Source organism: Methylobacterium soli (genome assembly GCF_008806385.1).
GTDB lineage: Bacteria > Pseudomonadota > Alphaproteobacteria > Rhizobiales > Beijerinckiaceae > Methylobacterium > Methylobacterium soli.
Genome location: NZ_VZZK01000033.1, coordinates 768 through 55,972, shown reverse-complemented (window position 1 = coordinate 55,972; position 55,205 = coordinate 768). Strand labels below are relative to the sequence as shown.

51 protein-coding genes and 1 pseudogene (1 of these 52 only partly in view) are annotated in these 55,205 nt (G+C 71.3%); 24 read left to right on the top strand and 28 right to left on the bottom strand.

Annotation, left to right across the window (positions count from 1 at the left end):
* On the top strand, positions 1–274 hold the end of the coding sequence (locus F6X53_RS24645) for a uracil-DNA glycosylase (protein ID WP_151003276.1). It extends 446 nt beyond the left edge of the window; only the last 274 of its 720 coding nucleotides appear in the window; its start codon lies off the left edge, out of view; it ends in the stop codon at positions 272–274.
* A gap of 40 nt (positions 275–314) precedes the next feature.
* On the opposite strand, the gene rlmN is transcribed toward F6X53_RS24645, so the two are convergent.
* The 6 genes from rlmN to F6X53_RS24615 form a co-directional block, all read right to left on the bottom strand.
* Entirely contained in the window at positions 315–1,604 is a 1,290-nt protein-coding gene (rlmN, locus tag F6X53_RS24640; RefSeq protein ID WP_151003274.1) for a dual-specificity RNA methyltransferase RlmN, read from the bottom strand.
* 132 nt (positions 1,605–1,736) lie between these two features.
* Complete coding sequence (locus tag F6X53_RS24635; protein ID WP_151003272.1) at positions 1,737–2,582, bottom strand: 23S rRNA (adenine(2030)-N(6))-methyltransferase RlmJ; 846 nt, start codon at positions 2,580–2,582, stop codon at positions 1,737–1,739.
* Positions 2,583–2,644: 62 nt separating this feature from the next.
* A complete protein-coding gene (locus F6X53_RS24630; protein ID WP_151003270.1) occupies positions 2,645–3,346 on the bottom strand; it encodes a ribonuclease T2 family protein in 702 nt (233 codons plus the stop codon).
* A 68-nt stretch (positions 3,347–3,414) separates the two neighbouring features.
* Entirely contained in the window at positions 3,415–3,882 is a 468-nt protein-coding gene (locus F6X53_RS24625; RefSeq protein WP_151003267.1) for a hypothetical protein, read from the bottom strand.
* Between the two features lie 127 nt (positions 3,883–4,009).
* A complete protein-coding gene (locus F6X53_RS24620) occupies positions 4,010–5,050 on the bottom strand; it encodes an extensin-like domain-containing protein (protein ID WP_151003265.1) in 1,041 nt (346 codons plus the stop codon).
* Between the two features lie 139 nt (positions 5,051–5,189).
* Positions 5,190–5,921: a DUF2270 domain-containing protein gene (locus F6X53_RS24615; protein WP_151003319.1), complete on the bottom strand. Its 732-nt coding sequence runs from the start codon at positions 5,919–5,921 to the stop codon at positions 5,190–5,192.
* Between the two features lie 180 nt (positions 5,922–6,101).
* On the opposite strand from F6X53_RS24615, the gene F6X53_RS24610 reads away from it, so the two are divergent.
* Positions 6,102–7,340, top strand: coding sequence for an amidase (locus F6X53_RS24610; RefSeq protein WP_151003262.1), 1,239 nt, complete (start codon positions 6,102–6,104; stop codon positions 7,338–7,340).
* 31 nt (positions 7,341–7,371) lie between these two features.
* Here the strand turns inward: F6X53_RS24610 and F6X53_RS24605 are convergent, their stop codons facing one another.
* Together F6X53_RS24605 and F6X53_RS24600 are read right to left on the bottom strand one after the other, a co-directional pair.
* Positions 7,372–8,649, bottom strand: coding sequence for an AI-2E family transporter (locus tag F6X53_RS24605; protein WP_151003259.1), 1,278 nt, complete (start codon positions 8,647–8,649; stop codon positions 7,372–7,374).
* Positions 8,650–9,230: 581 nt separating this feature from the next.
* Positions 9,231–9,671 carry a molybdenum cofactor biosynthesis protein MoaE gene (locus F6X53_RS24600; protein ID WP_151003317.1) on the bottom strand — a complete coding sequence of 147 codons (441 nt, stop codon included), beginning with the start codon at positions 9,669–9,671 and terminating at the stop codon, positions 9,231–9,233.
* 334 nt (positions 9,672–10,005) lie between these two features.
* Between F6X53_RS24600 and F6X53_RS24595 the strand changes: the two genes are divergently transcribed.
* Positions 10,006–11,025: a gamma carbonic anhydrase family protein gene (locus tag F6X53_RS24595; protein ID WP_151003257.1), complete on the top strand. Its 1,020-nt coding sequence runs from the start codon at positions 10,006–10,008 to the stop codon at positions 11,023–11,025.
* A gap of 29 nt (positions 11,026–11,054) precedes the next feature.
* Here F6X53_RS24595 and F6X53_RS24590 read toward each other — a convergent pair whose 3' ends face one another.
* The 3 genes from F6X53_RS24590 to F6X53_RS24580 form a co-directional block, all read right to left on the bottom strand.
* Complete coding sequence (locus F6X53_RS24590; protein WP_151003255.1) at positions 11,055–11,453, bottom strand: type II toxin-antitoxin system VapC family toxin; 399 nt, start codon at positions 11,451–11,453, stop codon at positions 11,055–11,057.
* A complete protein-coding gene (locus F6X53_RS24585) occupies positions 11,450–11,737 on the bottom strand; it encodes a hypothetical protein (protein WP_151003253.1) in 288 nt (95 codons plus the stop codon). Before F6X53_RS24585 ends, F6X53_RS24590 begins: the two co-directional genes overlap by 4 nt.
* Before the next feature lie 162 nt (positions 11,738–11,899).
* Entirely contained in the window at positions 11,900–12,553 is a 654-nt protein-coding gene (locus F6X53_RS24580; RefSeq protein WP_425324701.1) for a TetR/AcrR family transcriptional regulator, read from the bottom strand.
* Positions 12,554–12,774: 221 nt separating this feature from the next.
* On the opposite strand from F6X53_RS24580, the gene F6X53_RS24575 reads away from it, so the two are divergent.
* Positions 12,775–16,188 carry an acyl-[ACP]--phospholipid O-acyltransferase gene (locus F6X53_RS24575; RefSeq protein WP_151003251.1) on the top strand — a complete coding sequence of 1,138 codons (3,414 nt, stop codon included), beginning with the start codon at positions 12,775–12,777 and terminating at the stop codon, positions 16,186–16,188.
* Between the two features lie 89 nt (positions 16,189–16,277).
* Here the strand turns inward: F6X53_RS24575 and F6X53_RS24570 are convergent, their stop codons facing one another.
* Together F6X53_RS24570 and zapE are read right to left on the bottom strand one after the other, a co-directional pair.
* Positions 16,278–19,235 carry a response regulator gene (locus F6X53_RS24570; RefSeq protein WP_151003249.1) on the bottom strand — a complete coding sequence of 986 codons (2,958 nt, stop codon included), beginning with the start codon at positions 19,233–19,235 and terminating at the stop codon, positions 16,278–16,280.
* A gap of 127 nt (positions 19,236–19,362) precedes the next feature.
* Complete coding sequence (zapE, locus tag F6X53_RS24565) at positions 19,363–20,598, bottom strand: cell division protein ZapE (RefSeq protein WP_151003247.1); 1,236 nt, start codon at positions 20,596–20,598, stop codon at positions 19,363–19,365.
* Positions 20,599–20,897: 299 nt separating this feature from the next.
* Here zapE and F6X53_RS24560 point away from each other — a divergent pair, with 299 nt between their 5' ends.
* The 3 genes from F6X53_RS24560 to F6X53_RS24550 all read left to right on the top strand — a co-directional run bounded on the left by F6X53_RS24560 (position 20,898) and on the right by F6X53_RS24550 (position 22,297).
* Entirely contained in the window at positions 20,898–21,512 is a 615-nt protein-coding gene (locus F6X53_RS24560; RefSeq protein WP_151003245.1) for a GNAT family N-acetyltransferase, read from the top strand.
* A 117-nt stretch (positions 21,513–21,629) separates the two neighbouring features.
* The gene (locus F6X53_RS24555; RefSeq protein WP_151003243.1) at positions 21,630–21,935 is read left to right on the top strand and encodes a hypothetical protein; all 306 of its coding nucleotides are present in this window, start codon (positions 21,630–21,632) and stop codon (positions 21,933–21,935) included.
* A gap of 131 nt (positions 21,936–22,066) precedes the next feature.
* Positions 22,067–22,297 (top strand): hypothetical protein, encoded by a 231-nt coding sequence (locus tag F6X53_RS24550; protein ID WP_151003241.1) that lies wholly within the window; start codon positions 22,067–22,069, stop codon positions 22,295–22,297.
* Between the two features lie 10 nt (positions 22,298–22,307).
* Here F6X53_RS24550 and F6X53_RS24545 read toward each other — a convergent pair whose 3' ends face one another.
* A complete protein-coding gene (locus F6X53_RS24545) occupies positions 22,308–23,807 on the bottom strand; it encodes an OpgD/OpgG family glucan biosynthesis protein (protein WP_151003313.1) in 1,500 nt (499 codons plus the stop codon).
* Between the two features lie 332 nt (positions 23,808–24,139).
* Here F6X53_RS24545 and mdoH point away from each other — a divergent pair, with 332 nt between their 5' ends.
* Positions 24,140–26,074 (top strand): glucans biosynthesis glucosyltransferase MdoH, encoded by a 1,935-nt coding sequence (gene mdoH, locus F6X53_RS24540; RefSeq protein WP_151003238.1) that lies wholly within the window; start codon positions 24,140–24,142, stop codon positions 26,072–26,074.
* Between the two features lie 37 nt (positions 26,075–26,111).
* Here mdoH and F6X53_RS24535 read toward each other — a convergent pair whose 3' ends face one another.
* Together F6X53_RS24535 and F6X53_RS24530 are read right to left on the bottom strand one after the other, a co-directional pair.
* Positions 26,112–26,609, bottom strand: coding sequence for a hypothetical protein (locus F6X53_RS24535; RefSeq protein WP_238296947.1), 498 nt, complete (start codon positions 26,607–26,609; stop codon positions 26,112–26,114).
* Positions 26,610–26,751: 142 nt separating this feature from the next.
* On the bottom strand, positions 26,752–27,984 hold the full coding sequence (locus tag F6X53_RS24530; protein ID WP_151003234.1) for a trans-sulfuration enzyme family protein: 1,233 nt from the start codon (positions 27,982–27,984) through the stop codon (positions 26,752–26,754).
* Between the two features lie 114 nt (positions 27,985–28,098).
* Here F6X53_RS24530 and F6X53_RS24525 point away from each other — a divergent pair, with 114 nt between their 5' ends.
* Entirely contained in the window at positions 28,099–28,617 is a 519-nt protein-coding gene (locus F6X53_RS24525; RefSeq protein ID WP_151003232.1) for a TspO/MBR family protein, read from the top strand.
* Between the two features lie 77 nt (positions 28,618–28,694).
* Here F6X53_RS24525 and F6X53_RS24520 read toward each other — a convergent pair whose 3' ends face one another.
* A complete protein-coding gene (locus tag F6X53_RS24520) occupies positions 28,695–29,363 on the bottom strand; it encodes a helix-turn-helix domain-containing protein (RefSeq protein WP_151003230.1) in 669 nt (222 codons plus the stop codon).
* Positions 29,364–29,548: 185 nt separating this feature from the next.
* Between F6X53_RS24520 and F6X53_RS24515 the strand changes: the two genes are divergently transcribed.
* Positions 29,549–29,983, top strand: a complete 435-nt coding sequence (locus F6X53_RS24515) for a YybH family protein (protein WP_151003228.1) — start codon at positions 29,549–29,551, stop codon at positions 29,981–29,983.
* Between the two features lie 101 nt (positions 29,984–30,084).
* The gene (locus F6X53_RS24510) at positions 30,085–32,454 is read left to right on the top strand and encodes a Tex family protein (protein WP_151003226.1); all 2,370 of its coding nucleotides are present in this window, start codon (positions 30,085–30,087) and stop codon (positions 32,452–32,454) included.
* Positions 32,455–32,503: 49 nt separating this feature from the next.
* Here the strand turns inward: F6X53_RS24510 and F6X53_RS24505 are convergent, their stop codons facing one another.
* The 3 genes from F6X53_RS24505 to hemA all read right to left on the bottom strand — a co-directional run bounded on the left by F6X53_RS24505 (position 32,504) and on the right by hemA (position 35,156).
* The gene (locus tag F6X53_RS24505) at positions 32,504–33,040 is read right to left on the bottom strand and encodes a phosphate-starvation-inducible PsiE family protein (protein WP_151003224.1); all 537 of its coding nucleotides are present in this window, start codon (positions 33,038–33,040) and stop codon (positions 32,504–32,506) included.
* Between the two features lie 131 nt (positions 33,041–33,171).
* Positions 33,172–33,729 carry a DUF4337 domain-containing protein gene (locus tag F6X53_RS24500; protein WP_151003222.1) on the bottom strand — a complete coding sequence of 186 codons (558 nt, stop codon included), beginning with the start codon at positions 33,727–33,729 and terminating at the stop codon, positions 33,172–33,174.
* Positions 33,730–33,839: 110 nt separating this feature from the next.
* A complete protein-coding gene (gene hemA / locus F6X53_RS24495; protein ID WP_238296945.1) occupies positions 33,840–35,156 on the bottom strand; it encodes a 5-aminolevulinate synthase in 1,317 nt (438 codons plus the stop codon).
* 303 nt (positions 35,157–35,459) lie between these two features.
* Here hemA and F6X53_RS24490 point away from each other — a divergent pair, with 303 nt between their 5' ends.
* Positions 35,460–35,645 carry a hypothetical protein gene (locus F6X53_RS24490; RefSeq protein WP_151003220.1) on the top strand — a complete coding sequence of 62 codons (186 nt, stop codon included), beginning with the start codon at positions 35,460–35,462 and terminating at the stop codon, positions 35,643–35,645.
* Between the two features lie 124 nt (positions 35,646–35,769).
* On the top strand, positions 35,770–37,059 hold the full coding sequence (murA, locus tag F6X53_RS24485; RefSeq protein ID WP_151003218.1) for a UDP-N-acetylglucosamine 1-carboxyvinyltransferase: 1,290 nt from the start codon (positions 35,770–35,772) through the stop codon (positions 37,057–37,059).
* A 54-nt stretch (positions 37,060–37,113) separates the two neighbouring features.
* Here the strand turns inward: murA and F6X53_RS24480 are convergent, their stop codons facing one another.
* Positions 37,114–37,458 (bottom strand): hypothetical protein, encoded by a 345-nt coding sequence (locus F6X53_RS24480; RefSeq protein ID WP_238296943.1) that lies wholly within the window; start codon positions 37,456–37,458, stop codon positions 37,114–37,116.
* 350 nt (positions 37,459–37,808) lie between these two features.
* On the opposite strand from F6X53_RS24480, the gene F6X53_RS24475 reads away from it, so the two are divergent.
* The 6 genes from F6X53_RS24475 (at position 37,809) to F6X53_RS24450 (ending at position 43,546) form a co-directional block, all read left to right on the top strand.
* Positions 37,809–38,270 (top strand): DUF2948 family protein, encoded by a 462-nt coding sequence (locus F6X53_RS24475; RefSeq protein ID WP_151003307.1) that lies wholly within the window; start codon positions 37,809–37,811, stop codon positions 38,268–38,270.
* 52 nt (positions 38,271–38,322) lie between these two features.
* Positions 38,323–39,618, top strand: a complete 1,296-nt coding sequence (gene hisD / locus F6X53_RS24470; protein WP_151003216.1) for a histidinol dehydrogenase — start codon at positions 38,323–38,325, stop codon at positions 39,616–39,618.
* 82 nt (positions 39,619–39,700) lie between these two features.
* A complete protein-coding gene (locus F6X53_RS24465; RefSeq protein WP_151003214.1) occupies positions 39,701–40,180 on the top strand; it encodes a UPF0262 family protein in 480 nt (159 codons plus the stop codon).
* Positions 40,181–40,235: 55 nt separating this feature from the next.
* Positions 40,236–40,694 carry an arsenate-mycothiol transferase ArsC gene (locus F6X53_RS24460; RefSeq protein ID WP_151003212.1) on the top strand — a complete coding sequence of 153 codons (459 nt, stop codon included), beginning with the start codon at positions 40,236–40,238 and terminating at the stop codon, positions 40,692–40,694.
* A 49-nt stretch (positions 40,695–40,743) separates the two neighbouring features.
* Positions 40,744–42,045: an HlyC/CorC family transporter gene (locus tag F6X53_RS24455; RefSeq protein WP_151003210.1), complete on the top strand. Its 1,302-nt coding sequence runs from the start codon at positions 40,744–40,746 to the stop codon at positions 42,043–42,045.
* A gap of 340 nt (positions 42,046–42,385) precedes the next feature.
* The gene (locus tag F6X53_RS24450) at positions 42,386–43,546 is read left to right on the top strand and encodes a GGDEF domain-containing protein (RefSeq protein ID WP_151003208.1); all 1,161 of its coding nucleotides are present in this window, start codon (positions 42,386–42,388) and stop codon (positions 43,544–43,546) included.
* 3 nt (positions 43,547–43,549) lie between these two features.
* On the opposite strand, the gene metW is transcribed toward F6X53_RS24450, so the two are convergent.
* Together metW and metX are read right to left on the bottom strand one after the other, a co-directional pair.
* A complete protein-coding gene (gene metW / locus F6X53_RS24445) occupies positions 43,550–44,257 on the bottom strand; it encodes a methionine biosynthesis protein MetW (protein WP_151003206.1) in 708 nt (235 codons plus the stop codon).
* Complete coding sequence (gene metX, locus F6X53_RS24440; RefSeq protein ID WP_425324700.1) at positions 44,254–45,468, bottom strand: homoserine O-acetyltransferase MetX; 1,215 nt, start codon at positions 45,466–45,468, stop codon at positions 44,254–44,256. Before metX ends, metW begins: the two co-directional genes overlap by 4 nt.
* 353 nt (positions 45,469–45,821) lie before the next feature.
* On the opposite strand from metX, the gene F6X53_RS24435 reads away from it, so the two are divergent.
* From F6X53_RS24435 to F6X53_RS24425, 3 genes are all read left to right on the top strand, one after another.
* Positions 45,822–46,688 (top strand): chorismate mutase, encoded by an 867-nt coding sequence (locus F6X53_RS24435; RefSeq protein ID WP_151003204.1) that lies wholly within the window; start codon positions 45,822–45,824, stop codon positions 46,686–46,688.
* Positions 46,689–46,812: 124 nt separating this feature from the next.
* A complete protein-coding gene (locus F6X53_RS24430; RefSeq protein ID WP_151003201.1) occupies positions 46,813–47,943 on the top strand; it encodes a pyridoxal phosphate-dependent aminotransferase in 1,131 nt (376 codons plus the stop codon).
* Positions 47,936–48,901, top strand: a complete 966-nt coding sequence (locus tag F6X53_RS24425; protein ID WP_151003199.1) for a prephenate/arogenate dehydrogenase family protein — start codon at positions 47,936–47,938, stop codon at positions 48,899–48,901. Before F6X53_RS24430 ends, F6X53_RS24425 begins: the two co-directional genes overlap by 8 nt.
* A 60-nt stretch (positions 48,902–48,961) precedes the next feature.
* On the opposite strand, the gene F6X53_RS33380 is transcribed toward F6X53_RS24425, so the two are convergent.
* The 3 genes and pseudogenes from F6X53_RS33380 to F6X53_RS24415 all read right to left on the bottom strand — a co-directional run bounded on the left by F6X53_RS33380 (position 48,962) and on the right by F6X53_RS24415 (position 52,283).
* Entirely contained in the window at positions 48,962–49,609 is a 648-nt protein-coding gene (locus F6X53_RS33380; protein ID WP_238298173.1) for a TonB-dependent siderophore receptor, read from the bottom strand.
* A gap of 109 nt (positions 49,610–49,718) precedes the next feature.
* Positions 49,719–51,185: pseudogene (locus F6X53_RS33870) on the bottom strand (TonB-dependent receptor plug domain-containing protein); the annotation flags it as partial.
* A 96-nt stretch (positions 51,186–51,281) separates the two neighbouring features.
* Entirely contained in the window at positions 51,282–52,283 is a 1,002-nt protein-coding gene (locus F6X53_RS24415; protein WP_238298169.1) for a substrate-binding domain-containing protein, read from the bottom strand.
* A gap of 202 nt (positions 52,284–52,485) precedes the next feature.
* Between F6X53_RS24415 and F6X53_RS24410 the strand changes: the two genes are divergently transcribed.
* Positions 52,486–53,628, top strand: a complete 1,143-nt coding sequence (locus F6X53_RS24410; protein ID WP_151003197.1) for a hypothetical protein — start codon at positions 52,486–52,488, stop codon at positions 53,626–53,628.
* On the opposite strand, the gene F6X53_RS33370 is transcribed toward F6X53_RS24410, so the two are convergent.
* Positions 53,625–53,762, bottom strand: a complete 138-nt coding sequence (locus F6X53_RS33370) for a DUF6471 domain-containing protein (RefSeq protein WP_238298171.1) — start codon at positions 53,760–53,762, stop codon at positions 53,625–53,627. The two genes, F6X53_RS24410 and F6X53_RS33370, sit on opposite strands and share 4 nt — an antisense overlap.
* Before the next feature lie 209 nt (positions 53,763–53,971).
* On the opposite strand from F6X53_RS33370, the gene F6X53_RS24400 reads away from it, so the two are divergent.
* Positions 53,972–54,286: a type 2 periplasmic-binding domain-containing protein gene (locus tag F6X53_RS24400; RefSeq protein ID WP_191970979.1), complete on the top strand. Its 315-nt coding sequence runs from the start codon at positions 53,972–53,974 to the stop codon at positions 54,284–54,286.
* 183 nt (positions 54,287–54,469) lie between these two features.
* Here F6X53_RS24400 and F6X53_RS24395 read toward each other — a convergent pair whose 3' ends face one another.
* Positions 54,470–54,859 (bottom strand): hypothetical protein, encoded by a 390-nt coding sequence (locus F6X53_RS24395; protein WP_151003195.1) that lies wholly within the window; start codon positions 54,857–54,859, stop codon positions 54,470–54,472.
* Positions 54,860–55,205: the final 346 nt, after the last annotated feature.

Sequence of the window (55,205 nt, the reverse complement as noted above, 5' to 3'; positions counted from 1 at the left end):
GGCCGGCGCGCATCTGCGCTACGGCTGGTCGCAACTCACCGACGAGGCCGTGGCGGCGGTCTCGGCCCGGCCGCAGCCGGCCGTGTTCCTGCTCTGGGGGGCGCAGGCCCGAGCGCGGGCCGGGCTGATCGACCGGGCGCGCCACTGCGTCATCGAGAGCGGGCACCCCTCGCCGCTTAACCGGGCGCGGGATTTTCCGGGCTCGGCGCCCTTCGGGCGGGCGAATGCGTGGCTCGCATCACAGGGCCTCGCCCCGATCGCGTGGGCGCTCTAGCCCGGACGGCTACCCCTCGGATGGTGCGGCCGCCCGGCACTCAATCCTCGCCGCCGGCATACATCCGCTCGGCGCCGATGCCCTCCTCGAGCATCAGGCGGGCGCGGGCGCGCAGCTTCTCGGTCTCGCTCTTGAGCTGGCCGCATGCCGCCAGGATGTCGCGGCCGCGGGGCGTGCGCACCGGCGAGGCGTAGCCGGCATTGAAGACGATCTCGGAGAAGCGCTCGATTCGCTCCCAGTCCGAGCATTCGTAGCGGCTGCCCGGCCAGGGGTTGAACGGGATCAGGTTGATCTTGGCCGGGATGCCCTTGAGGAGCCGCACCAGCTCGCGCGCATCCGAATCCGAATCGTTGACGCCCTTCAGCATCACGTACTCGAAGGTGATGCGCCGGGCGTTGTTGAGGCCCGGATAGCGGCGGCAGGCGTCGAGGAGATCGGCGATCGGGTACTTGCGGTTGAGCGGCACCAGCTCGTCGCGCAGTTCGTCGCGCACGGCGTGGAGCGAGATGGCGAGCATCGCGTGCGCCTCCTCGCCGAGGCGATGCATCTGCGGCACCACGCCCGAGGTCGAGACCGTGATGCGCCGCCGCGACAGGCCGAGCCCCTCCGGATCCGCCATGACGCCCACCGCGTCGACGACGTTGTCGAGATTGTAGAGGGGCTCGCCCATGCCCATGAACACGATGTTGGTGACGAGGCGCCCCGCCTCGCCGCTGCCGGTGGCGTCGCGCGTGGGCATCTGGCCGACCCAGTCGCCGAGCGCGTCGCGGGCGACGACGAGCTGCGCCGCGATCTCGGCGGCCGAGAGGTTGCGCACGAGGCGCTGCGTCCCGGTGTGGCAGAACGAGCAGGTGAGCGTGCAGCCGACCTGGCTGGAGACGCAGAGCGTGCCCCGGTCCGGCCCCGGAATGTAGACGCACTCGATCTCGGCGCCGCGATTGTGGTCGTGCCGGCCGGTCGGCGCCATGCGCAGCAGCCACTTGCGGGTGCCGTCGCGGGAGACCTGCTGGCTCACGATCTCGGGCCGGTCGAGGGTGTAGTGCTGCTTGAGCTGGGCCTTGAGGCCTTTGCCCACATTGGTCATGGCGTCGAAGTCCTGGGCGCCGCGCACGTAGAGCCAGTGCCAGATCTGGCCCGTGCGCATGCGGCTCTCGCGCTCCGGCACGCCCATGGCGACGAGATGTGCCTTGAGCCCCTCCCGGGTCAGCCCGACGAGGGAGGCGCGCAGGCCCGGGAGCGGGCCGGCCTCGACCTGCGCCTCGGGGAGCTTCTCGATTGCCGGAACGGCGCTGCCTTCGCGCCGGGCGGTGTCGAACGACGCCGTCGCCATGATGGATCCAGATCAGTTTGGAGCGGAGATGTCCCCGCATATAGGTGATTCAACGGGCAAACGCGAATGTTTGCAGGCGGCTCCGCCGGATCGGGGGCTTGCGTTCCGGGCGGGGCGCGGGGGCCGACCCCCTCAGTCCGGGGCCCCGATCGCCTCGCACCGGAAGGCGGCGTAATCCCCCCGGGCCAGGCGCTCGGCCAAAGCCGGCAGGAACAGGCTGGCCTCGTCGGCGAGCGTCCAGGGCGGGTTGACCACGACGAGGCCGGTGCCCGCGAGGCGCAGGCCGTCCGGCCGGTCGATCATCAGGTCGAGGCGCAGGGCCGGTCGCTTCAGGGCGCCGTCGAGCGCCGTCATCATGCGCTCCAGCGCGCCCACATCCTTGATCGGGTACCAGGCCAGGAAGATGCCGGTCGGCCACTTCGCCACCGCCTTGGCGAGGCGGCTGCCGAGGCGGTCGATCTCGCCCGGGACCTCGTAGGGCGGGTCGATCAGCACGAGGCCGCGCCGTTCGGGCGGCGGGATCAGGCTGTTCAGCGCGGTCCAGCCGTCGAGATGCATCACCTTGGTGCGCGGGTCCGCGTTGTAGCGCTCGCGCAGGAGTGCCGCGTCGTCCGGGTGCAGCTCGACGAAGACGCCCTGATCGGTCGGCCGCAGGGCCTCGCGGATGAGGGCGGGCGAGCCCGGATAGGTGCTGGCGCCGTGGCGCTCCTGGACCCTGGCCACCGCCTCGCGATAGGGCGCGAGCAGGGTCTCGACGACGAGCGGGAAGGGCTCGTCGAGGCGGCCCCAGCCCGCCTCCCACTCGCCGGTGCGCCCGGCCTCGTCGCCCGCGAGGTCGTAGAAGCCGAGCCCCGCGAAGGCGTCGATGGCCCGGAAGCCCGCGGGCTTGGTGCGCAGATGCGCGAGGACGCGGGCCAGGACGAGGTGCTTCAGCACGTCGGCGAAATTGCCCGCATGGAAGGCGTGCCGGTAATTCATGGCGCGGGATTCGGAGGAATCGCGCGCAATGTCTAGAGGCGCGGGCGATCCTGTGCGGCCCGTCAGCGGGCGGCGTCGATGGCGATCTCGGGCGCGCGGCAATTCTGGCGCGCCACCTCCGGGCAGGGCGTGAAGCCGCGCAGGTCCTTGGAGAAGCAGATCCGGACCTCCTGCAGCTGGCCGCGCGCGCAGGTCACCGACATCATGTCCGGGCGCAGGCCCCGGTTGGCGAGCACGAAGGCGCGGGCGATCTCGATCGGTGCCGCCTTGCGGTCGGAGCCCGCCGCCTTGAAGTCGTCGGGAATCGTCACCGCCATGCGGGCGTCCTTGGCGGCGCGGAAATAGGCCGCGGGGTCGAGCCCCGAGCAGGTGCCGTGCTTGCGCCACTCGTAGCGGGCCAGCCCCTCGCTCGGATAGACCTCGCCCGCGGCCTCCATGGCCTGCCGGGTGGGGGCGCGCTCGACGGCCGAGCAATTCTGGGGGTAGCCGCGCTCGTATTGCGGCCAGAGGCCGTGCACCACGAAGCCGAGGCCGCGGCCCGGCGCGCATTGGCGATCGTCCCGGCGCGCGCCCGCGATCTCGCAATACGTGGGCGACCAGGACAGGGCGAGGACGTAGAAATCGAAGGCGCCCGGCGTGCCGCCGCCGCGGCCCTCACCGCCGCCACCGCGGCCGAAGCCGCCGTAATCCTGCGCCTGCGCGCCCGACGCGAGAAGCGCCCCCGCCATCGCGATGGCGCGGATGCCCGAAACTGTCGGCTTCATGACCATCCCCCGAAGGCAGAAGCGAGTCTGCGGCGCCCCCTGGCCGCGCCGTGTTCCGGCGCGCCGGCTTACGGGCGCGCCATGCGGCAGGCCGTAGCGTAGGCGTAGGCGAGGCTGCGGTCGAGGCCGTGGACGCAGAACTCGACGCCCCAGGTCGCCCCGATGATGCCGAGGCTCTCGCGCACCGAGTAATCGACCTTGCGGCGGATGCCATCGGAGGTGGTGGCAGTCGCCGAGCAGAACCGGCGCGGGTAGAAATCGAGGCCCCAGGGGCGCCACGCGGTCCGCTCGACATGGTCGTAGGAGATGATCGTCAGGGACGAGTTCCAGTACTTCGCCTCCTTCTCGGCGAACTGGGTCGCGACCTTCTCCAGCACGTCGGCATCCTGGCAGCCCGGGATGTTCGCGTCGAAGGGGAAGATCCGCTCCTCGGACGGCTCGATCTCCTCCCGCGCCGAGCGGGCGGAGGCGGGCTGCAGCGCGCTCGCGAGGAGGAGTCCGATGCTCAAGGCGGCGAAGGTGGAGTTCGGGCGCATGCCGGCGTCTTCCGCTGGAATTCCTGATCCCCCGGACGATGGCCGGCCCTCCCGCCGTGTCAAGCTGGCGTACGGTCCGGCCCATGCTTTCGGGGCCGACTGGGGTGTGCGGGGCACACCCCGGGCATCAGTAGATCGGGCCGGCTCCGAGGCCGGGCGCGGCGAGCGACAGCGGCTCCTCGAACCCGGGCGCCGGCTCGTCATAGGCGGAGGCCGCCGCGACGCGGGGGCCTGCCGGGCGGCCCGGATAGGGGCGCAATGCGGGCGCGGAGGCGTAGGCGGAGGGCGCTTGAGCGGAGGGAGCCTGGGCCGCGCGCGCCTGGGCCGGGGCCGGGGCCCGGGCGACCCGGCTGGGGGTCTCGCGGGCCGACATCGGGGTCAGGCCGTAGGGATCGTCCTCCTCGATGTCGATCGGGGCCTGCGGCGGGGCGGGCTGGCGCTCGGGCGGCCGCGGGCGGGCATAGGAGCGGGCGCCCTCGGTGCCGAGCTGCGGCGTGAACTTGATCAGCGGCTGGCAGATCCGCTTGAGGCCGCGGGGATCGTGCCGGGCGAGGTCCACGTGGATGTGGTCGTAGTGGAACACGTTCGAGCCCGGCGCCAGCACCGTGGTGAAGCGCTGGCAGGCCCCGAGGAAGACCTCGCGCAGGAAGCCCTGCTCGGCCTCGGTGCCGCGCCAGCCGCCCTTGACGGTGATGACGTAGCCGTCGGCGAGCTTGAAGGACATCACGTCGACGGCGTTGCCGAAGGAATGCTCCGAAAGCTTGGCGCCGGCCTGGTTGTTGCGGCCCCGGCAGGCATAGGAGCCGGCATTGATCTCCGCGACCGGCTGGCCGAAATACAGCTCGGCGGCCGGCTGGATGGTCTCGGCGAGCCAGGCCTCGGCCTCGGCCAGCGCCGGGCAGGCCAGCGTCATGCGCTGCTTCAGCGCCACCGTGCCGTTGCCGAGGCGCGTCACCCGGAAGGGCTGCTGCATGCCGCAGGGCCCCGGACCGCTGATCTCCTTGGAAAAGCTCATGAATTCGGTCGGCTGCACGAGCCGCTTCGACAGGCAGATCTGCTCCGCCTGGTCGCGCCAAGGCTCCCGCCGCTCGAACTTGTTGAGCGCACAGCCGGTGAGCCCCGCGCCGAACAGCGCAAGGGCGGAGAACGCAATTACGCCACGCCACATGGCGCGTAAGATGCGCAAGGTTGTGTGAAGGGATCGTCAACGCTGACGCGTCCCCGCGCCTCCCGTCGGGTGGGAATCCCGGGGCCTCGGCCGCGTCGGGGGCGGGCCCGGTCGGGGGACCCGCGCCAGGGCAATGTCGCTAGACATGGACCTGCCCGTCCTCCCCCGCCCGGTCGCGGCGGATCGACCGGAGGCTGGCGGCCAGGAGCCAGCCGTAGAAGCCCGCGACCGCGCCGAGCACCAGCCAGCCGGGCAGCGGCCCGAGCGCCGCGTTGTCGAGGCCGGCCGCCAGCGCGTGGATGAGGTCCGGCCCCGGCTCGGCGGCGGGCGCGGGCTGGAGCTTGGCCGAGGTGATCTTGAGGATCCAGGCCAGGAGCAGGATCAGGAACATCCAGCAGTAATTGCGCCGCAGGCGCCGCGAGAGCGCGTCGATGAGGCTGATCCGGAAGGCGGGCCGGCGCAGGTCCTGCCCCAGATCGCCCATCCAGCCGCTGCCGGGACCGGGCTCGGGGTCGAAGACCTGCGCGTAGTAATGGCGCTCCATCTGCCGGACCCGGGCGCGGTAGACGTCGAAGAAGCGGTAGCGGCGCGCCTCGATGGCGAGCAGGAGCAGCACCAGCAGCATGGCGAACAGGAGGACGCCGTGATGGGCGGTCGGCGTCGAGAGCGAGACCGACAGCATCGCGGCCACCACCGTAATCGCCCAGTTGGTGGTGCGGTCGATGCGGTCGCGCCAGCCCGCCATGCGGCCGATCTCGGCCCGGTGGTAATGGGCCAGCACCGTGATGATCTCGCCCGGGCTGCGGGGCAGCGGGATCGGGGCGGCCTCCGGCGCCTGGTCGCGGCCGAGGGCCGGCGGCACCTGCTCCATGGTCTCCTCCTGGTCGTCCGGGCCGGTTCCGGGCTCGGCCGGGCCTTCTCGCGACACATCGGGCCCTGTCCGGGCCCGGCGACTTTATACCAGGAGTTGCATTTTGCTGGGGGGCGCGACGCGGTTCGGACGGTCTCCGGCGCGGTTGACAGCGCCGCCGCCGCGCTCGACTGAACGCCGATGCTGTCCCTCGTCGATCTCCGCTCCCGACTGGATTCCGGCGCCCTGACGCCGGAGGCCGCGATCCGCCTGGCGCAGGAGGCCATCGCGGCGCGGGAGCCGGAGGTGGGCGCCCTCGTGAGCCGCCTGGCGGAGCCCCGGGTGCCGGGCTCCGGGCCGCTCGCCGGCATCGCGGTCGGGGTCAAGGACATCATCGACACCGCCGACCTGCCGACCGAGATGGGCTCGGGCCTCTATGCCGGCTGGCGGCCCAAGGCGGACGCCGCCATCGTGATGCGGCTGAGGGCCCTCGGGGCGGTGCCGCTGGCCAAGACCACGACCTCGCCCTTCGCGAGCCTCGACCCCACCGCGACCCGCAATCCCCGCGCGCCGGGGCGCACGCCCGGGGGCTCCTCGGCGGGCTCGGCCGCCGCCGTCGCGGCCGGGATGCTGCCGCTTGCCCTCGGCACCCAGACCGGCGGCTCGGTGATCCACCCGGCCGCCTTCTGCGGCGTCGCGGCGATCAAGCCCTCGTTCCGGCTGCTGCCGACGGTGGGCGTCAAGACCGTCTCGTGGGCGCTGGACACCCTCGGGCTGTTCGGGGCCGGCATCCGCGACGTCGCCCATGCCCTGGCGCTCCTCGCCGACCGGCCGGCGATCGATCTCGGGCCCGATCCCGGCGCCCCCCGCATCGGCCTCGTCACCCAGGATTTCGCGGGCGCGCCCGAGCCCGCGATGGCGGCGGCCCTGGCGCGGGCGGTGCGGGCAGCCGAGCGCGCCGGGGCGCGGGTGAGCGATCTCGCCCTGCCCGCGCCCCTGCCCGAGGCCTGGGCCGGGCACGGCATCATCCAGAACTACGAGGCCCGGCAGGCTCTTTCCTGGGAATACGCCACCCACCGCTCCGCCCTGTCCGAGACCCTGCGCGGCCAGCTCGACCGGGCGCAGGACCTGACGGCGGAGGCCTATGACGGGGCCCGCCGCCACGCCCACCGGGCCCGGGGCGTCCTCAAGGACCTGTTCGGCGAGGTCGACGCCCTCCTGACGCCGTCGGCCCCCGGCCCGGCACCGGAGGGCCTCGCTGCCACGGGCGATCCGCGCTTCAACCGGCTCTGGACCCTGATGGGCGTGCCCTGCGTCAACGTTCCGGTGCCGGGCGCGGGCGCGCCCCTCGGCATCCAGGTCGTCGCCCGCTTCGGCGATGACGGCCGGGCCCTGGCAGTGGCCCGGCTGATCGAGGGCGCGCTCGCGGCAGAGTCCTGAGACAAATCCTGAGACGGAATCCTGGGCCGGCTCAATCCGCCTCCTCGCCCAGGGTCTCCTCGACATAGAGCTGCTCCAGCAGCACCTTGATCACGGCGAGCAGCGGCAGCGCGAGGGCGATCCCCCAGAGCCCGAACAGGACGCCGAGCAGGAGCTGCCCGGCAAAGATCGTGGCGGGCGGGATGTCGAGCGCCCGCTTCTGGATGAACGGCGTCAGGCCGTAGCTCTCCAGGGTCTGGACCGCGAGATAGACCCCGATGGCGCCGAGCAGCGCGCTCCAGCCCGAGGCGAGGCTCGCCAGCACGATCACGAGGCCCGCCACCAGGGGCCCGATCGTCGGGACGAAGGCCAGGAGCCCCGCCTGCAGGCCGAGGATCAGCGAGCCGCCGATGCCCAGGAGCCAGAGGCCGCCCCAGACGCAGAGGAAGATCACCGTCATGGTGATGAGCTGGCCGAACAGCCAGTGGCGCAGGGTCTCGCCCATGCCGTCCAGAACCTTGGCGCCCCGGGGCCGGTGGCGCGGCGGCACGAAGCGCAGGATCCCGTCGCGGTAGCTGCCGGGATCGGCCGCGAAGGCGGCCCCCAGGAACACGATGACCAGGGCGTTGCCCAGGGCGTCGAACAGGCCGAAGATCACCGTGGCGGCGGGGCCCAGCACGCTGCCGGCATCCGACAGGAGCGAGCTCGGGCTGCCCAGCACCCCGGAGGCGAGGCCCCCGAGACCGCCGGATTTCTGCCCGCGCGCCGCGTCCTCCCGCGCGCCGGCCTTCGGCTCGGCCTTGTCAGATCCGCCCTTGTCCGAGCCAGTCTTGTCCGAGCCGGTCTTGTCCGGGTTCTGGCCCGAACCCTGATCGGAAGAATCCGGATGCGAACCGCCCTGATCCGGCGCGTCGTGGCCCTCGAGGGCGTTGAGCAGGGGCAGGTCGACGCCGTGGGCCTTGAGCCAGCCGGTGACGGTGCCGGATTGCTGGCGGATGGTCTGGCCGAGGTCGCGTCCCTGCTGGGCAATGGTGGCGCCCCCGAAGGCGATGAAGCCGAGGGCCGCCGCCGCGACCGCGAGGCTCGCGATCGTGAGCCGGAGGCCCCGCGGCAGGGGCAGCAGGTGCCCGAGCCCCCGGGTCAGCCCGTCGAGGAACACGCCGAGCAGGGCGCCGGCGAAGATCAGCATCAGGGTCGCCACCGACATCCAGGCCAGGGCGAGCAGCGCGGCGAACGACACCACGGCGATTCCGGCAAGCGCCAGCGCGCGGGTGCCCCGCGCGGCGGGACCGGCCGGCGCGTCGGCGGGGCGTGGGGCTTGCTGCAGCATCTCTGGAACTCTCGGGTGACGGATCGGGCCGCAGGTTTGCGGCGACGGAAGCGCTGCCGGGAAGGCCCCGGCGCCGGGGTTGGTTCCCGATCTCACCTCCGCGCCTCGCTCGCGCGAATTCACGCGTGCCGCCGTTCCGGCGCACTGGAGGCGAGTTCGGGATGCGCGGCGGCTGTCAGAACCAGCCCTAATGGCGCGACCGGCCCCCTCTCCCGTGCGGGAGAGCTTGCCCGCGAAGCGGGCCGGGGTGAGGGGTGCGCGGTATCCGGAAAGGTCGCACCCCTCACCCGGTCGGCTCGCGCCGACTCGACCTCTCCCGGACGGGAGAGGTGATGTGCTCGGAGGTCCGCTCAAAACGTCATTCGGGGGCGCCGGAGGTGAGCCCAAGCTGCGCGGCGGGTGCCAGAACCAACCCTGATGGCGCGACGAGCCCCCTCTCCCGTGCGGGAGAGGGTTGGGGTGAGGGGTGCGACCTCTCCGGACAACGCACCCCCCTCACCCGGTCGGCTGGCGCCGACTCGACCTCCCCCGAATGGGAGCGGTGGCCGCGCCCGCGCCTCCAGCCTGTCGGTCCGGCGCGCTCAGATCCAGCGCTCGGCCGCCGCGTCGTCGGCTTGCGTGGCCTCGACCCAGCCGCCGGTGCTGCCGTCGGCGCGGTGCTCGCGCTTCCAGAAGGGGGCGCGGGTCTTGAGGTAGTCCATCAGGAAGCTCGCGGCCTCGAAAGCGGCGGTCCGGTGCGCGGAGGCCGTGAGGACGAGGACGATGCCGTCGCCCGGGGCCACGAGGCCGTGGCGGTGGACCACCCGCACCCCCGCGAGCGGCCAGCGCGCCAGCGCCTGCGCCACCACGCGGCCGATCTCGGCCTCGGCCATGCCGGGGTAATGTTCGAGCTCCAGCCCGGCGAGGCGCCCGCCCTCGTCCCGGCAGAGGCCTGTGAAGGTGACGACGGCGCCGGCCCGGCCCGCTGTCGCGGCCGAGAGCCGCGCGATCTCGGCCGCGACGTCGAAGGGCTCGGCCTGGATGCTGACGGGATCGTGGGCAGGCGCTTCTGGGGCAGGCGCTTCGGGGGAAGTCGCTTCTGGGACAGACGCTTCGGGAACGGCGGACACGGGATTCTCCAACGAGCCTGAGGGCGAGCCTCGGATGAGCGCGGCGGCGAGACGGGTGACAACCTCGGGCGATCGCGCGTAAGCGTGGCTCGACTCAACGCCGGCCCGCATGCGCCTATATGGCATGGCGACTCAAGGCTCGCGCCCGCGCCGAGGCCCGGCCCCGCATCCCGGGAACGGGGTTTGCAGGGCCGCGCCTCGCAGACGGAACGCGCGAGAGCCGCGCCGGATTCGAAGGACCACCCGTGTGACGCCCGACCTGATCCTGCCCCATGACGGCGTCCTGCCGCACTTCGCCTCCCGCCCGGTCTGGTGCGGGCGGGGCAGCACCGTCATCGGCGCCGCGACGATCGGGGCGCAGGCCTGGATCGGCGATGGCGGGGTGATCCGCGCCGACGGCCAGAGCGTCGTCCTGGGCGACCGCTTCTGGCTCGGCCACCGCTCCACGGTGCACATCGCCACCTTCACGCACGGCACCACGGTCGGCGACCGGGTGACGGTGGGGCGCAACGCGGTCGTGCATGCCTGCCAGGTTGGCTCGGACGTGGTGATCGCCGACGACGTCGTCATCCTCGACGGCGCCCAGGTCGATGACGGCGTCGTGATCGAGGCCGGCGCCACGGTGTTCCCCCGCGCCCACCTGCCGGGCGGCTTCGTCTATGCGGGCAGCCCCGCCAAGCCCCAGCGCCCGATCACCCTGGCGGAGGTCGCCGAGCGGGCCGAGCGCCTGCGCGAGGCCGCGGGCGACGGCGCCCCGGCCGCGCCCGCCGACGAGCCCGAGGTGGAGGAGAGCGTGTTCGTGGCCCGTACGGCCCGCCTGCGCGGGCGCATCGCCCTCGGGGCGGGCGCCACGATCCTGTTCTCCTGCGAGCTCCAGGCCGAGATCGGCCCGATCGTGGTCGGGGCCGACACCAACATCCAGGACAACAGCGTCCTGCGCAGCCGGGGCGAGGGCATCGTCATCGGCCGGGACACCACGATCGGCCACAATGTCCGCATGGGCGATTGCCGCATCGGCGCCCGCAGCCTGATCGGCATCGGCTGCGCCATCGCCCCCGGCACGGTCATCGCCGACGACGCGATGCTGGCGGCCGGCGCCACCACCGATCCGGGCCAGCTCCTCGAGGGCGGCCATCTCTGGGGCGGCCGTCCCGCCCGCATCCTCGCCCCCCTCGACGCGGACAAGCGCAGCATGATGAGCCGCATCGTCGAGGGCTATTGCGAGCACGGCCGGGAATACCGGCGGCTGCAGGCGGAGCTGCCGTAGGGGCCTGAGAGAGAGCCCGCCCGAGAGCACTACGCGGCCGTATCCCAGAGGCGGACGATGCCGAGCCCGTCCCAGGCCGTCTCGTTCGAGGCCGCGACGAGATTCTCGAGTTGCGCCTGCGCCACAATCATGCGGTCGAACGGATCGGCATTACCGAATGCCAGGAGACCGGCCCGGAAGGCGTGAAGGCTGGTCACCGGCAGATCGACGATCCCGTATTCCCTCAGGATCTCCGCCCAGTGGGTCACGAGAAAGCCCGCTTCCGGCAGCTTGCCCTTGCGGTGCTTGGCGGAGATCTCCCAGGCCGAGGCGGCGCTCACGAAAATCGCGTTCCGTGGATCCGCGATGGCGTCCCGGGCGGGGAGCGGCAGGCGCTGGTCTCCGGCCGCGAACCAGATCAGGGCATGCGTGTCGAGCAGGAGCCTCACGCCTCGCCCCAGGCGCGCCGCTCCTCGTCCGACAGGGGTTCGAAGAATTCCGGTCCGAGCGTGAACTTGCCCGCGAAGGCGCCGAACCGGCGGCGGGACCCAAGGGCGGATGCTGCGACGGCGGGCGCCGTGCGGCTGAGGGCCTGCGCGAGCGCATCGGCCTGTCGGGCGAGCGCAGGGCTCAGGCCGGCCTGCTTGAGATCCTGAATGGCGTCGAGCGCCGTGCGGACCACGTCCTCCGGCGACGCGCCCGATCCGCGCGCTGCGGTCTCGCCACGTTCCATCGGGCGGCCTCCGTCCTGTTACCCGCGCTGACGCCGATGCCGCGCAGGATGCGGGAGGCCGGCCGGGGGTTCAAGGCAAGAGTGCGGAGGCAAGAGTTCGGGGGCAAGAGGTCTGGATCAAGAGTTCGGGAGCCCGCCGGTTCGGATCCGGATTCGGCGGGATCACCCGAGGAACCGCCCCACCAGCATCCGGGCCAGCACCTGCGGCGGTTCTGCCGTCAGCATGGCGAGCTTGTGCGAGGTGGAGAGGGCCGCGAGCCCGTGCAGGGCGGCCCAGAGGGCCGCGACCGCCTGCCGTCGCGTGTCCGGATCCGGGATGACCGGCGCCAGGACCGCGTCCACCGGGCCGATCGCCTCGGCGAGGACCTGCGCGTACCAGTCCGGGAAGGCGGCGCCCGGGACCGTCGTGTATTCCGAGACGAGGCTCCACACGGCCGGGTCCCGCGCCACGAAGGCGAGATACGCGTCGGCCAGCGCCAGCGCGTTCGCGCGGGGGGAGGCCTCCGGCCGGGTCGCCGCCAGGAGGGCGTCGCGCAGGTGCCCGAACGTGCGCGCGTTGATCCGCAGCACCACCTGATCGAGGTCGCCCACCGCGTTGTAGATCGAGTTCGGGGCGTAGCCGATCGCCGCCGCCAGCCGGCGCATCCCGAGGGCCCGCAGGCCGTCGGCCCGCACGATCGCCTCGGCCGCGTCGGTCACGAGGGCGAGGAAGCCCTCGCGGTCGTGCTCGCCCCGGGGCCCCGCGCCGCGGGCTGCGCCCGCGGGAGTGCCCGGGGTCGCGCGCAGCTTCCTGCTCCTGCCACCTTTGCCTGCCACGGGTGCCTTTACCTTTTCCCGGCATCCTCTCCGGAGGTGTGCCGCCACACGCGCAGCGCGGTGTAGATTGCACGCTGTTCAAAATCAAGCTTGCGACCTGGCCCGGCCGGACGTAGCTTTTGCACGATGTTCAAATTCGCCGCCGCCGACGAGCGCGCGCGGCTGGATTTGACGCTTCATCGATCGGCAGGCAGTCATGCGCCTCGCCGGGGAGGGCAGCCATGTTCCGATCACTCATGACCGCGCGCCGTTTCGCGCCGCTGTTCTGGTGCCAGTTCTTCTCGGCCTTCAACGACAACTTCCTGAAGAACGCCCTCGCGTTCCTGATCCTGTTCAAGGTCAATGCCGGCGACCACGCCCAGTCGGGCATGCTGATCACGCTCGCGAGCGCGGTCTTCATCGGGCCGTTCTTCATCCTCTCGGGCCTCGGCGGGCAATGGGCCGACCGCTACGACAAGGCCGTCGTGGCCAAGCGCCTGAAATTCGCGGAGATTTTCGCGGCCGGCATGGCGGTCCTGGGCTTCTGGGTGAGCTCGGTCCCGGTCCTGTTCGTGGCGCTCGGGCTGTTCGGCACGATCGCGGCCCTGTTCGGGCCGATCAAGTACGGCATCCTGCCCGACCATCTGAAGCGCGAGGAATTGCCCGCCGGCAACGCGCTCGTCGAGGCCGCGACCTTCCTGGCGATCCTGCTCGGCACCATCGTGGCGGGCCTCGCCATGGCGGCGGGGGGCGACGCGGCGGCCTTCGGCGCCCTGATCATGGGCTTCGCGGTTCTGTGCTGGCTCTCGGCCCGGCTGATCCCCCGCACCGGCGAGGGCGCGCCCGACCTCCGGGTCGACCCGAACGTCGCCCGCTCGACCTATAGCCTCCTGCGCGACCTCTGGGCGGATTCGCGCCTGTGGCGCGGCTCGGTCGTGGTGAGCTGGTTCTGGCTCGTCGGCGCGGTGGTGCTGTCGCTGCTGCCCGTGCTCGTCAAGACCGGGCTCAACGGCTCCGAGACCGTGGTGACGATGCTGCTCGCCACCTTCTCGGTGGGCATCGCGCTGGGATCGGGCCTCGCCTCCTGGCTCGCGAGCGGGCGCATCGTGCTGCTGCCGACGCCGGTCGGCGCGATCCTGATGGGGCTGTTCGGCCTCGATCTCGCCTGGACGGTGTCGCAGCTGCCGCCGGTCTCGGGGCCGCTGGTCGGCGCCGGCCAGTTCCTGGCGAGCGGCACGGGCCTGCGGGTCGGCCTCGACTTCTTCGGCCTCGCGGTGGCGGGTGGCCTCTACATCGTGCCCTCCTTCGCGGCGGTGCAGGCCTGGACCGAGAAGGCCAAGCGCGCCCGCGTCATCGGCGCCGTCAACGTGATGACGGCGGCCTTCATGGTGGCCGGCACCCTGGCTTTGGCCCTGCTCCAGGGCGCGGGCTTCTCGATGGCGGCGCTGCTCGCCCTCGTGGGCGTGCTGAACCTCGTCGCCGGCGCGATCATCCTGGCGACGCTGCCGACGAGCCCCTTCCGCGACTTCCTGTCGATCCTGTTCCGGGCCTTCTACCGGCTCGAGGTGCGGGGCCTCGAGAATGTCGAGAAGGCGGGGCCGAACGCGATCGTGGCCCTCAACCACGTCTCCTTCCTGGACGCGCCGCTCGCCCTCTCGCTCCTCGACCAGGAGCCGGTCTTCGCCATCGACCACGGCATCGCGAGAGCCTGGTGGGTGAAGCCGTTCCTGGCACTCACCAAGGCGATGCCGCTCGACCCGACGCGCCCGCTCGCCACCCGCACGCTGATCAACGCCGTGAAGGGCGGCGAGACCCTGATCATCTTCCCCGAGGGCCGGCTGACCGTCACGGGCAGCCTGATGAAGGTCTATGACGGCGCCGGCCTCATCGCCGACAAGTCTGGCGCCATGGTGGTGCCGGTGCGCATCGAGGGGCTGGAGCAGACCGCCTTCTCGCGGCTCTCGCGCGCCCAGGTGCGGCGGCGCTGGTGGCCGAAGGTCACCGTCACGGTGCTGGAGCCGGTCAAGCTCGCGGTCGATCCGGCCCTGAAGGGCAAGGCCCGCCGGCAGGCCGCAGGGGCGGCTCTCTACGGCATCATGTCGGACCTCGTCTTCCGCACCACCGACATCGACCGCGGCCTCACCGAGGCGCTGATCGAGGCGGGCGATCGTCACGGCTGGCACCGCGCGGCGGTGGAGGACCCGGTCGCCGGCTCGCTCACCTATGCGCGCCTCGTGATGGGGGCCAACATCCTCGGCCGCAAGCTGATGCCGCTGGCGGAAATCGGCAAGCCGGTCGGCGTGATGCTGCCGAACGCCAACGGCGCCGCCGTGACCTTCTTCGCGCTGGCCTCGGCGGGGCGGGTGCCGGCGATGATCAACTTCTCGGCCGGGTCCGCCAACGTGCTCTCGGCCTGCAAGGCGGCCGAGATCCGCACCATCCTGACCTCCCGCGCCTTCATCGAGAAGGGCCGGCTCGGCGGGCTGATCGAGGCGATCGGCGGGCAGGTCGACCTCGTCTATCTGGAGGACGTGCGCGCCAGCGTGAGCCTCACCGACAAGGTCCGGGGCTTCCTCGCCCCCCGCCGGCCCCTGGTGGCGCGGACAGGCGACGACCCGGCCGCGATCCTGTTCACCTCAGGCTCCGAGGGCACCCCGAAGGGCGTGGTGCTGGCCAACCGCAACATGCTGGCCAACACCGCCCAGGCGGCCGCCCGCATCGATTTCGGGCGCACCGACAAGGTCTTCAACGTGCTGCCGGTCTTCCACGCCTTCGGGCTGACGGTGGGGCTGGTGCTGCCGCTGGTCTCCGGCGTGCCGGTCTACCTCTACCCCTCGCCGCTGCATTACCGGATCGTGCCCGAGCTGATCTACGGCTCGAACAGCACCATCCTGTTCGGCACCGACACCTTCCTGACCGGCTACGCCAAGGCGGCGCATGCCTATGACCTGCGCTCGCTGCGCTACGTGCTGGCCGGCGCCGAGGCGGTGAAGGATTCCACCCGCCGCACCTACGCGGAGAAGTTCGGCCTGCGCATCCTCGAAGGCTACGGGGTCACGGAATGCGGCCCGGTGGTGGCGCTCAACACCCCGATGTTCAACCGGTTCGGCACGGTCGGCCGGCTGATGCCCGGCATGGAGGCGACGCTCGCGCCCGTGCCCGGCATCGCGGAGGGCGGGCGCCTCTCCGTGCGCGGCCCCAACATCATGCTGGGCTACCTGCGGGCCGAGGCGCCCGGAATGCTGGAGCCGCCGCCGGGCGGCTGGCACGACACCGGCGACATCGTGGCGATCGATCCCTTCGGCTTCATCACGATCAAGGGCCGGGCCAAGCGCTTCGCCAAGGTCGCGGGCGAGATGGTCTCGCTCGCCGGCATCGAGGCCCTGGCGGCCGAGCTCTGGCCCGACGCCCCGAGCGCGGCGGCGGCGGTGCCGGATGCCCGCAAGGGCGAGCGGCTGATCCTGTTCACCGAGCGCAAGGGGGCGACCCGGGCCGAGTACCAGAGCTTCGCCAGGGGCCGCGGCGCCACCGAGATCGCGATCCCGGCCGAGGTGGTGGTGCTCGACGCGATGCCGATGCTCGGCAGCGGCAAGATCGACCAGGTCGGCGTCACCCGCCTCGCCCGCGAGCGCGCCGCGGCCGCGGAAGCGGCATGAAACCGGCGGCCCCGGAGTCAGCCTGAGGCCGGGTCTCGAAGGGGTCCGCGCGCGGCGCCGTCCGGGGCGCGGCGATCAGCGGCCGGCCGTCACGCCGGCTCGCTCGGCGCCTCAATCCCCACGATGCCCCGGACCTCAGTCGCGAGGTCGGCGAGGCTCAGCGAGCCCTTGGCGATCACCCGGTCGGCCTGGCCGGAGAGACGGCGGCGATCCTCGGCCGTGATGTCCTTGGCGGTGAGCACGACCACCGGGATGTCGCGCCACTCGGGGCGCCGGCGCAGCCGCCGCAGGAAGGTGAAGCCGTCCATCTCCGGCATCATCAGGTCGAGGAGGATCAGGCCGGGCTTCTCGGCCTCGACCTCCGCGAGGGCTAGGCCGCCATGCTCGGCCGCGCGCACCGGCAGGCCCTCGCGCGCCAGCAGGGTGGTGAGCCGGTCGCGCGCATCCGCGTCGTCGTCCACCACGAGGACCGGCCCGGTCCCGGATCCCGGGCGGAAGCGGTCCATCACGGCCTTGAGGTGGTCCCACTCGATCGGCTTGTGCAGGTAGTCGGTGGCCCCGAGGGAGAAGGCGAGCGTCTGCTCGTCCAGCACGGTCACCATCACGATCGGCGTCGCCCCGAGCTCCGGATCGGCTCGGAGCGCCCGCAGGACCGACCAGCCGTCCATGTGGGGCATGGTGACGTCGAGGAGGATGGCGCGCGGGCGCAGGGCCCGGGCCCGCTCCAGCCCCATGCGGCCGTCGCTCGCGGTGGCGACCCGGAAGCCGTCGCGCTCGAGGAAGCGGGCGAGGAGGTCGCGGGTGGCCGCATCGTCGTCGATGACGAGGATGCTGGGCGCCCCCGCCTCGGCGGGCGCGGCGGGGGCCGGCGGCGCCTCGGTCTGCGGGGCCGCGTAGGCGGCGGGCAGGCGCAGGGTGAAGGTGGTGCCCTCCCCCTCCCGGCTCGCCACCGCGATCTCGCCCCCCAGCATGTGCGCGAAGGCCCGGGTGATCGAGAGCCCGAGCCCGGTGCCGCCGAAGCGGCGGGTGGTCGAGGCGTCGGCCTGGGTGAAGCGCTCGAACAGGCGCCCGACCTGCTCGGGATTCATGCCGATGCCGGTATCGGTGACCGCGAAGGTCAGGACGTCGTCGGGATCGCGGGAGACCGCGAGGGTGATCCGCCCGTCCTCGGTGAATTTCGCGGCGTTGCTGAGCAGGTTGATCAGGCATTGCCGGAGCTTCGTCACGTCCGTGTGGGCCGTGCCGACCGCCTCCGCGATCTCGAGCGCGAGGTGGTTGCCCTTCTTCTCGACGAGCCCCTCGACGGTGGCGGCGACCTCCGCCACGACCTCCGCGACGGAGAACTCCTCCGCGAAGATCTCGACCCGCTCGGCCTCGATCTTCGAGAGGTCGAGGACGTCGTTGATCAGGCCGAGGAGGTGGCGGGCATTCGACTCGATCTTGCGCATGTCGGCGATCAGGCTCGCCTCGCCCAGGTCCTCCAGCTCCTCCTGCAGCATCTCCGAATAGCCGATCACCGCCGAGAGCGGCGTGCGCAGCTCGTGGCTCATATTGGCGAGGAACTGGCTCTTGGCGCGGTTCGCCTCCTCGGCCGCCTCCTTGGCGGCGGCGATCTGCGCCTCGGCCTCCTTGCGCGCCGTGATGTCGGTGTGGGTGCCGACCCATTCGCGCAAGTCCCCGTCCTCGCCGAGGATCGGCACGGCCCGCACCGCCATGTGGCGGTAGGCCCCGTCGCGGCCGCGCAGGCGGTGCTCGGTCGCGTAGGACGTCAGGGTCTCGACCGCGTGCCCCCAGGCGGCCCGCGTCGAGGCCCGGTCGTCGGGATGGACGGCCTCGAGGAAGCCGAGGCCCGCATAGGCCGCCTCGTCCTGCCCGGTGAAGCGAGTCCATTCCGACTGGCGCGGATGCAGGATGCCCTCCGGCGTCGCGGTCCAGACGATCGCCGCCGAGGCCTCGATCAGGGAGCGGAAGCGCTCCTCGCTGCGCCGGGTCCCCTCCTCGGCGAGCCGGCGGATGGTCTCGTCGAGCACCACGAGGCCGACGCCGTCGACCTGCGGCCCCTCCGCCTTGCCGACGCCGCGCAGGGGATAGAAGCTCATGGAGAAGTGGCGCACCCCGCCCGGCGCGCTCGGGGTCGGCACGGCGACCGGCACGTCGGGCGTCACCAGGCCGTCATCGAGGGCGGCGGCGAGCTTCGGGGCCAGGGTCTCGCGCAAGGTCGGCAGCATGGCCCAGATCGGCGCCCCGAGATCGGCCCCGAAGCCGCGCTCGCTCATCACCGCCAGCGCCCGGTTCATGTGGCGGATCTCGAGCTTGCGGTCGAGGAAGCCGAGGCCCACGGGGGCGTTGGCCAGGACCCCGTCCAGCAGGCTCGTCATGCGCAGGGATTCGCGACGGCGCACGAGGGCGAGGCGGGCCAGCAGCGCGATGGCGGCGAGCGCCGACAGGCTCGCCAGGATCGAGAGGATGAGGGAGCGCGCCCGGTCGCGGTCCTCGATCGCCGCGACCCGGCGGGTGGTCTCGGCCTGGAGCGCGGCGCTCTCGGCCCGGATCGCGTCCATGATCCGCTTGCCCTCCTCGGTGCGGACGAGGTTCGTCGCCGCCTCGAAGCCCTGCGCCTTGCGCAGCTCGACGACCCGGGCGGCGAAGTCGCGCTTCTCGGCGATGAGCGTCGCCAGGGACTTTCCGCCTGTCGCGGCGTCGACGCCCGGGCGGGCCGCGACCGACCCGAGGGCGGCGAGCCGCGCATCGATGGCACTGAGCGAATCGGTGTAGGTCGCGAGGTAGCGCTCGCCCCCGACGATGACGTAGCCGCGCTCGCCCGTCTCGAGGTCCTTGACCGCCGAGAGCAGCCGCTCGGTCCCGGCGATGATGCCGTGGGCGCGGGCGATCTCGGCCCGGCCGGACTCGTCGGCGAGGTAGTTCCAGGTCCCGGCCGCGAGGGCGACGCAGAGGAGCCCGAAGGCGGCTGGGGCACCGAGAAGGCCGGCCAGCGGCCGGGATTCGCGCCAGTTCCAGCGCCGCAGCGGGGCGATCGACACGCTCATGGGGGGCCCTGCATGGTCCTGCATCCGGGAAAGCCAGCCTTGATAGGCCGGGCGGGCGCGGTTGTGGATGCCTGGCCGGCGCCCCCGCCGCTCAATTCGCCGTCACAGGCGGCCGGGACCGGCCCCCTCAGGTCTCGACGAGCCCGGTGCTGGCGCCGCTCGCCTCCGAGTCGCCGCGCCCGTGCGGGAGGGCGAGATATTCGGAGGAGCGCATCTCGATGAGGCGGGAGACGGTGCGGTCGAACTCGAAGGCCTCGCGCCCCTCGGTGGCGGTGTAGAGGTCCTGCGCCTGCGCCTGCGCCGAGGCCACGAGCTTCACGTGGGCGTCGTAGAGGGTGTCGACCAGGGTGATGAAGCGCTTGGCCTCGTTGCGGTTCGCCTCGCCCATCACCGGGATGGCGTCGAGGATGATGGTGTGGAAGGTATTGGCGAGCGCCATGAAATCCGAGGCGCCGAGAGGCTGCGCGCAGAGATCCTCGAACCGGAAGCGCGCGACGCCCGCCGCCTCCTGCGGCACCGCGACGTCGCGGCCCTTCACCCGGATCTGGGCCGGCCGGCCCCTCGGCTTGCCGGTGAGCCCCGTGAAGGCGCGGTCGAGGGCCTCCCGGGCGGCCTCGTCCGCCGGCACATGGTAGACCGAGGCGCCCCCGAGCTTCTCCAGGCGAAAATCCGTGCGGGCATCGAGGCGCAGCACCGCGACCCTGTCCTTCAGCTCGGCCACGAAGGGCAGGAACAGGGCCCGGTTGAGCCCGCCCTCGTAGAGCCGGTCCGGCTCGACATTCGAGGTCGCCACCACGGTGACGCCGCGCTGAAACAGGGCCCCGAACAGGCGGCCTAGGATCATCGCGTCGGCGATGTCCGTCACGGTGAACTCGTCGAAGCAGAGGAGCTTGGCCTCCTCGGCCAGCGCGTCGGCCACGGGGAGAATCGGGTCGTCGCCCTTCACCTCGCCGCGCTTCAGGGCCTGCCGGTAGGCGTGGATGCGCTCGTGCGCGTCGGCCAGGAACCCGTGGAAATGAACGCGCCGCTTCGGGCTCGGGGCCGCCTCGTAAAACAGGTCCATCAGCATGGTCTTGCCGCGCCCGACCGAGCCCCAGATGTAGAGCCCCTTGGGGGCCGCGTCGCCATCCTCCTTGCGGCCGAACAGCCAGCCCAGCGCGCTGCCCTTCCGGGCGCGGCGCCGGCGCTCCAGCTCCTGCACCAGCCGGTCGAGGGCCCGCACCAGGCGCACCTGCGCGGGGTCGCGCTCGATCGCGCCCGTGCCCACCAGCGCCTCGTAGCGCTCGTGGACGGGGCCGGGTGAGACGGCGCTCGCGCGCGCTTCGGGCGAGGGCGCGCGGGCGGGGCTCGGTGTCTGGCTCACGGGGGTCCGACCTCGCCTGGAAAGCCCGCGGCGGCGCGATCCGCGGGCTGGATGCGGGGGTTGCAGGGCAGCCGGGTCCCGTCTGCCGCGCGGCGGCGGGGGGATCAAGCCCGCCTCCCCTCACAGCCCTGACAGTCGCGGATTGGTTCCAACCTGCCCGCGCATGGCAGCCCCTGCCCCCGTGGGGTAGGGCGTATTGCTGCATTGCACAATTAAGTTACGCATGCCACATCAGCCTGGCCTTGAGGGAGGTTTCGTCCGGACACGCCGCGCCATCGCGCCAGCAACCGGAGACCGGCATGGCCTTGCCCCGAATGAACTCGACCGGATTGCCCGTCAGCGTCCGGCGCCTGTGGCCGAGCGACCGCGCGCGCGTCCTCGGCTATTTCCTGCGCCTCGATCCCGAGACCCGCGCCAACCGCTTCATGGGCGCGGTGAGCGCGGCGGGCGTGCGCGCCTATGCGGAGAGCGCCGTCACGGCGGACGGCCTGATTTTCGGCGCCTTCGTGGACGGGGCACTGCGGGGCCTCGGCGAGCTGCGCCCCACCGGTCCTTTGCCAAGCCCTCTACCAGGCCCCCTGGCCGGCCGGATGGCGCTCGGACCCGAGGCGGAGGCCGCCTTCGCGGTGGAGCGGGATTACCGGCGCAACGGGATCGGCACGGCCCTGTTCGCCCGCATCACCGACGCGGCGCGCAACCGCGGCGTCAGCGACCTGCATGTCCGCTGCCTGAGCCGGAACGGGCCGATGCGCGGGCTCGCGGCGAAGCTCGGGGCGGATCTGCGGCTGCTCGGCGGCGAGGCCGAGGGCGCGCTCCACCTCGCCCGGCCGACGCCCTTCTCGCTCTGGCACGAGAGCATCGCCGAGGCCTTCGACTTCACCCTCGCGGTGGCGAGCGCGGGCGCTCGGGCCTGAGCCGCGCCGGCCGGGTTGCGCTCCCGGCGCGGACAAGCGGGGCGGCGGCGTGGTAATCCTCGCGCAGCGTGCCGGGCATCGTGCCGGCCGCGGATCGGTTGTCGGAGATCAGGGTCCATGCGTCTCGTGCTCACTTGCGTCGCCTGCGCCGCCACCCTGGCGCTGGCGGGCCCGGCGGGCGCGCAGCCGCGGCCGGACATCACCGCGATGAGCTGCGCGGCCGCCGCCGACCTCGTCGCGCGCAGCGGCGCGGCCATCCTCACCACCGGGCCGATCACCTACGGGCGGTTCGTGCGCGACAGCGGCTTCTGCACCATCGAGAAGGCCACCACGCCCGCCTACGAGCAGACCCGCGACGACCCGCGCTGCTTCATCGGCTATCGCTGCGTCGATCCCTTCAGCGAGGGTCCGGGCCGTCCGTGAGCGCGCGGTCAGGCCGACCGACAGCTGAGCCGCCCACAGCCAAGCTGCCATCTTGCGGCCAAGGGCCGGCCCGATCCTCTGCCGGAGCGCCCCGCCAGTGGGCGCGGTTCGACAGGACCAGGGGCTGACACATGCGCGAGGGTTGGAATCCGGCGGCCGGTGCGTCGTTCGATCACCGCTGCGAGGAGATCCGCGAGGCGAGCCGCCTGGAGCGGTCGGTGGCCGATACCCTGCGGGTGATCGCGGCGGCCTGCGCCGAGCGCGAGGCACCGCCGATCCACGCCGCCCGCCAGCATCTCCGGGAAATCTACGGCGCCGCGCGCCTGCGCAAGCAGCGGGAACAGGTCCGCCGCTCGGCCTGAAGCGCCGGGCTCACGCCACCGCGTCCCAGGTCTCGCTGAGGACCCGCCCCGCCAGGACGAGGTGGGCGCGCAGCACCACGTCGCCCGGCGGCAGCGGCGCGGGCGGGCGCCATTCCACGTAGAGGCGCCAGCCCCCGGTCTGGGGCACGCGCTCGACCACCGGGTCGACGAGGCTCCCGGCACTCGCCGAGACCGCGGCCGTGACCGGCGCGTCGGCGTTCGCGGGCAGGCCCGGCCCCTCGAAATCCACCACGTGGAGGCGCCGCTCCGGGCTCGGCGGCATCGTCGGCCGCAGGCGCTCGGCGGAGCCTGACCGGGACGAGACCACCCGGGCGAGATCGCCCGGCAGGACCGGCGCGGGCTCGGCCCCGACCGTGGTCAGTTCGTAGCCGAGGCGCAGGGCGGCGCCCGGCAGGACCGGCCCGGTGGGCACGAAGGCCGCCACCACGTTGTCCATGTACTCCTCGCGGGACGGGATCTCGAAGAGCTGCACCGCCCCCGTCCCGAATCCGCCGCCCTCCGGCACGCCCGCCCCCGCCGCCGGCGCGACCCAGAGGCCGGGCCGGGCCTCGTGCCGGGCCTGCACGTCGAGATAGGCGGAGAAGCGCCGCTCCCGCTGCAGCAGCCCGAAGCCGCGCAGCGGCGCGACCGCGAAGGCCGAGATCTGCGGCTGCCGGCGCCCGTTGACGAGGGGGCGCCAGAGCCGGTCCGCCGCGCCCTCCACCGCGAGCCCGTCCGAATCGTGGACCTGGGGCCGGAAATCGTCGAAGCCCTCCGCGCCGCGGGCCCCCGGGCCGTTCTGGCCGTGCAGGAACATGCTGGTGAGGGGCGCGAGCCCGAGGCGCGCCAGGGGGCGGCGCGGGTGCAGCGCGGCCGTGACGCGCAAGCGGGACGGATCGCCCGGCGCGACGTCGAAGCGGAAGGCGCCCGAGAGGCCGGGCGAATCGAGGAGCGAGAGCACGGTGAGGCTCTCCGCGCCGGGCTCGGGCTCGCAGATCCAGTGGGCGACGAAATCCGGAAATTCCTCTCCCTCCGGCGCGCCGGTGCCGATCGCCGCGCCCCGGGCCGAGAGGCCGTATTCCTGGCCCTTGCCGCGCAGGCGGAAATAGGAGGCGCCGAGGAAGACGAGGAATTCCTCCTGGATCCCGGGGGTCGGGCTGGCGAAGGCGGAATGCAGCCGGAACCCCGCGAAGCCGAGATCGGCCGGGAAGCGCTTGCCGGCGAGGTCGGGGCCGAGATCGAACAGGTTCGACGCGTAAGGGATCGGCGTCGGCCCGCCCGTGCGCGGCTGGAGGTAGAGGTCGACGCGCTTGCGCTGCAGGAAGCCGCGATGGAACAGCTGCGCCGAGAACAGGGGCCCGAGCCGCAGGCTCTCGTCGGGCCGGAACGCGATGGCCCGGTAGCCGTCGTAGCTCAGCCGGGCGAGGTCCGGCGGCAGCTCCGCGGGCGGGGCCGCGTAGGGCAGGCGGGCGCGCGCCTCGGCCAGGGCCGCGACGCGCTCGAAGGTCATCGGGGCCGCGCGCGCGGGAATCGCGTCCTCCGCCTTCGTTCTGGCGACATTCAGGTCGATCGCGCTAGGTAGGAGCGTGCCCGCAGCGGCGGTCAAGGCGGTTCGCAGCATGGATCGGCGCGAGACGGGAGCCGTTTCGTCGCGCTCCGGTCCGGCGGCGTCAGGCCCACCCGCCCCTGTTGCTTCGCCGCGTTCCTCGGTGCGCTCGCTCATCGGCTCTCCAGCTTTCCGGTGACGGGTTCGGTGTCCCTCCACGCTTGAGTTTCACGAGCCCCATGTCCACCACACCGTTGTCGCAAGATCCTCCGGCCGTCGAGGCTCGGCCGGATACGATGTCTCCGGCTGAAGCCCGAACCGCCAAGGTCGGGCCGGCCGAGAAGCCCTTGCCGGCGGCGTTGTCCGCAGCCCTTCCGGGGATCGCGGCGGCCGAATCCTGGCAGCCCGGCGGGCGGGGGCTGCTCTGGCGCCGCCTCGCCCTCGCCCTGCCCGCGCTCGCGACCGGCCTCGCCATCGCGGCGCTGGCGGCGGAGGCCTACGGGCCGCCGGAGGGCTGGCTCGCCGGCAGCGTCCTGGTCCTGTTCTGCCTCGTGATGGCGTGGCAATCCTTCGTCGCCTGGCAATACCTCTACGGGCTTGCCGCTGCTCTCCTCGGCGACCGGGCGAAATCCGCCCTGGAGCGCCGCTCCGAGGCGCTGTCGACCCGCGCCACCGGGCTCAGCCGGACGGCGGCCGTGGTGGCGATCCACGCCGAGGACGCGGTCGCGGTCTTCGCGGCTTTGCGCGTGATGGCCCGCTCGCTGGCGCGCGAGGGCGGCGACGGCTCGGACATCGACATCTTCGTCCTCTCCGACACCCGCGACGGCGCCATCGCGGCGGTGGAGGAGCACGAATTCGCCCGGATCGAGGCGTGGCGCCGGAGCGCCGGCCCCGGCCTCCCGCGGGTGCGCTACCGCCGCCGGCAGGAGAATTCCGGCCGCAAGGCCGGCAACATCGCGGAATTCTGCGAGCGCTACGGGCCCGAATACGAGTACATGATCGTGCTCGACGCCGACAGCCTGATGACCGGCGCCAGCATGCGCCGCCTCGTCCGGCTGATGGAGGAGAGCCCTCGGGTCGGCCTGATCCAGACGGTCTCCTACGCGGCCGGGCGCGACACCCTGTTCGCCCGCATCCAGCAATTCGCCGTGCGCCTCTACGCGCCCCTGGCCCTGCGCTGCCTGGAGACCTGGCAGGGGCCGGACGGAAGCTACTGGGGCCATAACGCGATCCTGCGCATCGCGGCCTTCGCGGCCAATGCCCAGCTTCCCGTCCTCCCCGGCAAGGCGCCCCTCGGCGGCGAGATCCTCTGCCACGACATCGTCGAGGGCGCGCTCCTGCGCCGCGCCGGCTGGGAGGTGCGCCTCCTGCCGGAGATGGGCGGAACCTGGGAGGAGATGCCCACGAACCTCATCGACCTCCTCGGGCGCGAGCGCCGCTGGTGCCAGGGCAACATGCAGCACCTGCGCGTGGTGCCGATGCCGGGCCTGCGCGGGGCGAGCCGCTGGCACCTCCTCGTCGGCATCCTCTCCTACTGCGTCCTGCCCCTCTGGATCGCCTTCCTGGGCACCGGCACCTGGCTCGCCGCCAGGACCGGCGATCTCGGCCTCCTGGGCTACGGCCTGACCGGCTCGGGCGCCGCCGCCCACGCCCTCGCGGCCCTCACGGTCTCGGTCCTGGCGCTGCCGAAGCTCCTCAGCCTCGGCCACGTATTGGCCTCCCGGGAGCGCCGCGCCGCCTTCGGAGGCACCGCCTCGCTCCTCAAGAGCGCGGCCCTCGAACAGGTGGTCTGGGTGCTGCTCTGGCCCGTGATGACGCTGTTCACGGCGGGCGCCGTGCTCTCGACCTTCGTGGGCCGCGTGGTGCGCTGGGACGCGCAGGTCCGCGACGACCGCCGGGTGCCCTGGGGCGAGGCCGGCCGGCTGCAGATGGACGCGCTGGTGGTGGGCGCCCTGCTGGCGGGCTTCCTCGTCTATGCGGGCAACCCTTGGCTCGCCCTCTGGATGGCGCCGATCGCCTTCGCGCTGCTGACGAGCCCGGCCCAGAGCGTGCTGACGAGCCGGGCCGATCTCGGGCGCCTCGCCCGCGCGCGCGGCCTGTTCCTCACCGCCGACGATACCGCGCAGGCGCCCGAACTCGCGGAGCTCGGCCAGAGCCGGAGCGGCCCCGCCCCGGTCCAGGCGACGCCCCGCGAGCCCGCCGTCTGGCTCGCCACCGCCGACGAGGCCTGAGCCCGCGTCCGGGCCGGAATCCGAAGGGTTCCGGCCTCTATTCCTTGTTCAGGGTCTCGATCGGGTTGGTGCGCTGGCTCGCCTTCGGCTCGGCCGTGAGGCTGCCCGAGCCCTGCTCGCGGCTGCCGGCGGGCCGCTGCGGGGCGCCGGGGCCCGCCGTCGCCGCCCCACCGCCGCCGGACTGGGTCGGGACCGTGCCGCTCGCGAGTTCGAGGCAGGTCACCATCTCGACATAGGAGGGATAGCCGCCGGCCTGGAACTGCTTCTCGCACTGGGTCTTGGCGGCGGGCGTGTAATCGCCCCAGCGGCGCTCGGCCTCCCGGTGGGCCTCCCGCTCCGAGCGGAGGCAGCCCTCGACGCTCGCATTGTCGCTGAGGCTCACGCTGGCGCTGGCCGCCGACTTGCAGGTGGATTCGATATCGAGCTTCGGCGGCCCCTCGGCGGCGCGAGCGGGGCCCGCGAGGGCGAGCAGCGCCAAGGCAGTGGTCATGGCGCCTGTCACGGCGCTGGTCCGGAAAAACCTCGGGTCGATCATGGCGCGTTCTCCGCTCGCGGCGCCCGCGCGCCGGCTGGATGGACAAGGCCGGCGCCGGGCGCTGGCGGAATGGCACCGGCACAACGCGCGGGAACGCCGATCAGCACGGCCTGCGCACGAAAAAACGCGGATAGCCGGCGTCTCAGGCCGGCCCGCCCGCGGCGCCCCCATGGGCCGCCCACAGGGCCGCATCGAGATCCGCGAACAGGTCGGCCGGGTCCTCGATGCCGGTGGAGAGGCGCAGGAGATCGGGCGGGCACGGGGTTCCGGGCCCCTCCACCGAGGCACGGTGCTCGATCAGGCTCTCGACGCCGCCGAGGGAGGTCGCCCGCTTCCACAGGCGCACCCGCGCGGCGGTGGCGATCGCCCCGGCCTCGCCCCCCCTCACCCGAATCGACAGCATGTAGCCGAAGCCGCCCTGCATCTGGCGCGCCGCGATGGCGTGGCCCGGATCCTCGGGCAGGCCCGGATAGAGCACCGCCTGCACGAAGGCGTGCCCCTTGAGGCGCTGGGCGAGGTCGAGGGCGCTCGCCGCCTGCGCGTGCGCCCGCAGCGGCAGGGTGCGCAGCGAGCGCATCAGCAGGTAGGCCTCGAAGGGCCCGAGGATCGCGCCGCCGCTCGCCCGGATCGCGACGATCCGGGCCCAGAACGCGTCGGCCCGGCTTGCGGCGAGCACGCCCGCCACCACGTCCGAGTGGCCGTTCAGGATCTTGGTGGCCGAGTGCATCACGAGGTCGGCCCCGAGGCTCAAGGGGCGCGTGTGGATCGGCGAGGCCGCGGTGGAATCGACCGCGAGCCGGGCGCCGGCCGCGTGCGCGATGTCGGCGGCGGCCGCGATATCCGTGACGGTCCAGAGCGGGTTTCCGGGCGTCTCGATCCAGACGAGCTTCGTCCGCCCCGGCCGCATCGCGCCCCGGAGGGCGTCGAGGTCGTCGGTGTCGACGAAATCGACCGTGAGGGTCCGGCGCGGCGCCTCCTCGCGCAGCCAGCGCTTGAGGGCCCAGTACATCACCTTCGGGGCGACCACGTGGTCGCCGGGCTCGAGCGCCGAGAAGGCTGCCGTCGCGGCCGCCATGCCGGAGCCGAACAGCAGGGCGCCGGCCTCCGCCTCCTCCAGCATGGCGATGACGGATTCGGCCTCCCGCACCGTGGCGTTGTCGGGCCGCGCGTAGGAGAAGCCGGAGGTGTAGCCGTTATCGGGATCGCGCAGGAAGGTCGTCGAGACGTGGAGCGGCGGCACCACCGCCCTGGTCACCGGATCGATGCGCCCCATGGCCTGGGCGGCGAGGCTGCGCCTCGAAAAGCCCGCAACGGGAGGATTTTCCGCACCCCCTCCTTGATCCGGACCCGTCTCCGGCGAATTAGGCTGGGGCATGGCGGTCTCCGTGTGTCTCGAAGCAGAGCGTCTCGAAGCAAGCCTGCCGCCTGACACGAACCGTGCCGGCGCCGCAACCCGAGACCGTTGCCGCCGCGAAGGAACGCCGCCCCGATGCCGACCGCCACCCACGTCCCCGAGGAGCCGGCGCTCTCGCCCTGGCTGCGCCTCGCCGCCGCGATCCTGCCGGTGGCCGCCACGGCCTTCATCGGCTCGGTCTCGACTCGCGAGAACATCCCGCTCTGGTACGAGGGGCTGAACAAGCCGGGCTTCAACCCGCCGAACTGGCTGTTCCCGGTCGCCTGGACTCTCCTCTACACGATGATCGCGGTGGCGCTCTGGCGCCTCCTCGGGGCGAAGCCCCGCACCGGGCCCTCGCGGCAGGGCTGGTGGCTGGCGCTGGCCGTCTTCCTCGTGCAGATCGCCCTCAACGCGGCCTGGAGCCCGGTCTTCTTCTCGGCCCACGCCATCGGGGCGGCCCTCGTCGTGGTCGCGGCCCTGCTGATGATGGTGCTGTGGACCATCCGGCTGACCTGGCGCTTCGACCGCATCGCCGCCTGGATGCTCGTGCCCTACGCCGCCTGGGTCGGCTTCGCGACGCTCCTGAACGCCGCGATCCTGCGCCTCAACTGAGCCCCAGGGTTAATGCGGGGTTTTCACGTGAGACACCGCGTTCATCCCTCCGCGCGGAGCCCGCGGCGCCGGGCGGCTCAGCGGGCGCCGCGCGGGTAGATGATGATCGACAGGTAGGAGATCGGGAAGGTCACGAGGGTCTCGGGACCGTGCACGCCGCCGGAATCGAACAGCAGCGCATCGCCGGGCGCGAGCGGGTAGCTGCGGTCGGCGTGGCGATACACCACCTCGCCCGACAGCATGTAGATGAACTCGACGCCCGCGTGCCGGAAGCCCGTATAGGGCTCCGCATCCTCCCGCAGGGTGATGAGGTAGGGTTCCACCACCACGTCGCCCCCGAGCGCCGCGCCGAGCAGCTCGTAGACGTGGCCGACCTTGGTGCCGCGCCGCTCGATGATGACCCCCTGCCCGCCCCGCACGTAGGAGCAGTCGCGCTTCTCCTCGAAGGCCGAGAACAGCGAGGAGAGCGGCACGTTGAGGGCGCCCGCCACCGCGTTGATGGTGGAGAGGGAGGGCGAGATCTGGCCGTTCTCGATCTTCGAGACCATGCCGAGCGAGATGCCGGCGGCGGCCGAGAGGTCGGAAACCGAGAGGTCGCGCGCCCGGCGCAGGGTCCGGATCTGGTGGCCGAGCGCCCGTTCGAGGCTGCGTGGGCGCTCGGTCGGGGCACTGGAGACCGTCGTGAGATCGGTCTCCGCCGCGTCCAGTTGGGCCGCGTCGTCGCCCGCCACGGCATCGGGTGGCATCGGCTCGGGACGCGGGGAACCGGGGGACCGGGAGGGGGAGGCTGCTTTCGCCATGCTGGGAGCATAATCCGCCCGCCGCCCGCCCGCCACCGGCCTGTGGTGCGCCTCGGTACGATCGCGCAACCGGCCCCGCGCGGCGCCCCCATGGTATCCTGAGGGCCGCGACGGGGGCGGAGGAGACGAGGATGCTGGACGAGCCGGACGCCTTCGCCAAGACCCTCGACGCGGTCCGCCTGCGCTACGAGGAGGCCATCAACCGGCACGACGACCCGGCGGGCTTCGCCGCGCTCTTTGCCGAGGACGGCATCCTGGTGCCGGCCGGCCAGCCGATCGTGGCGGGCCGGGCAGCGATCGAGGCCTGGGCCCGGGACGCGGTCAAGGTCTGGAACCGCATCGCCATCATGATGGAGCATGTGGGCGGGGGCGGGCTGATGGCCTCGAGCGCCGGGACCTGGCACGCCAACCTGAACCTGCCGGATGGCGGCACCGCCAATGTCGCGGGCAATTACCTGACCCTGCTGCACCAGGAGGACGGCGCCTGGCTGATCAAGGCGCATAGCTGGAACATCCACCCGGAGCACGCGCCGGCCGCGCGCCTCGCCCGCCAGGGCGCGGCCTAGCCGTAGCGCCGGGTCCAGAGGCCCGATGGCGAGGCCGAAACCCCATTGGAGCCCGCCTGAACTCCCGCTAGACAACCCGGCCCAGGCGGGAGGGACAGGCCATGAGCAGCATCAACCGGCGCATCGCGACCGAACTCGGCGTCGCGGAGGCCCAGGTCCGGTCGGCGGTCGATCTCCTGGATGGCGGCGCCACGGTGCCGTTCATCGCCCGCTACCGCAAGGAGGCCACCGGTGCCCTCGATGACGCGCAGCTGCGCAGTCTGGAGGAGCGGCTCGGCTACCTGCGCGACCTCGAGGCCCGCCGCGCCGCGATCCTCGAGAGCGTCGCGGCGCAGGGCAAGCTCGACGACGCCCTCAAGGCCCGCATCCTCCAGGCCGAGACCAAGGCACGCCTGGAGGACCTCTACCTGCCCTTCCGGCAGAAGCGGCGCACCAAGGCGCAGACCGCCCGCGAGGCCGGGCTCGCGCCCCTGGCCGAGACCCTGCTCGCCCGGCCCGATCAGGCGCCGGAGGCGGCCGCCCGCCCGTTCGTCGACGCCCAGAAGGGCATCGACGATGCCGAGGCCGCGCTGGAGGGCGCCCGCGCCATCCTGATCGAGCGCTTCAGCGAGGAGCCGGAACTCGTCGGCTCGCTGCGCGAGACGAGTTGGCAGCGCGGCCGGATGGTCTCGTCCCTGCGCAAAGGCAAGGCCGCGTCGGGCGAGAAGTTTGCCGACTATTTTGATTTCGCCGAGCCTCTCGCCAAGCTCCCGTCGCACCGCATCCTCGCCCTGTTCCGGGGCGAGAAGGAGGAGGTGCTCGACCTCGATATCGGCGACGCGCCGGCGGACGCGGCGCCGGCCGGCCAGCCCAGCTGGCAGGAGCTGCGCATCGCCAGGGCCTTCGGCATCGCCGAGCGCGGCCGGCCGGGCGACCGCTTCCTCGCCGAGACCGTCCGGCGGGCGTGGCGCACCAAGCTGAAGCCCGCCCTCGACACCGACCTGCGCGGGCGGCTCTGGACCATCGCGGAGGCGGGCGCCGTCACGGTGTTTGCCGGCAACCTGCGCGATCTCCTGCTCGCCGCGCCGGCCGGGCCCCGCCCGACGCTCGGCCTCGACCCGGGCTTTCGCACCGGCGTGAAGGTCGCGGTGGTGGACGCCACCGGCAAGGTGGTGGCCACCAACACGATCTACCCGCACGAGCCGCGCCGCGACTGGAACGGCGCCCTCGTCACGCTGGCCCGGCTCTGCCGTGCGCACAGGGTCGAGCTGATCGCCATCGGCAACGGCACGGCCTCGCGCGAGACCGACCGGCTCGCGGCCGAGCTCGTCTCCAAGCAGCCGGAGCTGCGGCTCACCAAGGTGATGGTCTCGGAGGCCGGCGCCTCGGTCTACTCGGCGAGCGCCTACGCCTCGGCCGAGCTGCCGGGCCTCGACGTGACCCTGCGCGGCGCCGTCTCGATCGCGCGGCGGCTGCAGGACCCGCTGGCCGAGCTCGTGAAGATCGAGCCCAAGGCGATCGGCGTCGGGCAGTACCAGCACGACCTCGCGGAGGGGAAGCTGTCCCGCTCCCTCGACGCGGTGGTGGAGGATTGCGTGAACGGCGTCGGCGTCGACGTGAACACCGCCTCGGTGCCCCTCCTCGCCCGGGTCTCGGGGCTGAGCGAGCGGGTCGCCGGCAACATCGTGGTCCACCGCGACGCCAACGGGCCGTTCCGCAGCCGCCAGAGCCTCAAGAAGGTGGCGGGCCTCGGGCCCAAGGCCTACGAGCTCGCCGCCGGCTTCCTGCGCATCCGCCACGGCGACGACCCCCTCGACGCCTCCGGGGTGCACCCGGAGGCCTACCCGGTGGTGCGCAAGATCCTGACGGCCACCGGCCAGCCGATCGGCGGCCTCATCGGCAACGGCGCGGTCCTGCGCGGCCTCGACCCGAAGCGCTTCACGGATGCGAGCTTCGGCCTGCCCACCGTCACGGACATCATCGCCGAGCTGGAGAAGCCCGGCCGCGACCCCCGCCCCGCCTTCCGCACCGCGACCTTCCAGGAGGGCGTGGAGAGGATCGGCGACCTCAAGCCCGGGATGCGCCTCGAAGGGGTCGTCACCAATGTGGCGGCCTTCGGGGCCTTCGTGGATATCGGCGTCCACCAGGACGGTCTCGTCCACATCTCGATGCTGGCCGACCGCTTCGTGAAGGATCCGCGCGACGTGGTGAAGCCCGGCGACGTGGTCCAGGTCCGCGTCCTCGAGGTCGATCCCGGCCGCAAGCGCATCGCCCTCTCGATGCGCTCGGAGGATGCGGGGCTGCGCCCGGCCCGGCGCGAGGAGCGCCCGGGGACCAAGCCGCCACCCAATCCCGCTCCGGCCTCCAAGCCTGCTCCGGCCTCCAAGCCTGCTCCGCCCTCCAAGCCGGGTCCGGAGCCCGCCGGAGCCCTGGCTGAGGCTTTGCGGCGCGCGGCCCTGGCAAAGGGCGGTCCGGCGAGCCGGAAGGGCTGAGCCGACGCGATCCTGGGATGGGCCGGCATCCAGGGCGGCGCCCGGCGCCTCACCCCTGCTTCGTCTCCGGCCCCGGCTCCTCCTCGCCCGCCGGCCTGTCGTCGTCGCGGGCGCGGTGGAGGAGGAAGATCGAGACCACCATGGTGAGGATCAGCACCGCCAGCACGCCGAGCTCGATCATGGAGGCGCGAAACAGGGCCTCCTTCTCGGCCGACCATTCCTTGGCGTGCATGATCTCCGAGGATTGCAGGGTGATCACGAGGACGCGCCGGATCGAGGCGATCAGGCCGACGATCAGGAAGGGCTCGCAGGTCAGCTTGCCCGAGCGCATCGAGACCCGCACCGTGTGCAGGATCTCGACGAGCATCAGCAGGAAGAGCAGCCGGTCGACGATCTCGAGGAGCTGCTGCGCGCCGCCGAGGCTGTGGAGCGCCTCCCAGGTCAGGCCGGCCGCGTCGATCAGCGCCAGCACCGCCGTGACGGCGAGGAGCAGGCCGAGAGCGGCGTAGATCGCGTGCTCGGTGTGCAGGAAGATGAAGGCGGAGGCCCGCGTCAGGCGGCCATGCTCTTCCGATTCCCCCGCCATGCCGCCCTCTCCGCCCACCCGGTGCCGGGATGAGACAGGAGCCGGGTGCCGCCGTCCAGCCGCCGGTGCCGCCGTCCAGCCGGCCCGCCGCCGGCCGGGCGATCAATCTCCCGTGATCGGGCGGGCCCGCCTCAGCCGAACAGGTGAAGCGCGTGCGGGGCGAAGAAGCCGAAGCCCAGCATCGCGGCGCCCGCGAGACCAAGCAGTCCGCCCGCGAAGACGAGCGCGGTGATGCCGGTGATGACCTCGGCCGAGGCCAGCACGATGCCGATCTGGAAGGCCGCCGAGGCCAGCTCGTAATGGTGGTAGCGGTGCAGCGCGAGGTCGCGCTTCTCCTGGCTCGCCTTGGCCTTCTCGGCGAGTTCCTTGCGGCCCTCGCCGGTGGCGGGCTCGGATTCCCAGCGCGCCAGGGTCTTGGCCCACTCGGCGCGCTTGGCCTGGATCGCCGCGTCGGTCGTGCCCGGCGGCAGCAGGCCCACCGCCTCGTCGATGGTCTTCACCACCGTGGCCCGGATGGTGCGGGCCTGGAAGTAAGCCCACTGGTTCGAGGCCTCGACATTGGCGCCGAGCGCCTCCGTCTGGGCCCCCTTGCCCGCGGTCTCGCTGAAGGCGAGGCACAGGGCCAGCACCGAGATCAGCAGCGCGACGCGCTTGTTCGAGCCCTCGACCGCTCCGTGACCACCCGACATTCGCCCCGCACCCCCAGTTGATTCGTTGGGGGTGAGTCACAGCCTATCCGGGGCGCCGAGGCAATCCGGCAGGCCGGAAGTCGCGAGCCAAGAAGCGCGTGAGGCGCCGGCTACTCGGCGGCCTCGACGAAGACGGTGCCGGCGCGCGGCAGGTCGAGGGTGTCCCAGGTCTCGGCCAGGGCCGCCGTCAGCTTGGTGATGCGCGCCTCGTCGTGGAAGGGCGAGGGCGTGATGCGCAGGCGCTCGGTGCCGCGGGGCACGGTCGGGTAGTTGATCGGCTGGATGTAGATGCCGTGGCGCTCGAGCAGGTGGTCGGCCGCCGCCTTGCAGAGCTCGGCATCGCCCACCATCAGGGGCACGATGTGGGTCTCGGTGTGGAGCACCGGCAGGCCCGCGGCCTCCAGCGCCGCCTTGGTCTTCTGCGCCTGGCGCTGATGCGCCGCCCGCTCCTCGCCGGAGCGCTTGAGGTAGCGCACCGAGGCGCGCGCGGCTGCCGCGATGGCGGGCGGGAGCGCGGTGGTGAAGATGAAGCCGGCGGCGTGGCTGCGCACCGCGTCGCAGAGGATGCCGGAGCCCGTGATGTAGCCGCCGACGCAGCCGAAGCCCTTGGCCAGCGTCCCCTCGATCACGTCGACGCGCCCCATCACCCCGTCGCGCTCGGCGATGCCGGCGCCGCGTGGGCCGTAGAGCCCCACCGCGTGCACCTCGTCGAGATAGGTCATGGCGCCGTAGCGGTCGGCGAGGTCGCAGATCGCCCCGATCGGCGCGACGTCGCCGTCCATCGAGTAGACGCTCTCGAACACGATCAGCTTGGGCCGGTCGCCCGCCTCGATCAGCAGCGCCTCCAGATGCGCGAGGTCGTTGTGGCGGAAGACCCGCTTCTCGCAGCCCGAGTGGCGCACGCCCTCGATCATCGAGTTGTGGTTGAAGGCGTCCGACAGGATCAGGCAATCCGGGATCAGCCGGGCGATCGTCGAGATGCCGGCCTGGTTCGAGACGTAGCCCGAGGTGAAGACGAGGCCCGCCTCCTTGCCGTGGAGGTCGGCGAGCTCGCGCTCGAGGTCGACGAGGGGCGAGTTGTTGCCCGCGATGTTGCGGGTGCCGCCCGCGCCGACGCCGCAGCGGAGCGCCGTCTGGGTCATGGCCGCCACCACCTCCGGGTGCTGGCCCATGCCGAGGTAATCGTTCGAGCACCAGACGGTGATCTCGCGGACCGAGCCGTCGGGCCGGCGCCAATGCGCGGTGGGGAAGCGGCCGGCGATGCGCTCGATATCGGCGAAGACGCGGTAGCGGCGCTCCCCGTGCAGCCGCTCCAGCGCGCCGCGGAAATGCGCCTCGTAATCCGTGCCGGTGCGGACGACCGGAGCCGGGCCGGTCAGGGGAGAATGGCCCAGAGCCGATGTCGTGTCGGTCGTCGTCGCGGGCATGAGGGTCAAGGGGCTCGTCCTTCGCGTGGCTGACCGGGCGACCTTGCTGCGGCCCGGAGCGGGATCGTCGAGGAGGGGCCCGCTCGCTTCCGAGCCCTTGTCCGGGAGGCGGCCGTCGCGTCCCGCCCGATCTCGCATCAGATGGAGGGTGTTTCCTTGCGGGCGTCTTTCGCGGCGCCGTCGGGGGTAAGATACAGGCGGATTTGGAATCGGTTCAAGCTGGGTTCCAACATCCCTGCTTTGCATCCTGTATGCGCATGGGGCAAAGCCCCAGAAAGTCCGGGCGACGATGGGTCGCGCATCATGAACACGAAGAACGACGCCGCCCGCGCGGAGCGGTTGAAGGCAGCGCTGCGAGACAACTTGCGGCGGCGTAAGGCGCAGGGCCGCGCCAGAGCCGAGACTTCGCCCGAAAATGCCGCGGAAACGCCGCCCGGCGATGCCGGCGCGCCCCCCGAACCGACGGGCGAGCCCGGCTCGCAAGCCTGATCCCGGTCCCCTTTCCGCCAAAACTGCCCTATACGTGGCCGTAACGAGCGAGGCGCGATCACGCGCCTCAGGGGAATGAACGGCGCCGACGCTCCCGAAGGAGCGCGGGGCTGAGAGGACCGACATGGACCGCATCCACATCACCGGCGGCGCGCCGCTCAACGGCGTGATTCCGATCTCGGGCGCCAAGAACGCGGCCCTGCCCCTGATGATCGCGAGCCTGATGACGGGGGAGACGCTGGAGCTCGTCAACGTGCCCCGGCTCGCCGACATCGCCTCGCTCTCGCGCATCCTCGGCAATCACGGCGTCGACCACATGGTGGTCGGCAAGCGGCCGGGCCAAACCACCGAGACCGGCCAGACCATCCGGCTCACCGCCTCGAACGTCATCGACACGACGGCGCCCTACGACCTCGTCTCGACCATGCGGGCGAGCTTCTGGGTGATCGCGCCGCTGCTGGCGCGCTTCGGCGAGGCCAAGGTCTCGCTGCCCGGCGGCTGCGCCATCGGCACCCGGCCGGTCGACCTGCTGATCATGGCGATGGAGGCGCTGGGGGCGCAGATCGAGATCGACGGCGGCTACGTCGTGGCCAGGACCCGGAACGGCCTGCGCGGCGGCGAGATCCGCTTCCCGAAGGTCACGGTGGGAGGCACCCACGTGGCCCTGATGGGCGCGGCCCTCGCCCACGGCACCACGGTGATCGAGAACGCCGCCCGCGAGCCGGAGGTGGTCGACCTCGCCGAGTGCCTGATCAAGATGGGGGCCCGGATCGAGGGCGCGGGCACGCCCCGCATCGTGATCGAGGGCGTCTCGCGCCTGCACGGGGCGCGTCACGAGGTCCTGCCCGACCGGATCGAGACCGGCACCTACGCCATGGCGGTGGCGATGACCGGGGGCGACGTGACGCTGGAGAACACCCGCGCCGACCTCCTGCACTCCGCCCTCGACGTGCTCGCCACCACGGGCGCCGAGGTGACGACGGTGCCGGACGGCATCCGCATCCGCCGCAACGGCGCCGGCATCGCAGCGGTCGACGTGACGACCGACCCGTTCCCGGGCTTCCCCACCGACCTGCAGGCGCAGTTCATGGCGCTGATGACGCTCGCCAAGGGCCGCTCGCATATCCGCGAGACGATCTTCGAGAACCGCTTCATGCACGTGCAGGAATTGGCCCGCCTCGGCGCCAAGATCCGGCTCGAGGGCGACCTCGCCATCGTGGAGGGCGTCCACCGCCTCAAGGGCGCCCCCGTGATGGCGACCGACCTGCGCGCCTCGGTCTCGCTGGTGATCGCCGGGCTCGCCGCCGAGGGCGAGACCCAGATCAACCGGGTCTACCATCTCGACCGCGGCTTCGAGGCCCTGGAGGCCAAGCTCGGCCGCTGCGGCGCCCAGATCCAGCGCGTCCGGAGCTGAGCCGAACGCCGCCCCGGGCGCCGCCGTCGCGGCCCCGGGCGCGACGCGGCGGCCTTAGCCGCCGATCTGGCCGCGCTTGAAGCCGAAGCCCGGGACTTCGCAGCCGCAGGCCGAGTTGTAGGGCGCGGGGCGGGTCACGCAATTGCCGCGGGCGGTGACGCAGATGCTGCTGCGCCGGCCGCCGGGGGGCCCGAAATCGCGGCGCCGCTCGTAGCGATCCTCGTCGTAGGCGCGGCGGCGCTCGTAGCGGTCCTCGTCGTAGCGCCGCTCGTAGCGGCGCCCGCCGTAATCGTCGCCGTAATACTGGGCGCTGGCCTCGACTGCGCCGAGCGTCGTGCCGAGGGTCAGGGCGGCGATTGCCGCCAGCGTGAAGCGCTTCACCGTCAGGGTCTCCATCATCGCGAATACCGGGGTCCTGTCGCGACCTTAAGCGCCTCAGATGAACGGCGCCTGAGGTCCCGCGCGCCCGATCCACGGAATGTCTGATCGACGCACAGTCTTTCCGGGAGAACGGCCCGCGGAGAGACTTTCGGGAACTCGGATCCGCCACGCAACGCGTGGGCGGCCCGGTCGGCGCGGGGCGCTCCGAGATCCGCCCCTCCGTCGGGTCTCGTCAGGATCCGCGGCAGTCTCCAGAACGGCTCCGACGCAGCCGGCGGTTGCCGGACGGGGATCCCCTCGCTACCTACGCCCCAGCCTATACCGACCTGACGCGGGCATCCCGCCTGCCGGAGCGCGACTGCCTCGCCATGGAGCTTCTCAAGCTCGCCGCCCTCGACGCCGAGGACCTGACCGTGATCTCGGCCCACCTGCAGGATGCGGTCCTGCGGGCGGGCGACCTCACCTATCTGGCCGCCGAGCACCGCTTCGTGCTGGTGGTGCGCCGCTTCGACTGGTCGATCCGGGAGGGCGAGGCGCCCCGGCGCCGGCTCGCCGGCGTGCATTTCGAGCGCGTGCTCGGGGTTCGCACCCGGGGCATCGCGCCGGGGCAGGATGCCGAGGCGGGGCTCAGCCTCCTGGCCGTCACCTTCGAGCCGGGCGATGCGCCCTCGGGCACCGTCACGCTGATCTTCTCGGGCGGCGCCGCGATCCGCCTCGATGTCGAGTGCATCGAGGTCCGGATGAAGGATCTCGGCCCCGTCTGGGAGAGCGAGACGCGCCCCGGCCACGCGGCGGAAACCGGGGCCGGCCTCGGCGCCCCGCCGGCCTGAGGCGGTCCGCCGCCCCGCGCCTGACATTCCTCTGGAGAACGGCACAGCCCCGATGGTTCGCCTCGACAGCAGCACCCCCGGCTTCGCGCAGGATTTCGCGCGCCTGCTCACCGTCAAGCGCGAGATCTCGGAGGATGTCGACGAGACCGTGCGGGACATCATCGCGGGCGTCATAGCCGGGGGCGATGCCGCCCTCGTCGACTATACCCGCCGTTTCGACCGCCTCGGCGCGGAGTTCTCGCAAGCGCGCCTGCGGGTGACGGAGGACGAGATCTCCGCCGCCCTCGACGCCTGCCCGCCCGAGGCGCTGGCCGCCCTGACGCTGGCCTCGGAGCGGATCGAGGCCTTCCACCGGCAGCAGCGGCCGGAGGATCACCTCGCCACCGACAGCCTCGGCGTCACCGCGGGCTGGCGCTGGACGGCCCTCGAATCGGTCGGGCTCTACGTGCCGGGCGGCACCGCGAGCTATCCCTCCTCGGTGCTGATGAACGCGGTGCCGGCGCGCGTCGCCGGCGTGCCCCGGATCGTCATGGTGGTGCCGACGCCGGACGACGTCGTGAACCCGCTGGTGCTCGCGGCCGCGCGGCTGTCGGGCGTGCACGAGGTCTACCGGGTCGGCGGCGCGCAGGCGGTGGCGGCGCTCGCCTACGGCACGCCCACCATCGCGCCGGTCGCCAAGATCGTCGGCCCCGGCAATGCCTGGGTGGCGGCGGCCAAGCGCCGGGTCTTCGGCCAGGTCGGCATCGACATGATCGCGGGCCCGTCCGAGGTGCTGATCCTGGCCGACGGCCATGCCAACCCGGACTGGATCGCCGCCGACCTCCTGGCCCAGGCCGAGCACGACACCGCCGCCCAGTCGATCCTGATCACCGACAGCGCGGACCTGGCGCAGGCGGTCGAGGGGGCCGTGGAGCGAGCGCTGGCGAGCCTGCCCCGCGCCGAGATCGCCCGGGCGAGCTGGCAGGATTACGGCGCCATCATCCGGGTGCGCGATTTCGACGAGGCGATCCCCCTCGTCGACCGCCTCGCGCCGGAGCATCTCGAGATCGAGACCGCGGAGGCCGAGGCGCTCGCCCTCAAGGTCCGCAATGCCGGCGCGATCTTCCTCGGCGCGCACACTCCCGAGGCGATCGGCGACTATGTCGGGGGCCCGAACCACGTGCTGCCCACCGCCCGCTCGGCCCGGTTCTCCTCGGGCCTCGGCCTCCTCGATTTCATGAAGCGCACCTCGATCCTGCGCTGCGACGCCGAGGCCCTGCGCGCCCTCGGCCCGGCCGCCATCGCGCTCGGGCGCTCGGAGGGGTTGGAGGGCCATGCGCGGTCCGTCGCGATCCGCCTGAACCTGTGATACTGGCGAGCTTGCCCGTCTCCGCGCAGGGCGGCCGGGCGGGCGAGCGCGATTTTCCGCGCGACGGGGGTGAGGCATCCGCATGAGCGAGGCGAAGGGCAAGGATCGCCTCGCGGCGGTGACCCTCGACGAGGATTCGATCGGGCGGGGCAACCCGGACCAGGAGCACGAGCGCGCCATCGCGATCTTCGACATCCTGGAGGACAACCACTTCGCGATTCCCGGACGCGAGGGCCCCTACGCCCTCAATCTCGGCCTCGTCGAGAACAAGCTCTCCTTCGCCATCCGGACGCCGACGGGCGAGCCGGTGATCACGCATCTCCTCTCGCTCACCCCGTTCCGTCGCGTGATCCGCGATTACGAGATGATCTGCGAGAGCTACTACAACGCCATCCGGACGGCCTCGCCGACCCAGATCGAGGCCATCGACATGGGCCGGCGCGGCCTGCACAACGAGGCGTCCGAGACCCTGAAGCAGCGCCTCGACGGCAAGGTCGACCTCGACCACGACACGGCGCGGCGCCTGTTCACCCTGATCTTCGCCCTGCACTGGAAGGGCTGAGGCGCGTGACGATGCGCGCCGCCCGCATTGCCCCGGCCTGAGAGCGAGGCGGGCGATGGACCATGCCGGCCCGAAAAAGAAGCGGGTGCAATCGGCCCTGTTCATGTGCAATTTCAACGCCGTGCGCTCGCTGGCGGCGGAGGCGATCGCGCGCCATTACTTCGGCAAGTCGATCTACGTGCAGTCGGCGGGCGTGCGCTCGGGGGAGCCGGCCGACCCCTTCATGGTCGCGGCGCTCGACGAGATCGGCATCGACGCCTCCCGTCACAAGCCCCGCACCCTGGAGCAGCTGGAGGAGTGGGAGGGTTTGAATTTCGACCTCATCGTCACCCTGGCGCCGGAGGCCCACCACGCCGCCCTCGAACTGACCCGGACGCTCGCGGCCGATGTCGAGTACTGGCCGACCCCCGACCCCACCATCCTGCAGGACGCCTCGCGCGAGCAGCGCCTCGACGCCTACCGGGATGTCCGCGACGGCCTGACCTACCGCATCAAGTCCCGGCTGAAGGGCTGAAGCCGCGCGCCCGCTTTACGGGCCGCCCACAGGCGAACATACCGGCCTGATGGAAACCCACACCGACCTCTGGCTCGCCGCGAGCATCGTGGTGATCTCGCTCCTGCTCTCGGCCTTCTTCGCGGGGGCCGAGACGGCCTTCACGGCGGCCTCGCGGGCCCGGATGCTCGCCCTCGAGACCGGGGGCGATGCCCGCGCCGGCATCGTCAACCGCATCCTGGCGATGCGCGAGCGCTTCATCGGCGCCATGCTGATCGGCTACAACATCGTGGCGATCGGGGCCTCGGCCTTCACCACCAGCGTGCTCACGGCGATCTTCGGCAAGAGCGGCGTGCTCTACGCCACCGCCGGCATGTCGATCCTCGTCATCGTCTTCGCCGAGGTGCTGCCCAAGACCCTGGCGATCAGCACGCCGGACCGGGCCGCCCTGATCATGGCCCGGCCGGTGGCCTTCATGGTGGCGGTCCTGGGGCCCCTCACGGTGGCGATCGAGAGCGTGGTGCGGCTGATGCTGCGCCCCTTCGGCATCACCATCGGGGCGCATCAATCGATCCTGTCGGCGACGGAGGAGATCCGCGGTCAGGTGGCCCTGCTGCACCGGGAGGGTGGCGTCGCCAAGGCCGAGCGGGACATGCTGGGGGGCCTCCTCGACCTCTCCGACCTCTCGGTCTCGGAGGTGATGGTCCACCGCACCAAGATGCGGACCATCAACGCGGACCTGCCCTCCGAGGAGATCGTCCGGGAGGTGCTGTCCTCGCCCTACACGCGGATGCCGCTCTGGCGCGGCACGCCGGAGAATATCGTGGGCGTGCTCCACGCCAAGGACCTGCTGCGCGCCCTCGACGCGGCCGGGGGCGACGCCTCCGGCCTCAAGGTCGAGGCGCTCGCCCTCGAGACCTGGTTCGTGCCCGACACGACGAGCCTGCGCGCCCAGCTCAAGGCGTTCCTGGCCAAGAAGACCCACTTCGCCCTCGTGGTCGACGAGTACGGCTCGGTGATGGGTCTCGTGACCCTGGAGGACATCCTCGAGGAGATCGTCGGCGACATCGCGGACGAGCACGACGTCACGGTCTCGGGCGTCCGGCCGCAGGGCGACGGCTCCGTCAATGCCGACGGCTCCGTGCCGATCCGCGACCTCAACCGGGCCATGGACTGGAACCTGCCCGACGACGAGGCCACCACCATCGCGGGCCTCGTCATCCACGAGGCGCGGGCGATCCCCGACCAGGGCACGGCCTTCAACTTCCACGGCTTCCGCTTCCAGGTCCTGCGCAAGGCCAAGAACCGCATCACCACCCTGCGCATCACCCGCCTGGTGCCGGCGCCGGGCACGAAGCGCGACGAGGCGTGAGGGAACGATCCAGGGCCGCCGGCACCGTGCCTCGGGCCCTCGTCCCGGTCCGCGTGGGTCCGCGTCAGGAGCCGGGCCGGGGTTTTCACGTGCAACGTTAACGCATTCCTGCCGCCGCTCCCGCGCGTCTGTGCCGATCCGGGTCGAACCCCGCGACAGGTCGGAAATCACGCCTGGTACGAACCCCGACCCGCCGGGGATCGACAGGATCCGAATCCGCCTAAAGCAACCTTTAGGTCGTATTTGAACGATAAGCTCAACCCTGTCTTCGGCATGGGGTCCTACCCACGGATCCGGGCGTCGCAGCCGGATGGGCCGGGCGGATGCCGGAAGGGGATGGATGCGCCTCGACACGCCGACCCTGCTGCTGGTGACCGTCGTCGTGACCTTCATGGTCGGGACGCTGTTCCTGCTGTCCTGGGGTCAGGCCCGGCGCACCCTCGCGCTGGCGATCTGGGGCGTGGCGCATCTCGCCGGGGCCTTCGCGTCGGCGCTGCTCGCGCTCCGCGGCGTGATTCCGGACTGGGTCTCGATCGGGGTCGCCAACACCCTGATGATCGGGGCCTACGGGCTGATCTGGAGCGGGGTGCGCGCCTTCGAGAAACAGCGCCTGCGCCTCGACATCGCGCTCTCCGGCGCTGCCGCCTGGGGCCTGCTCTGCCTCGTCCCGGCCTTCTACGGCTCCCTGCCCGCCCGGGTGATCCTGGCCTCCGCGATCGCCGGAGCCTTCTGCGCGGCCGGCGCGGTCGATGTCTGGCGCGGGCGGGCCGAGGCGCTGGTGTCGCGCTACCCCGCCATCGTGCTGCTCGGGGCCTATGCGGCGCTCTACTGGGCGCGGATCCCCCTCGCCCTGGTGGCGCCCCTGCCGAGCGCCGGCAACGTGATGGATTCGCCCTGGCTCGCGATTCTGTGCTTCGGCGGCATGCTGTTCACGGTGGCGATCGCCTTCACGTTCATGGCGCTCACGAAGGAGCGGGCCGAGCACGAGCAGCGCCACGCCGCCGACACCGACCCGCTCACCGGCATCGCCAGCCGCCGCGCCTTCGTGGCGGCGGCCGAATCGCTGCTCGCCGATCCGGCGCGCCCGGTGGCCCTGCTCCTGTTCGACCTCGACCACTTCAAGAACATCAACGACGCCTATGGCCACGCGGTCGGCGACGGGGTGCTGGTCGGGTTCTGCTGCACCGCCGCGGCCCTGCTGCCGCCCGGCGCCCTACTCGGCCGGATGGGCGGCGAGGAATTCGCCTGCGTGATCCCGGATCACGGCCCCGAGGCGGCGCTGGCCCGGGCCACCCTGGTGCGGAAGGCGCTGGCGCATCTCGCGATCCCGGCCCTGCCGCGGCTGCGCGTCGGCACCAGCGTGGGCATCGCCACGAGCGCGGCTTCGGGCCGGGATTTCGACACCCTGCTGCGGCAGGCCGACGCCGCCCTCTACCGGGCGAAGCGCAACGGCCGGAACCGGGTCGAGGTCTCGGCACCGCCCCTCGAGCGCGCGGCCTGAGGGTCAGTCCCGCGGGGCCCCCCGGCGCAGCAGGAACACCCCTTGCGCGCCGATCAGGTTCCAGAACCACCACGGCATCGAGAACCGCATCGGGCGGCCCCGCGCGTCGAGGGCGGTCGCCTTCTCGATCCGGGCGCCGATCTCGCGGCACAGGCCGACGAAGTCCCGGATGGTGCAGTGGTGGATGTTCTGGGTCTCGTACCAGGCCTCGGGCAGGATCTCGGTGACGGGCATCCGGCCCCGGAAGGCGAGCTCGGACCGCACCCGCCAATGCCCGAAATTCGGGAAGGAGATGATCACCTGGCGGCCGATGCGTAGCAGGTGCTCCAGCACGATGCGGGGATTGCGCGTCGCCTGGATGGTCTGGGACAGCACCACCACGTCGAAGGCGTCGTCGGGATAGTTGGCGAGGTCGGTATCGGCATCCCCCTGGATCACCGGCAGGCCCCGGGCCAGGCAGGCATTGACGCCCTCGCGCGACAACTCGATGCCGCGCCCGTCGACGCCGCGGCGGTCGCGCAGCAGCGCCAGGAGCGAGCCGTCGCCGCAGCCGATATCGAGCACCCGCGCCCCCGGCGGCACGAGGCCGAGCACCACGATGTGATCGACGCGCGCGCCCCCCGCCTCGGTGCCGTGGGGCAGCCGCTCGGCGGCGTCCCAGGGCGCCGAATCGGCGGCGTTGCCCAGGATGGCCTCGTCGCGCCCGCTCATAGGCCGCGCGCCCGGGCCGCCGCGTCGATGAAGCCGCGCGCCGCCGAGAACATGGTGGGCTCGTCGAGCAGGAAGGCGTCGTGGCCCTTGTCGCTCTCGACCTCCACGAAGGCGACCGGCGCCGAGGCGGCGTTCAGCGCGTGCACGATGGCGCGGGATTCCGAGGTCGGGAACAGCCAGTCCGAGGTGAAGGAGATCACGCAGAACCGGGTCTTCGTGCCCTGGAAGGCCTTGGCGAGGACGCCGCCATGGTCCTCGGCGAGGTCGAAGTAATCCATCGCCCGGGTGAGGTAGAGATAGGCGTTGGCGTCGAAGCGCTCGACGAAGCTGAGGCCCTGGTGGCGCAGGTAGCTCTCGATCTGGAAATCGGCGTTGAACGAGAAGGTCGGGGCCGAGCCGCCCTGGAAGCGGCGCCCGAACTTCCGGTGGAGCGCGGGCTCCGACAGGTAGGTGATGTGCGCGCCCATCCGGGCGACGCCGAGCCCCTTGGCGGGGCGCGTCCCGGCCTCGAGATAGCGCCCGTCCGCCCAGGCGGGATCGGCCATGATCGCCTGCCGGCCGACCTCGTGGAAGGCGATGTTCTGGGCCGAGTGGCGCGGCCCCGTGGCGATCGGCAGGGCGGCGAAGACGCGCTCGGGATAAAGCGCTGCCCATTGCAGCACCTGCATGCCGCCCATCGAGCCGCCGACGCAGAGGAACAGGTCGCGGATGCCGAGGCGGTCGAGGAGCATCGCCTGGGCCCGGACCATGTCCCGGATGGTGACGAGGGGGAAGTCGAGGCCGTAGGGCCGGTCCGTCGCCGGGTCGATCGAGGCCGGGCCGGTGGAGCCCATGCAGGAGCCGATCACGTTCGAGCAGATGACGAAGTAGCGGTCGGTGTCGATCGGCTTGCCGGGGCCGACCAGGGTCTCCCACCAGCCGGGCTTGCCGGTGACCGGGTGGGTGTGGGCGAAGTGCTGGTCGCCCGTGAGGGCGTGGCAGATCAGCACCGCGTTCGAGCGCGCGGCGTTCAGGGTCCCGGCGGTCTGGTAGGCGATCTGGAAGGGCGCGAGCAGGACTCCCGCATCCATGGGAAGCGGCTCGTCGGTGCCGAAGCGGGCGACGGGGCTGCGCGGGTCGAGGGCCTGCGGCAGGTCCGCGGGGAGACGGGCCCGCATGCCGGTCTCGGCGACGGGTTCCGGCTTCAGGGCAGTGTCCGGAATGGTGTCCATGACGCGTCTGGAAAGGGGCTGCCGCCGTCTCGCACCCGCGGCGCGGAACGGCGCGCGAGGCGGCCTGCGCCGGCGGGCGCCATCGTCCCTCGCTCCACGGAGGTAGTGTGCGCGCGCCGACGCGTCAACGAAAGGGGCGGGTCCGGCCGCGTCCGCTCGCGTGCAAGTCGGCTCGCGTGCAAGTCGGCTCGCGCGCCTCCGTTGGCGAGCGCCCGTGACACCCGGCCCCCGGCCTTGCCTCCCGCGCAACCATCGCGGCTGGCCCTTCGCCGCGCCGGATCGTAAACACGGGGCCGGACGAGACCCCGCCGGACCCGCTCGGCCCCCAGAATCACCCGCAGAACCCAAGCCCCATGCGCTTTTCCAAGAGAGCCGCGCCGCCGCTCGACAACCTCGCGGATCTTCGCGCCGAGATCGACCGGATCGACGCCGAGATGCACGCCCTGCTGATCCAGCGCGGCTCGATCATCGACCGGCTGATTGCCGTGAAGGGCACCTCGGCCTCGGGCTCCGCCTTCCGGCCGGGGCGCGAGGCCTCGATGATGCGCCGCGTCGCCGAGCGCCACCGGGGCCTCCTGCCCCTCGACACGGTGGAGGGGATCTGGCGCGTCATCATCGCGACCTTCACCTGGGTGCAGGCGCCGTTCTCGGTCCATGCCGACATCTCGGGGGGGGATGCGGCGATGCGCGATTCCGCGCGGTTCCATTTCGGCTTCACGGTGCCGTACCGGCCGCACCCGACCTGCGCGGCGGTGATCGAGGCGGTGGCGGCCTCGCGCGGCGATCTCGGCATCTTCCGCTTCGACCCGCGCGGCGCCAAGGCGCCCGCGGCCGGCGCGGCCTGGTGGGACGGGCTCGTGGGCGAGGGCCGCCCGAAGGTGATCGCGCGCCTTCCCTTCATCGAGCGGCCGACGCACCCGGCCGGCACGCCGGTCTTCGTGGTGGCCAAGCCCCTCGACGATCCGGCGGCGGCGCAGCGTGACTGGGTGCTGCACGCCGCCCGCACGCAGGCCTGGACCGCGCAGGCCGAGCGCGCCCTGCAGGACCTCTACGGCGAGGTGGTGGCCCGCGCCGCGCCGGAGGCCGGGCAGGAGCGCCTGCTCCTCGCCGTGCCGGGGGGCGTCGGCGCCCGGCAGCTGCGCGAGGCCCTGGAGCGGGCCGGCATCGCCCTGGGCGCGCTCGACGAGACCGGCAGCCACGCGGCCCGGTTCCGGGTCTGAGACGCGCAAAGCCCGGGCCCCGCGGGCGGGACCGGGCACGCAATTTCCGGCGCCCCGGGCGGTCCACGCGGGCGCGAAATGCTGTAGAGGGGCGGGCGACACTCCCCATGCCGTTGCGATTGCCATGACCGCCGCCAGCCCAGAACCCGCCGCCCTCCGCCCGGTGCCGCGCCCCGGCGTGCTCGCCATCGAGGCCTATGTGCCGGGCAAGAGCGGGGCGCCCGGCGCGCATCCGGTCTACAAGCTCTCCTCGAACGAGACGCCGCTCGGCCCGAGCCCGGCCGCGATGGCGGCGATGCGCGAGACGGCGGGCGGCCTCGCCCTCTATCCGGACGGCAACGCCACGGCCCTGCGCGCGGCCATCGCGGCCAAGTACGGGCTCGACCCGGCCCGGATCGTCTGCGGGGCGGGCTCGGACGAGTTGCTGTCGTTCCTCGCCTACGCCTTCGTGGGCCCCGGCGACGAGGGCATCTACGCCGAGCACGGATTTCTGGTCTACCGCATCGCCATCCTGGCGGCCGGCGGCACTCCAGTGGTGGCGCCCGAGCGCGACCTCACGGCCGATGTCGACGCGATCCTGGCCGCCGTCACCCCGCGCACCCGCATCGTCTACATCGCCAACCCGAACAACCCGACGGGCACCTACCTGCCCTTCGCGGAGGTGCAGCGCCTGCATGCGGGCCTGCCCGCCCACGTGCTCCTCGTCCTCGACGCCGCCTACGCGGAATATGTCCGGCGCAACGATTACTCGGCCGGGCTCGACCTCGTGCTGCAATCCGAGAACGTCGTGATGACCCGCACCTTCTCGAAGATCCACGGGCTGGCCTCGCTCCGGATCGGCTGGATGGTGGCCCCCCCCGCCATCGTCGACGCGGTCAACCGCATTCGCGGGCCCTTCAACCTGTCGGGCGCCGGGATCGCGGCGGGCGCGGCCGCCATCGCGGACGAGGCGCATGTGGCGGCAGCGGCCGCCCACAACGCGGCCTGGCTGCCGCGGATGACCGAGGCCGTGGAGGCGCTGGGGCTCAGGGTGACGCCGAGCGTCGGCAACTTCATCCTGGTGCATTTCCTCGACGCGCCCGGCCGGAGCGCCGCGGAGGCGGATGCGTTCCTGACCGCGCGCGGCGTCATCACCCGCCGGGTCGCGGCCTACGGGCTGCCGAACGCCCTGCGGGTGACGGTGGGGAGCGAGGCCGCCAATGAGGCGTTCCTGGCGACGCTCGCGGATTTCGTCCGAGGCACGCGCGATGTCTGAGGCGGCGACACTTTCGGAGCCGGCTAAGCAGCCCTTGAGCCGGCTCGCCATCGTGGGTCTCGGCCTGATCGGCTCCTCGATCGCCCGGGGCGCCCGGCAATACGGCCTTGCCGACACGATCGTGGCGATCGACCAGGATGAGGGCGTGCGCGAGCGGGTGAGCGCCCTCGGGCTCGCCGACCACGTCACGGCGGACGCGGCCGAGGGCGTGGCGGGGGCCGACCTCGTCATCCTGTGCGTGCCGGTCGGCGCCGTCGGGATTGTGGCTGCGGCGATCCAGGGACGGATGAAGCCCGGCGCGGTCTTGTCCGATGTCGGCTCGGTCAAGGGCGCAGTGGTGGCCGCCGTCGCCCCCGTCCTCAGCGAGGGCGTGGCCTTCGTGCCCGGCCACCCGGTGGCCGGCACCGAGTATTCCGGGCCCGATTCCGGCTTCTCGACCCTGTTCTCAGGCCGCTGGTGCATCCTCACCCCGGCCGAGGACGCGGATGCGGCGGCGGTCGCGACCGTGCGGCAGCTCTGGGAGGGGCTCGGCGCCATCGTGGAGACGATGAGCCCGGAGCATCACGATCTCGTGCTCGCCATCACCAGCCACGTGCCGCACCTCATCGCCTACAACATCGTCGGCACGGCGGCCGACCTCGAGGCGGTGACGCAATCCGAGGTGATCAAGTTCTCGGCGGGCGGCTTCCGGGATTTTACCCGCATCGCCGCCTCCGACCCGACCATGTGGCGCGACGTCTTCCTGACGAACAAGGACGCGGTGCTCGAGATGCTCGGCCGCTTCAACGAGGATCTGGCAGCGCTCGCCCGCGCCATCCGCTGGGGCGACGGCGAGGCCCTCCACGACCTCTTCACCCGCACCCGCGCCATCCGCCGCGGCATCGTGGCCATGGGCCAGGAAACCGCCGAGCCCGATTTCGGCCGCGCCCGGCCGCAGGCGACCCGCAAAGGTGCGTGAGGCGCGCGTGAGGGCCGGCTCGCCCGTCCCCTCAACGCATCCGAGGTTCCGGCCCCCGGATCACCAGCGATAGATCAGGCTCGCGATGAATTGCCGGGGCTGGCCGCGGTAGCAGGCCCCCGCCTGGCAGGTGAAGTAGTTGCGGTCGAGCAGGTTGGTGACGTTCACCTGCAGGCGCATGCCCTGGAGCCGGGGATCGACCTTGGCGAAGTCGTAGGCGGCGACCGCGTCGAACAGGGTGACGGTGGAGTTGCGGAAGGTGTTCGGCACATCGTTTGCCGGGCTCGTGCCGGCATAGCGGATGCCGCCGCCGAAGCTCAGGCCGTAGAGCTCCGACCAGGTCGGGAGCGCGTAGGTCGCGAACATCCGGAAGGTGTTGCTGGGCACCCCCGAGAGGGAGAGACCCACCGATTCCGGGCTGCCCGGGTTCCTGATCGTCCGGATGTCGACGTGGCTGTAGGCCGCCGTGACGTTGATGCCCGGGCCGAGATTGGCCACCGCCTCGAGTTCCGCGCCGTGCGAGTTCACGGCGCCGATCGGCGCGACGAAGAAGAGGGGGCTTACCGGGTCGGGCGCCAGCACGTTGGTCTGGGTGATGTCGAACACGGCCGCGTTGAGAAAGACGCTGGTGCCCGGCACGTTGAACTTGATGCCACCCTCGATCTGCGTCCCTTCGGTCGGCGCGAAGGGCTGATTGAGGCGGGTCAGCCCGAGCTGGGGCGCGAAGGTGCTGGCATAGCTGACATAGGGGGACGAGGTCGTCGGTGAGCAGGTAGTTGAGGCCGACGCGCTCGCTGAAGGCCCGGTTGACCGCCTCGGTCGCGGTGCCCGGACTGGCCACGCTTCCGGAGGTGGTGGTGACGCCGTCGTGCCGTCCGGTCAGAGTCAGGATGAAGCGGCCGAGCCTGGCCTGGTCCTGCACGTAGGTGCCGAGCTGCGATTGCGTGACCCGGGTGGCGTTGCCGAGATCCGGGACCGGGATGAATTGTGCGCCGTAATTCGGTCGGATCAGGCCGCCGAGCTGCAGGTCCGGCGCGAGGCCGAAGCCGCTGCGCTGGCTGTAGGTCGCGTAGGTGTAGTCGATCCCGCCGACGAGCGTGTGCTGGATCGCGCCGGTGGCCCCGCGGAGTTCGAGCTGGTTGTCGACCGAGAAGGTGTCGAGCACGTTCGCGATGCGGCCGGTATCGCGGGCGGCGGTGCTCAGATCGGCGCTCAGGCCGCCGGGGGTGATCTCGGTATACCGCAGGTCTGCATCCACATGGTAGTAACGGAAGTTCTGCCGGAAGATGATGTCCGGACTGAACTTGTGCTCGAAGGCGTAGCCGATGCGGTACTGCTCGGTGTTGAGGTTCTGGAAGGCCGGATCACCGGAGAACAGGCGCGTCTTCTGGAAGCGCGGGTCGGTGAAGTCCGAGTAGAACGAGACGTTGCCCGGCACCGTGTTGTTGAGATACTCGGCGAGCACCGTGAAGGTGGTGTCGGCCGAGGGCTTCCAGGTGAAGGCCGGCGCGATGTAGGCCCTGTCGTCGATGCCGCCCGGCAGGAAGTTGTTGCTCTGGCGGACGGCGCCCGTGAGCCGGTAGAGCAAGCGCCCGTCGCTGCCCTCGATCGGGCCTCCGACATCGAAATTGCCCTGGTAGCGATCGTACTGGCCGCGCTGCAGCCAGACCTCGCCGAAGGGCGTCGCGGTCGGGCGCTTCGAGGTGACGTCGACGATGCCGCCGGGCGATCCGAGCCCGTAGAGGCCGCCGGCCGGCCCCCGCAGGATCGTGATGGCGTCGAGGCCGTAGGGCTCGACCTTCGGGATCGCGAAGGGGGCGGAGGGCTGGCGCAGGCCGTCACGGTAGATGCCGACATTCGTCACGTTGAAGCCGCGGATGTAGAAGGCGTCGAAGCGCGGGTCGAAGCCGAAGACGTTGGCCGAGACGCCGGGCGTGTAGCTGATCGCCTCGTTCAGCGATTGCACGTTGCGGTCGTTGAGCTGCTGGCGCGTCACCACCGAGACCGATTGCGGCGTCTCGATCAGCGGGGTGTTGGTCTTGGTGGCCGTGGGGCTGACCCGGGCGGTGTAGCCGACGACCCCGCTCGGGCCGCCCCCGCCGCCGCTGGTGGCCGAGCCGTTGCCGATCCCCGGACCGGCCGGCGCCGCGCCGCTGCCCTCGACCGCGATCTGGTCGAGGCGCACGCTCGCCTCCTGGGCCCGCGCCGGGCCCGGCGGCTGCGCCGCGAGCGCCAGGGGGCCGAGTGCGACGGTCGCCGCGAGGCGTCGGGCGATGGGGTGCATGGCGAGACCTTCCGCGAGCGTTCGTTGACGCCCGAATCCTGTCCTGCCCGCTCAAGCTTCGCCGTTCAATCCCAAAAACTCAATTAAAACATAGACTTAGAATAGATACAAACTGCGGTTGCGCCTCTCAAGTGGTCGAAACCCAATGAGACCAGGGACTTCAAAGGACGGGGCGTTCCAGCAGGCCGTGCTGTCCGTTTGAAACATGCTGGGCGGCCGTCTCGGACGCTCCACGCAGGCCAAGGCGCATTCCGACGTCAGGCAAGCCGCCTTGGCGGAATCGGCGTCTAACGCGTCGGGCGATCGCCGACCGGCTCCCATGCCGGCCTTCCTGATCGCCGCAAGGGTGCGGTCGGATGCCAGGAACGCCGTCAGACGCTCGGCTTCGTCCCGATGGCGTGCGGTGTCGACGATCGCTGCCGTGAACACCTGGACAAGCTGCACCTCCTCGGGAAGCGGACCCACAAGCTCCACGTTGGGCTGGTTCACCAATTCGCTGACAGGCCCGAGTGCGAGATCCGACCCGCCGGCTGCCAGCATCGACGTGGAATCGATCCCCCGAGGCACGACCGTCACGGACACCGTGTCGGCGATCCCGAGCCTCGGGAACACCACGGCCTTGAGGAACTGACCGCTGGTGCTCTCGGGCATGCTGACCGCTCGCGCAGCGAGCAGGCTCCGTTTGAGCGCATCGACGCTGCCGATGTCGGGCTTCGGGCTTCCCTGACGCACGGCCGCAGCGAGCGGCACGCGCGCAAGCTCCTTGTCCGAGCCGCCGATGATCCGGCCGGCCGCAACAAGCTCGTCCAGCCCCTCCCTGGAGAGGATGACCAGATCGGCGTGCACACCGCGTTCAAGCTGGGCGCTGATGGTCTTTGGACCCGCCCCCTGGGACGCACCGGACAATGTGGTGACGGCGATGCCCGTCTCGCGCTCGAAGTCCGGGATGACTTCCTGATACGCCAGGGAGAAGCCGCCCGAGATCATGACGGTGATCTCCGCCATCGCGGGACCTGACAATGCCATGAGTGCCACCCCCAAACCGATCGCCGAACCGGCCCTGAAACGCGTCAGCACCATCCGCACATTCTTGTCCACGGGAGGCGCCGCGTTCCTCGGGCTCTTAGCCTCTCTGCCGCAGGATGACGCCATGGCCCAAGTCCCGCCTCGCGATCTCGTGCGCGAGATCGCGGCCTTATGGAGCAAATGCACCAAGCGGTGCTGACGCCTCAGACGACCGGGTTGGAGAGAACCCGGTGGAAGCTACACAGATTACCGTCTGCGGTGTTAGCAATGTACCATGGCAGACAATTACTGGCGCTCCGTCCACAAACGAGCCCTCAAAGATACGCGCTCCGCTCTCGCTCTTGAGTCAACAGAGCGGCTGGTGATCACCATCATCTTGGCCGTGCTAGCTATCTGTCTGCTTTGGCTTGTGGGCGGCCCCAGCGAAGCCGGAGGCGAACTAGCAACAAAGGCAGCCGGAAGCGCAGCTATCCTGCTCTTTTTTCCGCTCGTTTACCTATGGCGGATTTTCAAGACACCATCGCTGCTGAGCATGGAATTGAAGGAAATAGCTCGAGCACTTGAAGAAAGGTTGAGGATAATATCTGAGAAACAAGGCATAAAAAGCCCGTCATTTGATATAATAGCACTTCGATCTGGAATTAATATTCAGTTTGATTGTTCAAAAGCGCAAAATTTTTATTACACACAGACAGAAATCTCCCCGGTGCTAGTAAAGCCTGAAAATCCATCTGAGGGGATTTACCGTCTTTACGTGGTAAGTGGGGCAAACGGTATAAGTCAGTTTTCTGTAAGCAACTTTTATAAATGGTCGTTTCTTAATGATATGCGTGAATTTAAGAAGGGTAATATTATTATATACGAAATAAATATTCTGAAGGTCGATGGAGAATATACTGCATTCGGGTATCCGATATATTATTCAGGCGCGCGAACCACGACGATTTTTGTTCTGGGCAGCCGAATTGATCCATCTAGTAGCCGGCCCTGTGCTCGGCGCAGATCCATTTCGCTGCAAGCAGAAGATCCTGACACCGTAGAGTTTGACAATGATAAAGATAGATCAGGAGAAATATTTATAGATGTTCCACGAGATTATTGGTATGGCAAATTCCGATTTCGGATACGGGCAATAAGATTTGTGCGCGAGCAGACGCCGGTTAATGCTGCTGTGTTCTCTCTGTGTTGTATAGGTTCTCATAATATAAGCGATAAACAATGTGTTAGAACCAAACTTGTAATGGAAGCGACTTGGTTCTGCTCGCCTGATTGGAGTGAGGTCAGCGAAGGCCCCATTGGCTTTCCAGGCAGCAACCGTTTTGTGTTGACCCGCCATCCAAACGACCCGGAGGATACTTGGCCTCATGAAATCATACTGGACAGCCTTGAAATCGAGATCAATTCAAGAGATTTTTAATATATGCGGATCTCACGGGCGTCAATTGCAGTCATGACTTGCACGATAAACACGGCCGTGAACTTTCCGCGCGCCAGCTTGTTGCGGATGTTCGGCTCAGTCTCCGTCACGCCGATGGCGTCCAGCTTTTCCACGAGTTGCGCGTAGGTCACACCCCTGCGTTTCAACTCAGCTTTGAGAAGCCCTTTCAGCGCACACTGCGCCTCGCCCTCGTGTCGGCCAAGTCCCTGTCGTTCTGCGGCTACTGGCAGCGTCAGCAGCGCAAGGCGGTGGCGTGATGGCCCTTCCTCAGATCGTCACCACCCTGACAGCCAAGCGGGATTAGATTGAGATCCATATCAGGGTGCTTCGCGAGCAATTCTTCGCGCCGACCTCGCGCGATGCCGTCGCGGTGTTCGCGCGGGATCATCTGGAGGCTGTCGCCTCCGTGCGGCAGCCGCTCGAAGCCTATGCACGGGAGCATGCGGAATTTCGCGTTCTGCCCGGCCGCTTCATGGTGATCGAACAGGCTGTCGCGATGCCTCGGGGACGAGAGACGGCGGCTGCCTACATGAGCCGGTTCATCGAGGAGATGAAGGCATCAGGCTTTGTCGCGAGAGCCCTGGCGACGAGCGGGCAGCCCGACGCTGCGGTCGCTCCGAAGGCGCGCTGTCCCTAGCCTTCGGGGTTCCGTGGCGCTCAGGCCGCGAATGTCCGCTGTGAGCGGAGAAACCGCCGCTTGTTGGAACGCCCGCTCTCCACCTTCAGAAGACCTTCAACAGCCTCGGCTTCCCGATCGGGCAAGGCCTGTTGAACGCCGCGCCCACTTCGAATGTCCGCTTGGGGCCTCAAGCCCGGAGCATTATCTTTGCCGGAACGGGGCCGTTGCCCTGTTCTGCTCCGTCAGGATGCGGCCGATGATGCCGTCGCACCCGAGCGCCTCCCCGACGCACTCGGCGGTCATAAGAATTTTCACCTGCCCGTCCTCCTGAGCGACCCTCCGGCAGATATAGGCGGCCGGCCCGCCACCGCTCGGCTTGGCAAGCGTCCAAAGCATCTGCTGCTTCGCGTCCTGTATCTCAACGAGTGAGGCGGTCTCTCGCGTTACCTCCGTGCCCGGAGCAGCCTTGATGCCCGCGACCATCTCGGCGAACGGAACGACCTCGCGTCCGCAAAGCTGCTTGGCTTCCGCCACACAGGGCAGAGCAACCACGAGAATGATCGCTCGGACGAGACTTCCAGACAGGCGCATGATCGTTCTCAGAGAAGGGCGCTTCGCAAGAGGGTGCAGGCCGATCACTGACAGCCGATGGTCGGATCTGCAATCGATCGGGCACGTCCTGACGTTCAAGTCGCGAGGAGCGGTGGGTCGGTGGTGTCTCGGCTAAGGTCAGGCAGGACCAAGCCCTCTTGGAACGACGAGTCTTAGAGCCGGGCCCGATCGCGTTGCAGCGGGCTGGAAAATAGGCAGCCCCGGTTCGGTTCGGCGCGACGGACCCCCTCTCCCGTGCGGGAGAGGGTTGGGGTGAGCGACTGTCTTTGCGGTCAAGCGCTTTGTGGCTGCCATGGCGTGCTGCTCCGGAGGATGGCGTTGAGGA

What these genes read in the sequence shown, in the direction of transcription:
- F6X53_RS24465 (WP_151003214.1), top strand. Translation starts at nt 39,701, where the DNA reads ATGAGCGAGGCGAAGGGCAAGGATCGCCTCGCGGCGGTGACCCTCGAC.
- F6X53_RS24475 (WP_151003307.1), top strand. Translation starts at nt 37,809, where the DNA reads ATGGAGCTTCTCAAGCTCGCCGCCCTCGACGCCGAGGACCTGACCGTG.
- F6X53_RS24620 (WP_151003265.1), bottom strand. Translation starts at nt 5,050, where the DNA reads ATGTGGCGTGGCGTAATTGCGTTCTCCGCCCTTGCGCTGTTCGGCGCG.
- F6X53_RS24435 (WP_151003204.1), top strand. Translation starts at nt 45,822, where the DNA reads ATGCGCTTTTCCAAGAGAGCCGCGCCGCCGCTCGACAACCTCGCGGAT.
- hemA (WP_238296945.1), bottom strand. Translation starts at nt 35,156, where the DNA reads ATGCCCGCGACGACGACCGACACGACATCGGCTCTGGGCCATTCTCCC.
- F6X53_RS24410 (WP_151003197.1), top strand. Translation starts at nt 52,486, where the DNA reads ATGGCAGACAATTACTGGCGCTCCGTCCACAAACGAGCCCTCAAAGAT.
- F6X53_RS24555 (WP_151003243.1), top strand. Translation starts at nt 21,630, where the DNA reads ATGCGTCTCGTGCTCACTTGCGTCGCCTGCGCCGCCACCCTGGCGCTG.
- F6X53_RS24460 (WP_151003212.1), top strand. Translation starts at nt 40,236, where the DNA reads ATGGACCATGCCGGCCCGAAAAAGAAGCGGGTGCAATCGGCCCTGTTC.
- F6X53_RS24455 (WP_151003210.1), top strand. Translation starts at nt 40,744, where the DNA reads ATGGAAACCCACACCGACCTCTGGCTCGCCGCGAGCATCGTGGTGATC.
- F6X53_RS24625 (WP_151003267.1), bottom strand. Translation starts at nt 3,882, where the DNA reads ATGCGCCCGAACTCCACCTTCGCCGCCTTGAGCATCGGACTCCTCCTC.
- F6X53_RS24550 (WP_151003241.1), top strand. Translation starts at nt 22,067, where the DNA reads ATGCGCGAGGGTTGGAATCCGGCGGCCGGTGCGTCGTTCGATCACCGC.
- F6X53_RS24610 (WP_151003262.1), top strand. Translation starts at nt 6,102, where the DNA reads ATGCTGTCCCTCGTCGATCTCCGCTCCCGACTGGATTCCGGCGCCCTG.
- F6X53_RS24510 (WP_151003226.1), top strand. Translation starts at nt 30,085, where the DNA reads ATGAGCAGCATCAACCGGCGCATCGCGACCGAACTCGGCGTCGCGGAG.
- F6X53_RS24450 (WP_151003208.1), top strand. Translation starts at nt 42,386, where the DNA reads ATGCGCCTCGACACGCCGACCCTGCTGCTGGTGACCGTCGTCGTGACC.
- F6X53_RS24635 (WP_151003272.1), bottom strand. Translation starts at nt 2,582, where the DNA reads ATGAATTACCGGCACGCCTTCCATGCGGGCAATTTCGCCGACGTGCTG.
- F6X53_RS24500 (WP_151003222.1), bottom strand. Translation starts at nt 33,729, where the DNA reads ATGTCGGGTGGTCACGGAGCGGTCGAGGGCTCGAACAAGCGCGTCGCG.
- F6X53_RS24430 (WP_151003201.1), top strand. Translation starts at nt 46,813, where the DNA reads ATGACCGCCGCCAGCCCAGAACCCGCCGCCCTCCGCCCGGTGCCGCGC.
- F6X53_RS24525 (WP_151003232.1), top strand. Translation starts at nt 28,099, where the DNA reads ATGCCGACCGCCACCCACGTCCCCGAGGAGCCGGCGCTCTCGCCCTGG.
- F6X53_RS24535 (WP_238296947.1), bottom strand. Translation starts at nt 26,609, where the DNA reads ATGATCGACCCGAGGTTTTTCCGGACCAGCGCCGTGACAGGCGCCATG.
- F6X53_RS24630 (WP_151003270.1), bottom strand. Translation starts at nt 3,346, where the DNA reads ATGAAGCCGACAGTTTCGGGCATCCGCGCCATCGCGATGGCGGGGGCG.
- F6X53_RS24490 (WP_151003220.1), top strand. Translation starts at nt 35,460, where the DNA reads ATGAACACGAAGAACGACGCCGCCCGCGCGGAGCGGTTGAAGGCAGCG.
- rlmN (WP_151003274.1), bottom strand. Translation starts at nt 1,604, where the DNA reads ATGGCGACGGCGTCGTTCGACACCGCCCGGCGCGAAGGCAGCGCCGTT.
- F6X53_RS24615 (WP_151003319.1), bottom strand. Translation starts at nt 5,921, where the DNA reads ATGGAGCAGGTGCCGCCGGCCCTCGGCCGCGACCAGGCGCCGGAGGCC.
- hisD (WP_151003216.1), top strand. Translation starts at nt 38,323, where the DNA reads ATGGTTCGCCTCGACAGCAGCACCCCCGGCTTCGCGCAGGATTTCGCG.
- murA (WP_151003218.1), top strand. Translation starts at nt 35,770, where the DNA reads ATGGACCGCATCCACATCACCGGCGGCGCGCCGCTCAACGGCGTGATT.
- F6X53_RS24515 (WP_151003228.1), top strand. Translation starts at nt 29,549, where the DNA reads ATGCTGGACGAGCCGGACGCCTTCGCCAAGACCCTCGACGCGGTCCGC.
- F6X53_RS24480 (WP_238296943.1), bottom strand. Translation starts at nt 37,458, where the DNA reads ATGATGGAGACCCTGACGGTGAAGCGCTTCACGCTGGCGGCAATCGCC.
- F6X53_RS24605 (WP_151003259.1), bottom strand. Translation starts at nt 8,649, where the DNA reads ATGCTGCAGCAAGCCCCACGCCCCGCCGACGCGCCGGCCGGTCCCGCC.
- F6X53_RS24560 (WP_151003245.1), top strand. Translation starts at nt 20,898, where the DNA reads ATGGCCTTGCCCCGAATGAACTCGACCGGATTGCCCGTCAGCGTCCGG.
- F6X53_RS24520 (WP_151003230.1), bottom strand. Translation starts at nt 29,363, where the DNA reads ATGCCACCCGATGCCGTGGCGGGCGACGACGCGGCCCAACTGGACGCG.
- metX (WP_425324700.1), bottom strand. Translation starts at nt 45,468, where the DNA reads ATGGACACCATTCCGGACACTGCCCTGAAGCCGGAACCCGTCGCCGAG.
- metW (WP_151003206.1), bottom strand. Translation starts at nt 44,257, where the DNA reads ATGAGCGGGCGCGACGAGGCCATCCTGGGCAACGCCGCCGATTCGGCG.
- F6X53_RS24395 (WP_151003195.1), bottom strand. Translation starts at nt 54,859, where the DNA reads ATGCGCCTGTCTGGAAGTCTCGTCCGAGCGATCATTCTCGTGGTTGCT.
- F6X53_RS24505 (WP_151003224.1), bottom strand. Translation starts at nt 33,040, where the DNA reads ATGGCGGGGGAATCGGAAGAGCATGGCCGCCTGACGCGGGCCTCCGCC.
- mdoH (WP_151003238.1), top strand. Translation starts at nt 24,140, where the DNA reads ATGTCTCCGGCTGAAGCCCGAACCGCCAAGGTCGGGCCGGCCGAGAAG.
- F6X53_RS24575 (WP_151003251.1), top strand. Translation starts at nt 12,775, where the DNA reads ATGTTCCGATCACTCATGACCGCGCGCCGTTTCGCGCCGCTGTTCTGG.
- F6X53_RS24545 (WP_151003313.1), bottom strand. Translation starts at nt 23,807, where the DNA reads ATGACCTTCGAGCGCGTCGCGGCCCTGGCCGAGGCGCGCGCCCGCCTG.
- F6X53_RS24585 (WP_151003253.1), bottom strand. Translation starts at nt 11,737, where the DNA reads ATGGAACGTGGCGAGACCGCAGCGCGCGGATCGGGCGCGTCGCCGGAG.
- F6X53_RS24530 (WP_151003234.1), bottom strand. Translation starts at nt 27,984, where the DNA reads ATGCCCCAGCCTAATTCGCCGGAGACGGGTCCGGATCAAGGAGGGGGT.
- F6X53_RS24570 (WP_151003249.1), bottom strand. Translation starts at nt 19,235, where the DNA reads ATGAGCGTGTCGATCGCCCCGCTGCGGCGCTGGAACTGGCGCGAATCC.
- F6X53_RS24425 (WP_151003199.1), top strand. Translation starts at nt 47,936, where the DNA reads ATGTCTGAGGCGGCGACACTTTCGGAGCCGGCTAAGCAGCCCTTGAGC.